54 protein-coding genes (1 of these 54 only partly in view) are annotated in these 57,671 nt (G+C 58.9%); 40 read left to right on the top strand and 14 right to left on the bottom strand.

The annotated features are described in order from the left end of the window. Nucleotides 1–53: 53 nt before the first annotated feature. Nucleotides 54–227 (bottom strand): hypothetical protein, encoded by a 174-nt coding sequence (locus P6U31_RS28430; RefSeq protein ID WP_407185054.1) that lies wholly within the window; start codon nt 225–227, stop codon nt 54–56. Nucleotides 228–791: 564 nt separating this feature from the next. Here P6U31_RS28430 and P6U31_RS28425 point away from each other — a divergent pair. The 4 genes from P6U31_RS28425 to P6U31_RS28410 all read left to right on the top strand — a co-directional run bounded on the left by P6U31_RS28425 (nt 792) and on the right by P6U31_RS28410 (nt 5,072). Further along, nucleotides 792–1,085 carry a hypothetical protein gene (locus P6U31_RS28425; protein ID WP_407185053.1) on the top strand — a complete coding sequence of 98 codons (294 nt, stop codon included), beginning with the start codon at nt 792–794 and terminating at the stop codon, nt 1,083–1,085. Between the two features lie 483 nt (nt 1,086–1,568). Next, nucleotides 1,569–1,940: an H-NS family nucleoid-associated regulatory protein gene (locus P6U31_RS28420; protein WP_407185052.1), complete on the top strand. Its 372-nt coding sequence runs from the start codon at nt 1,569–1,571 to the stop codon at nt 1,938–1,940. A gap of 424 nt (nt 1,941–2,364) precedes the next feature. Continuing rightward, on the top strand, nt 2,365–4,659 hold the full coding sequence (gspD, locus tag P6U31_RS28415) for a type II secretion system secretin GspD (protein ID WP_407185051.1): 2,295 nt from the start codon (nt 2,365–2,367) through the stop codon (nt 4,657–4,659). Then, nucleotides 4,656–5,072, top strand: coding sequence for a hypothetical protein (locus tag P6U31_RS28410; protein WP_407185049.1), 417 nt, complete (start codon nt 4,656–4,658; stop codon nt 5,070–5,072). The genes gspD and P6U31_RS28410 overlap by 4 nt, the downstream gene beginning before the upstream one ends. An 8-nt stretch (nt 5,073–5,080) precedes the next feature. Here P6U31_RS28410 and P6U31_RS28405 read toward each other — a convergent pair whose 3' ends face one another. After that, nucleotides 5,081–5,965 carry a hypothetical protein gene (locus P6U31_RS28405; RefSeq protein ID WP_407185048.1) on the bottom strand — a complete coding sequence of 295 codons (885 nt, stop codon included), beginning with the start codon at nt 5,963–5,965 and terminating at the stop codon, nt 5,081–5,083. Between the two features lie 140 nt (nt 5,966–6,105). On the opposite strand from P6U31_RS28405, the gene P6U31_RS28400 reads away from it, so the two are divergent. From P6U31_RS28400 to P6U31_RS28360, 9 genes are all read left to right on the top strand, one after another. Then, nucleotides 6,106–7,887, top strand: coding sequence for a GspE/PulE family protein (locus P6U31_RS28400; protein ID WP_407185047.1), 1,782 nt, complete (start codon nt 6,106–6,108; stop codon nt 7,885–7,887). A 12-nt stretch (nt 7,888–7,899) separates the two neighbouring features. Then, nucleotides 7,900–9,150: a type II secretion system F family protein gene (locus tag P6U31_RS28395; protein WP_407185045.1), complete on the top strand. Its 1,251-nt coding sequence runs from the start codon at nt 7,900–7,902 to the stop codon at nt 9,148–9,150. Nucleotides 9,151–9,182: 32 nt separating this feature from the next. Beyond that, the gene (locus P6U31_RS28390) at nt 9,183–9,587 is read left to right on the top strand and encodes a GspH/FimT family pseudopilin (protein ID WP_407185044.1); all 405 of its coding nucleotides are present in this window, start codon (nt 9,183–9,185) and stop codon (nt 9,585–9,587) included. A 62-nt stretch (nt 9,588–9,649) separates the two neighbouring features. Continuing rightward, complete coding sequence (locus P6U31_RS28385; RefSeq protein ID WP_407185043.1) at nt 9,650–10,027, top strand: hypothetical protein; 378 nt, start codon at nt 9,650–9,652, stop codon at nt 10,025–10,027. Continuing rightward, nucleotides 10,024–10,641, top strand: coding sequence for a prepilin-type N-terminal cleavage/methylation domain-containing protein (locus P6U31_RS28380; protein ID WP_407185042.1), 618 nt, complete (start codon nt 10,024–10,026; stop codon nt 10,639–10,641). Before P6U31_RS28385 ends, P6U31_RS28380 begins: the two co-directional genes overlap by 4 nt. Nucleotides 10,642–10,731: 90 nt before the next feature. Beyond that, on the top strand, nt 10,732–11,859 hold the full coding sequence (locus P6U31_RS28375) for a PilN domain-containing protein (RefSeq protein ID WP_407185041.1): 1,128 nt from the start codon (nt 10,732–10,734) through the stop codon (nt 11,857–11,859). Next, entirely contained in the window at nt 11,856–12,461 is a 606-nt protein-coding gene (gene gspM, locus P6U31_RS28370) for a type II secretion system protein GspM (protein ID WP_407185040.1), read from the top strand. The genes P6U31_RS28375 and gspM overlap by 4 nt, the downstream gene beginning before the upstream one ends. Next, on the top strand, nt 12,458–13,084 hold the full coding sequence (locus P6U31_RS28365; protein ID WP_407185039.1) for a hypothetical protein: 627 nt from the start codon (nt 12,458–12,460) through the stop codon (nt 13,082–13,084). The genes gspM and P6U31_RS28365 overlap by 4 nt, the downstream gene beginning before the upstream one ends. 8 nt (nt 13,085–13,092) lie before the next feature. Beyond that, nucleotides 13,093–13,713 (top strand): prepilin peptidase, encoded by a 621-nt coding sequence (locus P6U31_RS28360; RefSeq protein WP_407185038.1) that lies wholly within the window; start codon nt 13,093–13,095, stop codon nt 13,711–13,713. A gap of 847 nt (nt 13,714–14,560) precedes the next feature. On the opposite strand, the gene P6U31_RS28355 is transcribed toward P6U31_RS28360, so the two are convergent. Further along, complete coding sequence (locus P6U31_RS28355; RefSeq protein WP_407185037.1) at nt 14,561–14,761, bottom strand: hypothetical protein; 201 nt, start codon at nt 14,759–14,761, stop codon at nt 14,561–14,563. A 604-nt stretch (nt 14,762–15,365) separates the two neighbouring features. Here P6U31_RS28355 and gspG point away from each other — a divergent pair. Continuing rightward, entirely contained in the window at nt 15,366–15,854 is a 489-nt protein-coding gene (gene gspG / locus P6U31_RS28350; protein ID WP_407185036.1) for a type II secretion system major pseudopilin GspG, read from the top strand. A gap of 82 nt (nt 15,855–15,936) precedes the next feature. On the opposite strand, the gene P6U31_RS28345 is transcribed toward gspG, so the two are convergent. The 4 genes from P6U31_RS28345 to gmd all read right to left on the bottom strand — a co-directional run bounded on the left by P6U31_RS28345 (nt 15,937) and on the right by gmd (nt 19,109). Then, nucleotides 15,937–16,113 carry a hypothetical protein gene (locus tag P6U31_RS28345; RefSeq protein WP_407185035.1) on the bottom strand — a complete coding sequence of 59 codons (177 nt, stop codon included), beginning with the start codon at nt 16,111–16,113 and terminating at the stop codon, nt 15,937–15,939. Between the two features lie 180 nt (nt 16,114–16,293). Then, nucleotides 16,294–16,908, bottom strand: a complete 615-nt coding sequence (locus P6U31_RS28340; protein WP_407185034.1) for a serine protease — start codon at nt 16,906–16,908, stop codon at nt 16,294–16,296. A gap of 184 nt (nt 16,909–17,092) precedes the next feature. Next, nucleotides 17,093–18,049 (bottom strand): GDP-L-fucose synthase family protein, encoded by a 957-nt coding sequence (locus tag P6U31_RS28335; RefSeq protein ID WP_407185033.1) that lies wholly within the window; start codon nt 18,047–18,049, stop codon nt 17,093–17,095. After that, nucleotides 18,030–19,109 carry a GDP-mannose 4,6-dehydratase gene (gene gmd, locus P6U31_RS28330; RefSeq protein ID WP_407185032.1) on the bottom strand — a complete coding sequence of 360 codons (1,080 nt, stop codon included), beginning with the start codon at nt 19,107–19,109 and terminating at the stop codon, nt 18,030–18,032. Before gmd ends, P6U31_RS28335 begins: the two co-directional genes overlap by 20 nt. A 357-nt stretch (nt 19,110–19,466) precedes the next feature. Here gmd and P6U31_RS28325 point away from each other — a divergent pair, with 357 nt between their 5' ends. After that, a complete protein-coding gene (locus P6U31_RS28325; RefSeq protein ID WP_407185031.1) occupies nt 19,467–20,156 on the top strand; it encodes a metallophosphoesterase family protein in 690 nt (229 codons plus the stop codon). Between the two features lie 116 nt (nt 20,157–20,272). Here the strand turns inward: P6U31_RS28325 and P6U31_RS28320 are convergent, their stop codons facing one another. Beyond that, on the bottom strand, nt 20,273–23,002 hold the full coding sequence (locus P6U31_RS28320) for a tetratricopeptide repeat protein (protein WP_407185030.1): 2,730 nt from the start codon (nt 23,000–23,002) through the stop codon (nt 20,273–20,275). Nucleotides 23,003–23,187: 185 nt separating this feature from the next. Between P6U31_RS28320 and P6U31_RS28315 the strand changes: the two genes are divergently transcribed. From P6U31_RS28315 to P6U31_RS28210, 22 genes are all read left to right on the top strand, one after another. Then, on the top strand, nt 23,188–24,069 hold the full coding sequence (locus P6U31_RS28315) for a hypothetical protein (protein ID WP_407185029.1): 882 nt from the start codon (nt 23,188–23,190) through the stop codon (nt 24,067–24,069). Then, entirely contained in the window at nt 24,047–24,553 is a 507-nt protein-coding gene (locus P6U31_RS28310) for a hypothetical protein (protein WP_407185028.1), read from the top strand. Before P6U31_RS28315 ends, P6U31_RS28310 begins: the two co-directional genes overlap by 23 nt. 137 nt (nt 24,554–24,690) lie before the next feature. Beyond that, nucleotides 24,691–27,096, top strand: coding sequence for an AAA family ATPase (locus tag P6U31_RS28305; RefSeq protein WP_407185027.1), 2,406 nt, complete (start codon nt 24,691–24,693; stop codon nt 27,094–27,096). Between the two features lie 187 nt (nt 27,097–27,283). After that, the gene (locus P6U31_RS28300; RefSeq protein ID WP_407185026.1) at nt 27,284–28,162 is read left to right on the top strand and encodes an ABC transporter permease; all 879 of its coding nucleotides are present in this window, start codon (nt 27,284–27,286) and stop codon (nt 28,160–28,162) included. A gap of 9 nt (nt 28,163–28,171) precedes the next feature. Further along, on the top strand, nt 28,172–29,479 hold the full coding sequence (locus P6U31_RS28295) for an ABC transporter ATP-binding protein (RefSeq protein ID WP_407185025.1): 1,308 nt from the start codon (nt 28,172–28,174) through the stop codon (nt 29,477–29,479). A gap of 12 nt (nt 29,480–29,491) precedes the next feature. Beyond that, a complete protein-coding gene (locus P6U31_RS28290) occupies nt 29,492–30,436 on the top strand; it encodes a glycosyltransferase family 2 protein (RefSeq protein WP_407185024.1) in 945 nt (314 codons plus the stop codon). Then, on the top strand, nt 30,433–31,401 hold the full coding sequence (locus tag P6U31_RS28285; protein ID WP_407185023.1) for a hypothetical protein: 969 nt from the start codon (nt 30,433–30,435) through the stop codon (nt 31,399–31,401). Before P6U31_RS28290 ends, P6U31_RS28285 begins: the two co-directional genes overlap by 4 nt. Continuing rightward, complete coding sequence (locus tag P6U31_RS28280; RefSeq protein ID WP_407185022.1) at nt 31,401–32,351, top strand: glycosyltransferase; 951 nt, start codon at nt 31,401–31,403, stop codon at nt 32,349–32,351. The genes P6U31_RS28285 and P6U31_RS28280 overlap by 1 nt, the downstream gene beginning before the upstream one ends. Beyond that, a complete protein-coding gene (locus P6U31_RS28275) occupies nt 32,351–33,418 on the top strand; it encodes a glycosyltransferase family 4 protein (RefSeq protein ID WP_407185021.1) in 1,068 nt (355 codons plus the stop codon). Before P6U31_RS28280 ends, P6U31_RS28275 begins: the two co-directional genes overlap by 1 nt. 18 nt (nt 33,419–33,436) lie before the next feature. Next, nucleotides 33,437–34,021: an acyltransferase gene (locus tag P6U31_RS28270; RefSeq protein WP_407185020.1), complete on the top strand. Its 585-nt coding sequence runs from the start codon at nt 33,437–33,439 to the stop codon at nt 34,019–34,021. 3 nt (nt 34,022–34,024) lie between these two features. After that, complete coding sequence (locus P6U31_RS28265) at nt 34,025–34,933, top strand: glycosyltransferase family 2 protein (RefSeq protein WP_407185019.1); 909 nt, start codon at nt 34,025–34,027, stop codon at nt 34,931–34,933. 22 nt (nt 34,934–34,955) lie between these two features. Next, entirely contained in the window at nt 34,956–36,158 is a 1,203-nt protein-coding gene (locus P6U31_RS28260) for a glycosyltransferase family 4 protein (RefSeq protein ID WP_407185018.1), read from the top strand. 436 nt (nt 36,159–36,594) lie between these two features. After that, on the top strand, nt 36,595–37,311 hold the full coding sequence (locus P6U31_RS28255; protein WP_407185017.1) for a glycosyltransferase family 4 protein: 717 nt from the start codon (nt 36,595–36,597) through the stop codon (nt 37,309–37,311). A 21-nt stretch (nt 37,312–37,332) separates the two neighbouring features. Next, nucleotides 37,333–38,487, top strand: coding sequence for a glycosyltransferase family 4 protein (locus tag P6U31_RS28250; protein ID WP_407185016.1), 1,155 nt, complete (start codon nt 37,333–37,335; stop codon nt 38,485–38,487). Continuing rightward, nucleotides 38,484–39,884: an O-antigen polymerase gene (locus P6U31_RS28245; RefSeq protein WP_407185015.1), complete on the top strand. Its 1,401-nt coding sequence runs from the start codon at nt 38,484–38,486 to the stop codon at nt 39,882–39,884. Before P6U31_RS28250 ends, P6U31_RS28245 begins: the two co-directional genes overlap by 4 nt. Nucleotides 39,885–39,905: 21 nt before the next feature. Next, complete coding sequence (locus P6U31_RS28240) at nt 39,906–41,084, top strand: glycosyltransferase (RefSeq protein WP_407185014.1); 1,179 nt, start codon at nt 39,906–39,908, stop codon at nt 41,082–41,084. Nucleotides 41,085–41,097: 13 nt separating this feature from the next. Next, the gene (locus tag P6U31_RS28235) at nt 41,098–41,658 is read left to right on the top strand and encodes a WcaF family extracellular polysaccharide biosynthesis acetyltransferase (protein WP_407185013.1); all 561 of its coding nucleotides are present in this window, start codon (nt 41,098–41,100) and stop codon (nt 41,656–41,658) included. Between the two features lie 50 nt (nt 41,659–41,708). After that, entirely contained in the window at nt 41,709–42,662 is a 954-nt protein-coding gene (locus P6U31_RS28230; protein WP_407185012.1) for a UbiA family prenyltransferase, read from the top strand. A gap of 7 nt (nt 42,663–42,669) precedes the next feature. After that, nucleotides 42,670–43,371 carry an HAD family hydrolase gene (locus P6U31_RS28225; protein ID WP_407185011.1) on the top strand — a complete coding sequence of 234 codons (702 nt, stop codon included), beginning with the start codon at nt 42,670–42,672 and terminating at the stop codon, nt 43,369–43,371. A gap of 4 nt (nt 43,372–43,375) precedes the next feature. After that, nucleotides 43,376–43,783: a GtrA family protein gene (locus P6U31_RS28220; protein ID WP_407185010.1), complete on the top strand. Its 408-nt coding sequence runs from the start codon at nt 43,376–43,378 to the stop codon at nt 43,781–43,783. A gap of 10 nt (nt 43,784–43,793) precedes the next feature. Further along, nucleotides 43,794–45,056, top strand: coding sequence for a hypothetical protein (locus P6U31_RS28215; protein ID WP_407185009.1), 1,263 nt, complete (start codon nt 43,794–43,796; stop codon nt 45,054–45,056). A 253-nt stretch (nt 45,057–45,309) separates the two neighbouring features. Further along, the gene (locus P6U31_RS28210; RefSeq protein WP_407185008.1) at nt 45,310–46,464 is read left to right on the top strand and encodes a glycosyltransferase family 4 protein; all 1,155 of its coding nucleotides are present in this window, start codon (nt 45,310–45,312) and stop codon (nt 46,462–46,464) included. A 98-nt stretch (nt 46,465–46,562) separates the two neighbouring features. Here the strand turns inward: P6U31_RS28210 and P6U31_RS28205 are convergent, their stop codons facing one another. Further along, a complete protein-coding gene (locus P6U31_RS28205; RefSeq protein WP_407185007.1) occupies nt 46,563–47,261 on the bottom strand; it encodes a class I SAM-dependent methyltransferase in 699 nt (232 codons plus the stop codon). A 348-nt stretch (nt 47,262–47,609) separates the two neighbouring features. Continuing rightward, the gene (locus P6U31_RS28200; protein WP_407185006.1) at nt 47,610–49,610 is read right to left on the bottom strand and encodes a hypothetical protein; all 2,001 of its coding nucleotides are present in this window, start codon (nt 49,608–49,610) and stop codon (nt 47,610–47,612) included. Nucleotide 49,611: 1 nt separating this feature from the next. Here P6U31_RS28200 and P6U31_RS28195 point away from each other — a divergent pair, with 1 nt between their 5' ends. Then, complete coding sequence (locus tag P6U31_RS28195; RefSeq protein WP_407185005.1) at nt 49,612–49,800, top strand: hypothetical protein; 189 nt, start codon at nt 49,612–49,614, stop codon at nt 49,798–49,800. Nucleotides 49,801–50,163: 363 nt separating this feature from the next. On the opposite strand, the gene P6U31_RS28190 is transcribed toward P6U31_RS28195, so the two are convergent. Together P6U31_RS28190 and P6U31_RS28185 are read right to left on the bottom strand one after the other, a co-directional pair. Then, on the bottom strand, nt 50,164–51,111 hold the full coding sequence (locus P6U31_RS28190; protein ID WP_407185004.1) for a UDP-glucuronic acid decarboxylase family protein: 948 nt from the start codon (nt 51,109–51,111) through the stop codon (nt 50,164–50,166). A 47-nt stretch (nt 51,112–51,158) separates the two neighbouring features. Further along, nucleotides 51,159–52,619, bottom strand: coding sequence for a sugar transferase (locus P6U31_RS28185; RefSeq protein WP_407185003.1), 1,461 nt, complete (start codon nt 52,617–52,619; stop codon nt 51,159–51,161). Between the two features lie 380 nt (nt 52,620–52,999). On the opposite strand from P6U31_RS28185, the gene P6U31_RS28180 reads away from it, so the two are divergent. Further along, complete coding sequence (locus P6U31_RS28180; RefSeq protein ID WP_407185002.1) at nt 53,000–53,851, top strand: hypothetical protein; 852 nt, start codon at nt 53,000–53,002, stop codon at nt 53,849–53,851. 264 nt (nt 53,852–54,115) lie between these two features. Here the strand turns inward: P6U31_RS28180 and P6U31_RS28175 are convergent, their stop codons facing one another. Further along, nucleotides 54,116–54,739 (bottom strand): hypothetical protein, encoded by a 624-nt coding sequence (locus P6U31_RS28175; protein ID WP_407185001.1) that lies wholly within the window; start codon nt 54,737–54,739, stop codon nt 54,116–54,118. A 517-nt stretch (nt 54,740–55,256) separates the two neighbouring features. Between P6U31_RS28175 and asnB the strand changes: the two genes are divergently transcribed. Continuing rightward, a complete protein-coding gene (gene asnB / locus P6U31_RS28170; protein ID WP_407185000.1) occupies nt 55,257–57,104 on the top strand; it encodes an asparagine synthase (glutamine-hydrolyzing) in 1,848 nt (615 codons plus the stop codon). A gap of 183 nt (nt 57,105–57,287) precedes the next feature. Here asnB and P6U31_RS28165 read toward each other — a convergent pair whose 3' ends face one another. Beyond that, nucleotides 57,288–57,671 carry the 3' end of a polysaccharide biosynthesis/export family protein gene (locus P6U31_RS28165; RefSeq protein ID WP_407184999.1) on the bottom strand. 843 nt of this gene lie beyond the right edge of the window, so only the last 384 of its 1,227 coding nucleotides appear in the window; its start codon lies off the right edge, out of view; the stop codon is at nt 57,288–57,290.

Here is a 57,671-nt window from a genome sequence, read left to right as displayed (position 1 = left end):
CCAGGCATCGGCCACAAGCGTATGTCGAGCGCTCGAGGCACCTGCAGGACTGTCTAGCCCTTCTTCCTGCTCTTTGGCTTGAGCGACAGACCAAGCCTCAAAGCCATGCGCTTGATTGCGTCGGGCGATCGCCCCAGCTGCTTGGCCGCGTCTTCCAGCGAAGCAGAAGACTTTGCCAGCTCCATGAGCTTGCGGTCCTCCTTGAACGACCAGGGCTTGCGCGCCATAACCAAAAAGTTCCTCTTGCCGACGGAACGGCAAAGCCGCCAAGCGGACCCATGTCGCTCGACGGCTTTGCTTGGGTGGGGCCGACCTTGGGGGAGGCCGGTGACGAGAGGAATAGAGGATCCTGGAAACTGCGCAACAAGGACTGCGGATTAAGCTAACTGCTCAACCTTACTTGCAATTCCATGCGATCACCCCGTAGTCGTACGGCTTGGTGAGAGCTGCGCCGCTCACACAGTGCCGCAGCGAGCGATCTGCTTTGCCGATGATAACGATCCCGCCGCGACGTCGCGAGCGGTCTTGTCAACCAGCTCCGCCATGATGCAGGGCCCGACCGCAAAGAGCGGTGGGTAACCATAGATGGTTACGTTGAATTGAGCTGATTGTTGTTCGGGTGCCCTTCCGCAAGCTACGCTGGGCCGATTTTAGTTGAACTGATTGCTCGCGGTGTCGCCGTGATCGGAAGCGCGAGTCCATTATCTGCTGATTGCTTTCGTGCGGTAGCACTTTATCGGGCGCCACACCCCGCACTGGACGAACCACCGAAGGCAAGAGAGGAGCGTCCCTTGAGCAGCACCGCACCGCGTCGATATGTCGTCGATGGAATGGGACGCTACGTCTTGATCGGACTGACTCATGAGGAGACGCTCGAGTTCCAGCGCCTGGACAGCCGGCAGGTGGGTCGGCTCGGGGCCAGGGGCGACGCAGCTCACCAGAACGATCTCGGACCGGCTGACGAGGACCTGCGCTGGCTGGAGCTCTACGCCAAGCACGATAGCAGTTGGAAACGTTGGATGGTGGCCAGCCGTACTGAGCGGCGTGACCACTTCAACATTCTCGAGCGCGAGGCGTCTGTCTGAACCGATGGCGTGTTCCGAGCCTTGGGAAATCTTGGGCGAGTGGAACGATCAAGCCTGGGAGCGAAGGCCTGAGTTCCACCTCTCGCGGCGGCACCACCCCCCAAATGCTCACCCCATTCGGGCGATCCTCGAACATCCCAGCGTTTAACGCAGTCGGGGAGGCAGTGATGCAGCGGTGGCCCGAAGCCGTGCTCGCAAGAGGACCGTAACGTTTGGCGCGTGACGAGGACTCTCCCCCCACTGCGGGTTGCACGAAGGCACCCTGACGGAGGCAATATCTCAAAATATTGCTCAGATTTTCGGAGTAATCCGTTTTTGCGAAATGTCCCGTAAGCTCAATGCGTTACGACGCTATCCAATTTTTGTGCGATTTTCTGACCCTTTTTTGCCGCTTGACTTGGATTTAAGACCGCTGGCAGAGATTAAAAAGGGGTGGGCGAATCGTACCGCGAGACGCGGTCGATTATGAGCGATAAGGTTGCGATGCACAAGAAGATCGACCTTGAGGCGATGCCGCTTGACGAGATGTGGGCGCTCCACGAGGAGATAGGGCAGATACTGTCAGTGCGCCTGACTTCTGAAAAACGTGAGCTCGAAAAGCGCCTGGCCCAACTTCGCGGCGAAAAAGAAACCGCCTTAGGGGAGCCCGCGGAAGGTGCTTCAAGGGAGCGGCGCAAGTATCCTCGGGTCTATCCGAAGTACCGTAATCCCAATGAGCCATCTCAAACCTGGTCCGGTCGGGGAAAGCAGCCACGGTGGCTGACTGCCGCATTGAGAACCGGCCACTCGATCGACGAGTTTGTCATCGCAAATCAAGAGACGGGCGAAGGTACGTCTCGACGGCGCCGGGCCTAAGCCGGATCCAGGTTAGTGCTTGGTGGCTTAAGCATGACCTTGCTGCCTGTTTGGCCGAGGTCAGTTGTGACGCGTCCTGCTCGCGGGCCCTGCGGCGGTAGCACCGGGTCGGAGCACCGACTCCAGCGGCAAATGCGCTCGGCCGTAGGCTGCCTGCTTGTGATGCGGCACGATCGAGCGAAAGCCCAGCGATCCAGGCTGCAGCATCGGCCGTAAAATAGGAGAAGCGAGCTGCGATGCTCGCGCGCCACCGCCGAGGGTTACGAAGTTTCCGTAGTCCTTGCATTCGGTGGGTTTGGTCGGTCGCCTCCGAACGTTCATTCGGTGGCGCTTCGCAAGCGTGATTCAGCGAAAGGCAGATGAGGCAGCCCGCAATTTGCGGCGACTGCAGGTTTACGTTTGCTTAACCTTAATGATTTACCGCTTGTTTACGCAGATTAACACCCATTTGATGTTGGAGCTTTTTCCTTTGCCGGCCAGCCGCAGCCTCAGTGTGAGTATGGCCGCCTGCGTCATGGCGGCCATAGCTGTTTCTGGTTGCAGTTCGCCGGGCGCCGTGGGTCTCACCGTCGACTCGCGACCGAAGTTGTCGTCTCAGCCGGTGTCGCTCGAATCTTACGCCCAAGCGACCGATCCCACCACGACAGGCGCGGTCCCGTTGCCATCACGGTCATCGCGGGCGGTTCCGACGTCAGAGGGTGGCAGCGGCCAAATGATCGGTGCCTCGCCAGAGAAGCCGGCAGCGGGAGCGGCTAATGGTACCGTCGTGCTCAATCTCGCGGGCGTCCCCTTGCAGCAGGCGGCAAAAACCGTCCTCGGAGACCTGATCGGCGTGAACTACGTCCTTGATCCGCGCGTAGACGGTGTGATCTCGGTCGAAACGACGAAGCCAGTCACGAAGGCGGAAGCGCTGGAATTGTTTCAAGCAGCGCTGGCACCGGCCGGAGCAACGCTGGTGCAGAGTCGGGGCGTCTACCGAATCGTCCCGACCGACCAAGCCGCTACTGGCATCGTGGCCACCGTCCGTGGAGGAGGCGATGGAGCAAGTCCGGGCAGTGGAGTCCGAGTCGTTCAACTGAAATATGTGGCCGCAACGGAGGTCGCTCGTGTGCTTGAGCCGATGGTGCCCAAGGGAGCGATAGTTCAGGCCGACGACGCACGTAACATTCTGGCCTTGAAGGGCACACCTTCCGAAATCGACAACATGCTCGACTCCATTGCGATCTTCGATGTCGACGTGATGAAGGGAATGTCGTTTGCGGTTGTTCCGGTAAAGGCCTCTCAGCCTGAAAAAATGGTGGACGAACTCAAGGCGGTCTTTTCGTCGGACAAGGAAGGGCCGTTGAAGGGGCGCGTGAAGTTTGTCGCGAACAATCGGCTCGGCGCAATTCTGGTCATAACGTCCCATCCAAGTTATCTCCCTCGCGCTCAATCTTGGATTCGACGGCTGGACTCCCGCGCAAGCGGAACTGAGCCTCAGCTGCACATCTACCAGGTGCAGAATCGAACGGCCGCAGAGCTGGCAGCGGTCCTCCAATCCATGTTCTCGAGCGAGATGAAGGTGGTGCGCTCGTCGAGCAGGAACGTATCCCCGCGTTCGAAGCAGGTCAGTCTGCTGGGCGACATGAAAAAGCCGAGCGCGGTCGCGACTGCGGCGGACTCGGCCGGGTCCGGCGCATTTGGACGAGGGGGTGACACGCAGTCCAATCCTCGCCAGGCGGATATGGACCCCGACAGCCTTGCGGCGGAGCCGTCCGAAGACAGCGGCGGGGCGGATTCGAAGGGGGAGCCCGTTCTCAAGATCGTGGCCGACGAAGCCAAGAATTCGCTGCTGATCATGGCCAACGACCGGGACTATCAACGCGTATTGCGCGTCGTTCAGGGTCTCGATGTCGTTGCGAGCCAGGTGCTCATCGAAGCGGTGATCGCCGAAGTAACGTTGAACGACAATCTGCAATTCGGATTGCAATGGCAACTCGCGAAGCAGGGGAAGCCAACCGCCACGTTCTCCAGCGCCCTTGCGGGCGGAGTCGCGGCGGCATTTCCGGGATTCAACTACGCTGTGAACACCGCGAGTATCGCGGCCACCCTTAGCGCGCTCGACGCTCTTACCCATGTCAACGTGATCTCAACGCCATCGCTGATGGTGCTCGACAACAAGACTGCCCGATTGCAAATCGGCGACCAGGTGCCGATCACCACCCAGACGGCGACCAGCACGGTCACCGCCAACACGGCAATCGTGAATTCGATCACGATGCAGGATACCGGCGTGATCCTGGCGGTCACCCCCAGGATCAATGAAAGCGGTCGAGTTCAGTTGGACATCGAGCAGGAAGTCAGCAGCGTCGTGAAGACGACCACTTCCAACATCGATTCGCCGACGATCCAGCAACGGCGCGTGAAGACGACCGTCGTCGTGAACGACGGTGAGGTCCTTGCGCTCGGCGGCATGATCCAGGATCAGTCCAACAGGACGAGCACGCAGATTCCCATCGTTGGCGACATTCCTGGGCTGGGAGCTTTCTTTGCGAACAGAGGCAACTCAGTCCAGAAGACCGAGCTTGTCATCCTCATCACACCGAAGGTCGTACGGGATCCGACCGAAAGCCGGCTCGTTACGGAGGAATACCGGCGGAAGATGCATGTCTATATGCCTCATACGTCGACCCGGGAGCGCACTTTCGCCAATACGGCGCAGCGTCTGGTGGTCCCGTGAGCATCGCGTTGCGCCTGGTCCTCTTCCCCGTCTTGGTGTGCACCCTCGGCGGCTGTGCGACCGGTTACTACAGCTTTGCTCCGCCGTCTCCGTATATGGTGCTGCCGGTCGACGAATCGATGTCATGCAACGCAATTGCTGCGTCCTTTCGGTACTCGGTGAGGCGTGCGGCGCGTTTCGAATACTGGCTCGCTGCCGGTCCGCTCGCGGGCTACGATTCGGAACGATTTCCTCTCGATGCTCCAAAGCAACTGCTCGACGAGCGGAAGCGCTTGGATGCATTGACCGACATTCAGCGCACCAAAGGCTGCACGGTCATTGAGCCGGGTCCGGCCGTCGCCGCGGAGCGCGAGCGCCTCGAGGAATCGGCACGTGCGTCTCGCCCGCCGGTCGTCCTGAATTCGAAGGGCTAGGCTGGAGGTCAGATTCTTACGCACGGCGGCAGCCGTCGCTGCTGCGTTGGCGATAGCGTCGAAGTGCCTAGTCGCCACTCGCGTATGGCGTAGGGCAGGCCGGCTCCGCCGTCGAAGTCGATCAGCGCTTCGCGGACTTGTCTGGATCCATCACTCAGCGTCACATCCGCGCGTATGGTGACATTGCCCGACGCCGAGATCCGGCGAGGTTGAGCAGGCGGAGGGCTCAGCCCAAGCACCTCGATCAGGGCGGGAGAGGCCGCCTCGGCCGCAGGAGCATTGCGGCCCGATGCAACGGTAATGAACGGTACTGCCTTCCGGAAAAGCCCGAGCGACATTCCGGCCATCTGATCCAATTCCATGATGCTGGTGAATCCGGGCCGGGGACCCTGCTTGCCGTTCGTGGTGGACGGTGATGGGTTACCCGCCTCTGTGCCAGGTCTTGGCGTGGGGCTCGGCGAGGTGCTCCTGGCTCTCAGGATTTCTCCGGCTATTCTCTCACCGAGGGCCTTGTCGCTTGCGAGCGCAGCGAACAACCGTTCCAGAATGGGTCTGGACGCAGCGTTCAGATCGACCTTGCCGATCTCCTCCTCCACCGTCACGAAGGCGCGTTCGCCGCCCGGCATCCTGCATTGCAACGGAAACCTTGTCCTCCCCTCCGGCATCAATGTTGCCGCAATCGCCAAATTGATTGCACTCTCGGCCGCCGCTGATGCCCTGGCGACCGAAGTGTCCGCGCTGGCGATCTTGCTGCGATATTTCGCGCCGACGACGAGCGTTCCTCCGAGCAGGAGGATCAATCCCAAGCCCCAGATCACGGTCACCAGGGCAAAGCCGCGCTGACGGCTATATAGCAATGACCCAAGGGGGTTTTTGCGGGGAATGTCGTTCATTTCGAGCGGTTTGCCAGGCTCGCAGATCGGGTCCGGCCAAACTAGACACAAATGGCAAACGATCCGTCAAACAGCATGTATTAACCAAACCGCTCTAGGATTCCCGGGTATTTCTCACACGTCAGGTCCACGAGCACGCGATGCCGTCCAGTGTTCAGGAATTGCTGCGGCCTGCGCGTCTGCCCGAGGACAGCGCGCTGGGGTTGACCCCCAAAGACCCGAACTTCGCGGAAGCGTTTACTGGCCACCTCGTCGCCGAAGGAATTCTCGACAGGAGCGCGGTGGCGCGAGCCAAGCGAGCGGCGGAGGCGGCCTCGGAACGCGTCGACGCCGTTCTGGTGAAGCTCGGTTTGGTGTCCGAGGTCGACCTGTGTAGCGCTTATGCGTCCTATTGCGGGTTGCCCGTGATCGGGCCCGGCGACGTTCCAGCACGGCCGGTCCTGGCCGAGCGGCTCGGATTGACGTTTCTCAAGACGAGCCGCTCCCTTCCCGTCGCGCTCGGCAGAGAGTCCCTGTTGCTGGCCGTCGTCGATCCATTCGACGACGAGGCGCGTCGTTCGATCTCCTACATGTTGGGCATTCGCGTCGACCTCGCCGTCATTGCGCCTGCCGACATCGAACGCGCCTTCCGGAACGTCTATCAGGACCAGGAGCCAGCAGCTCAGGCGGACGAGGAGCAGCTAACGGCGATCGGCGGCAACGAGGGAAATGAGCCGGACGTTGAACGGCTGCGCGATATCGCGAATGAAGCGCCGATCATACGACTGGTGAATCAGATCATATCGCGCGCCGTCGAGCGGGGTGCTTCTGATGTTCACGTCGAGCCTGGGCGCGACGAGGTCGCAATTCGCATCCGTCTTGATGGCTTCCTGCGGCCCGAGCGATCCGTGCCGACAACACTTCGAGCTGCCTTGACGACGCGTATCAAGATCATGGCAAGGCTGGATATCGCGGAGCGACGACTGCCGCAGGACGGACGGATAAAAACGGCGGTTCGAGGGACCGAGGTCGACATTCGTGTATCGACGATACCAACCGCATTCGGGGAGAGCCTCGTATTGCGAATCCTCGACCGCAGTCGCGTCGAGCTCGAATTCCCGAAGCTCGGCTTGGACAAAGCGACGGAGGAGAATCTTCATCGCCTGATGGCGCTTCCGAATGGGCTCATCCTCGTGACGGGACCAACCGGCAGCGGCAAGACAACGACCTTGTACACTGCGCTCAAGCACCTCAACCGTCCGGAGCTCAAGGTCTTTACGGTCGAGGATCCGATCGAATATCAGCTTGCCGGCATCAATCAAATTCAGGTTCAGCCGCAGATCGGACTTGATTTTCCGTCTGCCCTGCGCGCAATCCTGCGTCAGGACCCTGACGTCATCATGGTCGGCGAAATCCGCGACGTCGAGACCGCGCGTATCGCGGTTCAGGCGGCTCTGACCGGTCATCTCGTGTTTTCCACCCTGCATACCAACGGAGCCCTCGCAGCAATCACGCGCCTCATAGACATCGGACTTGAGCGCTACCTGCTCGCTTCGACAGTTTCGGGAGTGATGGCACAGCGCCTGGTGCGCCGCTTGTGTCGACATTGCTCGCGTCGGCACGTCGATCACGGCGGTATCCCGGCGAGGCTGACCATCGCGACGCCCGATGGCATGGTGGTGGATTGGTCCGATAGCCGCGAGGCGGTTGGATGCGAAGCCTGTGGTGGCACGGGCTATAGCGGCCGAACGACCGTTTCCGAGTTGCTCGTCGTCAACGACGATGTACGACAGGCGATCGGCCGAAGAAGTGGCGATCAGCTGGCGCTCGAAAACCTGGCAAGGGCTGCCGGATTCGTCAGTCTCTACGAGAACGGACTGATGAAGGTCGCGGCTGGGGAAACGACCTTGGACGAAGTGCTTCGCGTCACCCGCACGACATGAAGGAGCACTGCGATGGCGACCTATCGATATCGAGCCTATACGGCCCAGGGAGTCGTCACGGCGGGGACGATCGCGGCTGAGGGAATGGATGCGGCCATCGACGCCCTCTATGCCGCCGGGCTCACGCCATTCGAGACTTCGCTGTCCGAGGCTGGTGACGAGGTGCGAGCTTCAGCACCCCAGAAAAGCCGAGCGATTTGGCGCCGGGAACTGGTGAAATCGAGCCAGTTCGGTCTGAGCGAGTTGACGGCCTTCACCGTTGAAATGGCGGCGCTGGTCAATTCGGGCTTGCCGCTCGATGTATCGTTTCGGGTGTTGGCGGGGCCGGGTACATCGCCCAAGCGCGCCCGATTGGCCACAGATCTACTGCAAGAGATCCTGGGCGGTGCTCAGCTTTCTGAAGCCATGCGACGCCGGCCGGCGGTCTTCCCGCAGGATTACGTGGCGATCGTGGGCGCGGGGGAAGCGAGCGGACGCACCGGCGAAGTCTTGGGGCAGCTTGGCGACATGCTCACCAAGCGCTTGGAGATCCGCAACAAGATCAGATCCTCGCTGGTCTATCCCGTTATCCTTCTTCTCATGTCACTCGTCTCCGTCGCGGTGATCGTCTTCGTGCTCATCCCCAACCTGTCGCCGATCTTTGCAGATGCCGGTTTGCCGCTGCCGGGAATTCTCGGAGTCCTGGCCAGCGTTCCGGATTACTGGCTGCCGTTGACGGTGTGTCTGCTGGGAGGGGCGGCGCTCTGTGCAATGCTCTGGTACAAGATTAGGAAGAGCGCCAGTTTGGCGCTGAAGCTAGATCACATAAAGTCCAGGGCTCCCGTTTTCGGTCGGCTGCTTCAGATGCGGGAGGCCGGCCTCTTTGCGCGCTCGCTTGGCACGTTGCTCGATGCGCGAGTGCCGCTCATGACTGCGCTGCAGATAGCTAGGTCGCTGATCGCCAATCGTTACATGAATGCAGGTTATGCCGACGCAATCGCTCGCGTGCCGGAAGGCGCGTCATTGAACCAGGCGTTCGCCGGCACGGATCTTCTGCCACCGGCGGCGCTGCAACTCATCGCGGTGGGAGAGCAGTCCGGGCAACTCGCGCGCATGCTGATCCGGATTGCGACCACTCTCGACGGAGAACTGCAGCGTCGGATCGAGCAAATGGTCAGTCTGTTGACCCCGGTTCTTACGCTTGTCATCGGCGGCGCTGTGGGGGCGCTTATCATGCAGGTGATGAGCGCCGTCCTCTCGATCAACAATCTGGCGATCCAATGAGGCTTCGGTCAAGCTCGTCCGCGGGGTTCACATTGATTGAGCTCCTCGTGGTTCTTGGGATCATGGCGCTTATCCTCGCGTCGGCCGTCATGGCGCGACCACGGAATGCCGCGGCCCGCGTCGAAGGGACGGCGCGATCGATGGCTGCCACGTTCCAGCTCGCGCGGTCTCGAGCGATGGCCGCCAACACCGACGTCGTCGTTGCGATCGATCCGGTGAATGCCGAATTCGGCTATCGGAACGCGATGCATAAATTGCCGAAAGGGATGAGCATCGCAGTGACGATTGCGGAAACAGAACGCCGCGGCGACACGGGCGCACTTCGCTTCTTTCCGGACGGTCAGTCCAGCGGCGGAGACATTCTGCTGAGCTATCAGGGCTACACCCGGCGGATTGCGGTGAACTGGTTTACTGGCCAACCGGTCCTGGGTCGATGATGGGCCGATTTGCTTACCCTCGGATCGGTCCAGCGAGGAGCGGCGGGCGCGACGGATTTGCCTTGATCGAGATCGTCATTGCCTTTGCCGTTCTGGCGCTGGGGATCGGGACGATATTGGTCGGGATCGCTGTCGCCATGCGTTCCGACACGCAGGCCCGCAATAGCAGAGCCATGAATCGCATTGCACAGTCGCGTTTGGAAGCGGCCGGGATCGCGTCGAAGCTCGTGATCGGGCAGCAACAAGGCCAAGTTGGTCGGTTCATGTGGCGAGAGACTGTGACTCGCGCGACGATCGAGGGCGAGCAAAGGAAGGGAAAGGTGGCCAAGGAAGCGGATAGTGCCATCATTCCTGTTTGGGTCGAAGTCATGGTTAGCTCGCCCGATGGACGCGAGGAGAGGCTATCTGCCCTGAAACTTGCGCCTCGGATCGCGCCATGATGGGATTCACCGGAACGCCCGGACGGCGGCGCCCCATGCGCTCTCGCGCGGCCGAGCACGGGCTGACATTGATCGAGCTGCTCGTATCGATGGCGATCCTTGCTCTGCTTGCCGGCAGCATCGTGGGAGGGCTGTCGATCGGCCGCCGTGCATTCGATTCCGATCAGGCCAACGGCAACGACGCAAGAGCTGATGCGGCGATCCAAAGCCTTCTGACTCTGCTGGCTTCGGCGCTCCCTTATCCTATCGACGAGAAGAATTCCGCGGTGTTCGAAGGCAGCGAAGAGAAGATCCGCTTTGTCGCGCTGAGCGAAGGGCGTGCGCTTCGTGGCGGCGCCTACGGGGTGGATCTACGGCGCGTCGACGGTGAGCTTGTGCTCAAGATTGCTCGTCGGTCGGAAGGACCGAAACAGGGCAAATCGCCGATTTCGACGGTGGTGGTTCTTCGCGGCGTTCGCGCCGTTCACTTCGGGTATTTCGGTGCGTCGGGGCAGGCGGTCTGGCAGACCGAGTGGAATTCACAAGCCTTGCCAAACCTGGTTTCCATCGTGGTCGACTTCGAAGACGGGCGAACAAGCGGTCCTCGCGCTGTGGTCGCCCTTCGGCAAGGCTGAGCAATCGGCAAGCCGGAACGCTTCGTTACTCTTCGTAAAGATTCAGTAAATATGCTTGCTGATCTGAGCTGGAGCTCCTGCAAGGGAACAATGCGCGCGATGGTCGGCCTTTCGGAAATCCGTCCTCTTGATCGGGAGACTCTTGCGCTCGGTTGGCGCCAATTCACGCATTGGTGGATGGCCGAGTTTCGCACGGCCGTCCCGCCACGGTGGCGCCCTTTGCTCAACCGCAAGGCGCGGCCGACGTGTTTTGTGTCGCGCAGTGACGATGCCGTCACATGCGACCTGGACCGGGACGGGCGGACGGTTCGGCAGCAGTTCCCCGCGGCTACTTTTGACAGCTCCGCGCTGCTCGAATGGCTCGCGCAACTCGGCCTCCGACGCGATCAGGTTCTGCTCGCCGCCGTTCTTCCTGAAGATCTGTTCTTGCGGCGGAATCTGAACGTTCCCGGCGAGGCTCTGGCTTCGCTGCCTCAAATACTCGATCAGGAGATTGTCCGCCGAACGCCCTTTCGGCTCACGGACGTGTGGCATACAGCCTGCCCGATTCCCAATGCGTCTCGCGACGGGGCCGTACCCCACAGCCACTGGATCATCGCGCGAGAGCGGGCGACCGCGGCTATCGCTCCCATGGCAGTTGCGATGGAAGAGATCGACTTTCTGGCTGTTAGGACTGATGCTGGCCAGCTCGTTTCTGTGGTTCAGATCAGACCTGATGCGGGGGAGGGTGCGCCGGAGGCAGCTCGCGCTATCAAGTCTCTGTGGCTAACCCTGTTCGCGGCAGCGGTCTTGGGTCTCATGATTTTCGAGTGGTACCAGGCCGGCTTGGCAGCCGAGCTGGATACCGAGCTCCTGGAAGCCAAAGCCAGTCTGCAGGAAGGAAAGAGCCAGTCCAGCCAAAGGATTCGGCTCTACGCGCTGAAAGCCGACGGTGGCTTCCTGGCCGTTTGGGATGAACTGTCCCGCGTTCTGCCAGACGATACATTCCTGACAGAGCTCAGAATGAATCAGGGGCACGTGACCATATCCGGCTACTCTTCGCAGGCGGCGCATCTTGTGAGAATTCTTGACCAGTCGCCGATGTTTTCAGGAGCGACCCTGATCGCCGCCATCGTTCCTGACGCCAATGAGGGCAAGGACCGGTTCAGCATCAAGTTCCGTTTGCGCAACAGCTTACTGGCACGGCCAGCCGAGCCCGTATGGAAGGCGGAGCAATGATGGGGTGGTTCAGCAGGCAGGTGCGCAGGAGGGCGTTCCTGGCCTTCAATGCGGTCGGTGTGGTGCTCTTGGTTCTTCTGTTCGTTGGGCCGGTGCTCTCGCATTTCTCGACCAGAAACGACGAGATCCAGGATAGCGTCGCGCAGTTGGCATATCTCCAGCGCATCACCCGCGGCGCACAGGTGATGGAGCAGCGTGGCGTCCAAAGCGCGCAACCCTTCATGGTTGGCGACGAGGAACGCGTCGTCAGCGCCGATCTGCAAGCCAGGCTGCAAGCCATGGCGACCGCCAAGGGTGCGCATGTGCTCGGGCTTCGCGGATTGCAGGGCGGTCGTGTCGCGCAATCCCGGACGGTTGCAGTTGGACTGCAGTTTGAGGGATCGCTCGGAATCGTGCGGGACGTGATTGCGGAAATTGAGGATCAGTCTCCATTTCTATTCATCACCGACGCTTCTTTGAGGCCGACCAGTGACGGGGACGGAACGATGCTTCGGGCGGAATTCAAGGTCGAAGGCGTCATGCAGGATCTTCGTGGCAAGCCGCCGGGAATGAAGGAAGACCAACGCGCTGCGGACCTCGCCGGAGCGGGGACACGGCAATGACCGGAGAAGTTCGGCAAAGCAGGCGTTCCCAGATGGCAATGATCTGGTCGCGCAGTTTTCCACGGGCGCGAAGCCTTGCCGCGCCCATCGAGGCGATCCTGCCGTCGCGGGAAGCGTTTGCAGAGCTCCCGCCGGCGTCGCGCTATCTCATGACCGGGTTGCGCGTGTCGATCGTGCTGACCGGTATCGCAACCATTGCCGCAATCCTCGCCTTGAAAGTGTCCGTAATGGCACCCGCGACCTCGTGGGGGGCCGGCTCCTCCACTGTTTCGACGGGCGAAGCGCGTGGGAAGAAGGCCTACGATCATGTCACCGCGCGTCCTGTCTTCGCGCGGATGCGGCAGGCGCCGATTGCGGTTGTCGATGCGTCGGCGGATGCCACGCCTCCGACCGTTAGCCCGGCCGTTGCAGCACTGGATTCTAACATCGTTCTCAGAGGCGTCCTGATCAGCGGATCGCTGCAAAAAGCATTCATCACGTCAGCCCAGAATCCGGTGGGCCGTTGGATCCAGGTCAATGGGGAAATCGACGGCTGGCGACTTATCGAGGTGAAACCTGAACAGGTCACGCTCGAAGGCCAAGGCCAGACGCTGGCGCTGAAGCGGAGCGTGGCATCAAAGTGAACTGCGCCTTGCCCAAGATCGCCAGACGCATTGGCCGCTTCCTCGCCGATGGACTGACATTCCGTCGAACGCGACGGCACGACGCCCTTGTGGCTTGGTCTCTGGTCGGCGGTTCGATCTGGCTCGTCGCGAGTCTGGTTTCCGGCGCGATCGAACCAGAAGCGCTGTTTTCCGGACTTTACTTACTCGTGGTCTTGATGGCGGTCTGCGCGATCGACGCGCGTTTCGGAATCATTCCAGACAGCTTCAACCTGGCGCTCGCCGCCGGTGGAGTGGCAGAGTATGCGTTCGCGCATGACGCCGCGGTGTATATCGGCGTCTTCGAAGCGGCTGCGGTCTTTGGTGCCGTCGCCGCCTTTCGGAGCACCTTCCGCTGGTTGCGCGGTTATGACGGGTTTGGATTTGGTGACGTGAAATTCGTCAGCGCCGCGAGCCTCTGGGTTGGTTTCGCAGCCTTGCCGGGAGCAATTCTGATTGCGGTTGGATCGGCGCTTGCGGCCATCCTGCTCTCCGGTGCCGAACGATACCAGGTTGGCGGACGGCCGGCCATTCCGTTTGGCCCGCATCTCGCAGCCGGCATCTGGTTGACCTGGAATTTCGATAAGCTTTGGGCTTTCGGAAGCGTCTAGTCCCGTTCATCAAGTCAATTTGCAGTTGGATGACCAGTTGCGATTAACCAGCGGCAGCAACTCTGCTGTATGGCGGCAAGCCGGCAAGATAGAACAAGCGATCTCCGTTTATTCAAACGCTGTCTATCGGACCGGATTTACACCATGCGATTGGCTTCCTCGCTAGCGATTGTCGCGGCCGGCCTGTTATGCTCCTTCCCTGCAAAGGCGCAGATGCCGTTCTACTATGGTCCGGGCGTTCTTGTCGGCCCGCCGGTCGGCGCTCCCTGGCCAGTTGTCGGGCAAGATGCATTCACCGCCAATCCATTGGATGATGGATATGATTACCCGTTCGGATATGGCGAGTATGCGACTTACGGCCGGTGGGCCGTCGGTGCGATGTGCTATGGTTTACGAAGGCCCGTGCGGACCAGCCTTGGGGTGCGATGGCGCACAATCCGCCGTTGCGACTGAGTTGCAGGGCGAAAGCTTACTTTGCTGTGCGTCGGCCGGCTTCGGTCGTTCGGACGAGCTTGGCCTGGGTTCGATCAATTGCCTCTCGCAATCTCAGGACTTCGGCGTAGCGGGCTTGTAAAGACTTTCGTGTGGGTTGACGGCCGCAACGAGCAGAATTGTGTCGCCGAAGTGTCACCGTTAGCTCTCCTGAAATTGGTATTGATCAGCAAGGTTCGTTGAAAAATTGAGAGCCAGCCTAAATGCTCTAGATCCAGTTTACAATTTAGTTGCGCTCGGGTGAAGAGAAAGCCGAGCTCCGGACCTATGTTCCATAATTGAAACCCGACGCGTGTGGCATATTGATTTTGCCGACGCTGTTGGCAGCGCAGATACGCAGATCCTGTCGATTTGTTCAGGAATCAATCCTTCGGCCGACCCGCGGTCGCTGCTCTGCGGAGATCGCTTTCTGCATCTTGCGATTGAGCGCTTGGAGTTCGGCCTTTGCGACCATTTCGCGGAGTGAAATGACCTCCGCGATCAAAGCTTGCAGCGAGCCGTTGTGCTGCTTCGGATCGCCTGGCTTTACCCTCGACCGCTTCTTTGCCACCGCCATCAAAATCGTCCTTTTCACGCGGCGGCCTGACGCAGGTCTAATCCAATAAAGAGACGCATGTGACCACGCTGCTTTCCGAGTTGCTGTTCATGGCAATGTCGGACGATTGGGTGGTCGGCGATCGGCCGCGAATTCAATAGCGGGGAACTTATTGAACGGTCCTCCAACTACAACAGAAACGTGCGGTTAAGCTTGACATCGACATTGAGGTTAATTGCGCTCGTTGCGCCTGATTTGAAGGGAAGCGTGGGAGCGCGGGCTTTGACGCCGCAATGATCGAGATATCGAGGAGAGAGTGGTCGCGACGGCAGCGATCCCTGTTGACGGACGGCAGCATGAGCGCGCCGTTTGTATCGTCATGAGGACGGAGCGAATGTATGTCGCCATCCACAGAGGACGGCATTCTCAATTAACGCTCGAATAGCACTACCGAAGCCTGAACAGGCGTGTGGTCTGGAATCCGAGCCTTGTACCAAGTTTTAGCTGATGGAGTTACGCGAAATTCACTCCGATTTGGTCGGCCTGAGGATGTCAAGTCTTTGGAGACAACTTCGCATCAGGATTGGGTCCAAAATGAACAGCAGACAAATTCGGAGGCGGGATCGTGTTGGAGATCGTTCGGAATGGACAGGGGCTGACTGGAAGGACCCGCTTGAGGCGGGGCCGCGCCGATGCGGGGTACACTCTGCTCGAACTGTTGGTGGTCATGGGGGTCATCGCCATCCTCACGGCCGTCGCGACGCCGCAATTGATGGGATATTTCGGAAAGGCCAAAGCTCAGTCTGCTCAATTGCAGATCGAGAATATCAACACTGCCCTTGAAATGTACTACATGGAAAATGGTGCATATCCGAGCGTCAACGTCGGCTTGAGGGCGTTGGTCGAGGCGCCCCCGGAGGCGCCCCGCTGGAATGGTCCGTATCTGAAGAATGCCAAGACCCTGCTGGATCCCTGGGGCCGGCCGTATCAATACGCCGTCACCGATCAGGGCGAGTACAACGTCTATTCATTGGGACCGAGCGGGAAGGACGTAAAGAAGGCAAGTTCGGACACACGCAGCACGCGGGCGTCATGGGCTAACGGGTCAAGCTAATACGCGCTGCTCCCGATCGGGCAGTGTCGGCGTAGACTCGGACGATCAGTGTCTCCAGAAAAAGCCTCCGCGCCCCGCGGCATCAGGTGCGGAGTTCTTTCGGTGCTGACTGGCTGATCGCCTCCGGCTTCAATGCAGCTTGGGCTTCGACGATCTCCTGCCGCAGCCTGACGACCTGAGCGTAAGCGACGTCCAGGCTTTCCCGTGTGGAGTCGGGAGAGGGCCCAAGACTTGTCTTGTTCGGCTTTGAGCGCTGCATGGATCTGTCCTCGCCGTTTAATGAACGTTGGTACCGAGAAGCCTTGCGGTGGTTCGCTCACGGTCAAGTGAACGCAATTGCATGCTTCCTGCAATACATGATCCCGTGCAATGAATGTGCCGGTCTCTCAGATACCTTCCTGCCTGTGAAGGCTTGCCCGTCTCGGGTAATAAAACACCTCTACTGATCGGCCCCGCTGAGCACGCCAGGAGGCAGAAAGGCCCCGATTTCAGGTGCAGGGACGAAGTATTTGGCGATGTCCCGGCTATCGTTCTTGCCGGTCAGCCTTTCCCGACGGACCTCGGATATCTTGCGGCTCATGATCCCGACCAAGCAGTGACGCCGAAGGTCGAACACCCCTGCGCCGGAATTCCCGGTCTGAGCCACATCCGCTATGGCCGTCCTGAAGCGCCGTGCCGATTCGGGGATCATCTGCGGAGGCAATATGCGCGAATGCTCGATCCTCTCCGGGACGAGTGTCACGACGTCCTCCCCCGGCGCCGGAACGGCGGCGCACAGCCGCATTCTGCGCAGGGCCAATCGCATCGGCAGGAGAGCTTCCTCGACCGAAAGAAGAGTGAGATCCGTCCCCTCGAAAGTACCTTCTTTGACCGTCGTAGTTGGGTATTCCCGACCCTCGATGACGACCCGCGGCTTCGTCAACCAGGCTTGGCCCGCAACGTGTGCGGCAGTCAAAAAATACCCCCTGCCAAGATAGATGCCGTAGCCCCGCCAATCCTGCTTCGGTGTCCGCTGAATGTTGATCGCAAACGGCGGAAGGGTGTCTTCCGCCATTTGCGCCGTTGCAGGGCTATAGCCGGCCGTCAGGCTTAAGAGGGCTGCAAAGAGCTGTGTAATCCGAGACCTTGGCATGCGGAGCGGGCCGGCTAGTTTCGCGACTGGGGCGGTATAGTGAACCATCCTGGCAAACTGCAAGGGCTCGGAGGAGAGGCCGGCGCGCGGAGTGTCGCGAGCTGCGTCAGCTTGTCCGAGCCGCAGTCTCCTTCTGGAATGCCTGATAAGCCAGGCGAATGCCATGCGTCAGCGGAGTTCGAGCACGCCAACCGAGCTTCTCCAGGCGTGTCACGTCCAGCAGCTTGCGCGGAGTGCCGTCTGGACGCGTCGTATCGAAGACGATCTGTCCAGGATAGCCCACCACTTCTGCAATCAGCCGGGCGAACTCGCCGATGGTGATATCCTGTCCGGTGCCAATGTTGATCAGATCCGAACCGGAATAGATCTTCATGATGTGGATGCAGGCATCCGCGAGATCGTCGACATAAAGGAACTCCCGCCGCGGCATCCCCGTGCCCCACACCACGACCTGGTCAGCGCCCGAGAGCTTGGCTTCATGAAAGCGGCGGATCAGGGCCGCCACGACATGGCTGTATTCGGGATGGTAGTTGTCTCCAGGTCCGTAGAGGTTGGTTGGCATCACGTTGATGAAGTCGGCGCCGTACTGATGACGATAAGCCTCGACCATCTTGATGCCCGCGATCTTTGCGATCGCATAAGGTTCATTCGTAGGCTCCAGAGGGCCCGTCAGGATCGCGCTTTCCTCGATGGGTTGAGGAGCCAGCCTGGGGTAGATGCAGGAGGACCCTAGAAACATCAGCTTCTCTACGCCATTCACGTGAGCGGCGTGAACGATGTTGCTCATGATTACCAGATTGTCATAGAGAAATTCCGCGCGGAGCGTGTTGTTGGCGACGATCCCGCCGACTTTCGCTGCGGCCAAGAAGACGACCTGCGGACGATTGGCAGAGAACCACGTGAATACGGCAGCTTGGTCGCGGAGGTCGAGTTCGCTTCGTGTTGTCGTCAGGAGTTGAACTCCTTCGGGGGCCAAACGGCGAACGAGTGCGGAGCCGACCATGCCGCGATGGCCGGCGACAAAGACCGACTTTCCCCTCAGCTCAAACCGCGTTTCGGCCATTGGCAACCTCCCGCTTCGCCGCGGCCAGATCGCTTCCGACCATTTCGGAGACCAGCTCGGTAAATTTTCTTTTCGGACTCCATCCAAGGATCTGCCGCGCTTTGGAAGCATCGCCAATAAGGAGCTCGACTTCTGTCGGCCGAAAATAGGTCGGATCGACCTTCACGAGGACCTTGCCCGTTTTCCTGTCGACGCCGACTTCGTCGATTCCCTTCCCCTGCCATTCGATCCGGCGGTCCACTTCTGCAAAGGAGGCGGCGACGAATTCCCGCACGGAGTGCATTTCGCCGGTTGCAAGAACAAAGTCGTCAGGTCGATCCGCCTGCAGAATGAGGTGCATGCCCTCGACATAGTCCTTCGCGTGTCCCCAATCGCGCTGTGCATCGAGGTTTCCGAGATAAAGCGTATCCTCCAAGCCGACCTCGATTCTCGCGACGGCGCGAGTGATCTTGCGCGTTACGAACGTCTCTCCGCGGAGCGGGCTTTCGTGATTGAATAGAATGCCATTGGAGGCGAACATGCCGTACGCTTCGCGGTAGTTCACCGTGATCCAATAACCGTAAAGCTTGGCGACACCGTAGGGAGAACGCGGATAAAACGGAGTGGTCTCTCTTTGAGGGATTTCCTGCACAAGTCCAAATAGCTCGGAAGTGGACGCTTGATAGAAGCGCGTCTCCTTCTCCATTCCGAGAATGCGGATAGCCTCCAAGATACGCAGGACTCCGACCGCATCGGCGTTGGCGGTGTATTCCGGACTCTCGAAACTCACCCCGACATGGCTCTGAGCCGCGAGGTTGTAGATCTCCGTCGGACGGATCTGTTGTATGAGACGGATCAGGTTCGTCGAATCCGTCATGTCCCCATAGTGCATGAGGAAGGGCACGTCTTCATCGTGAGGATCACGATACAGGTGGTCGACCCTCGCCGTATTGAACGATGACGAGCGCCGCTTCACGCCATGAACAGTATAACCAAGCCCCAGGAGATACTCGGCCAGATAGGCACCGTCTTGTCCTGTAACCCCGGTGATCAGCGCAACACGTTTAGAAGCCGTATGCATGTCTAATACACATCCGATAGAGAATTGGTTTTGTATGGTGGTCCATAACGCAAAAGGTCGACCTCTCACTCTTACTTCATCTCAAAGCGAGATTGAAATAGATTGGAATAATCTCCTTGACGGCGGTGGACCTGTCGATCGGTTGGGTTAATCTCGCCGCCGTCGATGATCGAATATGCCACAGCTGCCTATAAATTAACATTCAGCTTGGAATCTGAGCTCCACGGCGGCCTAGGCCTATGACCCCACGAGCGGATGCTATAGGCCTTGATGGAGTGGGCCTGATGGAACTGCCGTCCAGCGCCTCGTTCGTTGTGCTCCGGTTGGAGCGACGTTTGATCACGGTACGGTGCAGCAGTGGCTGGTGTTGAACTTACATATGCGATCCCGGATATCCACGGCCGCGCAGATCTGCTCAAACTGGCCATGGGTCGGATCATCGACCATTCGAGGGGCCGGCAAGCAAAAATCGTCACATTAGGGGATTACGTCGACCGCGGCCCACAGAGCGCAGAAGTACTTGAGTTCATCATGAACTGGCCGGATCGCCACCCCCGCCTGATTGTCCTGAAGGGCAATCATGAGGTGATGATGCTGGCAGCCTGCCTCGGTCAAGCAAAACATCAATGGTGGATGCAGAACGGCGGCGCTCAGACGCTTACTTCGTATGGGCTCGACCCTGCGAACCCGGCCGACCTGAGGCGGTTGCCCGCGGCTCACTTGCAGTTCATCGCGCAACTGCCTCGGATCCATGTGGATCAGTACCGAGTCTTCGTGCACGCCGGAGTGGACCCCGATCAACCGCTTGAAGCGCAATCAGAGCGCACTCTCCTGTGGAAGCGCTACGAGCCCCAGTTCGAGCGGGGCCATGGCCAACGTCACGTTGTGCACGGACATGACGCGAACCCCTCGGGACCCCTTCTGACTCTTGGCCGGACCAATCTCGACTGCATGGCTTGGAAAACCGGACGTCTGGCTATTGGCGTTTTCGATGACGCTCGGCCTGGCGGCCCCCGCGAACTTCTGGAGATCGAGACCTCGCGGTGATGCGCACCCTTGGTGCGCGCAGACCCTTTGCAATTATGCGGTAGGATGATGGATCAGCCGCTCGCCTGGGAAGTGTGAAGGAAGCAAGCGGCTGAACATGCACCGCGGAGACCGTGCTATTGTGACGGCTCCGTGCAATCGGCAAGTCCGGATTTAGCGGATTCTGCGAATTGCGGCTCAACGTTGAGAGCAATGGATCGCTCGAGAGCAGATTTGCATTGCGGCCGGTCTTTGAGCTCGTGATAGCTCTTGCCGAGGAAGTAGTACGCAGTTGCGTCCTCAGGGCGCTTGCTGACAACCTCCTTCAGGAGCTCGACCGCGCGAGGATAGTTCTCCGCCTTGAACTGAAGAATGCCAACTGCCCGTCCGACCTCGGGGTCACTCGGATAGCTCTGCCGCGCCTTCAAGGCCACTTCCAAAGCCTTCGGATTGTTGGCTGTCTTGCCGGCATAGAGCAGCGTCAGCTCTCGCGCAGCAGGTGCGAACTCGGGATACATTGCAAGCAGCTTCTCGTAGCCCTGGATGGCGCCATCGGCGTCCCCCTTTTTCGAGGTGAGCTCGCTCAGTCGCCTGAGCGCGACGGGGTCGTCCGGATAGTCCTTCAGGAAGCTCTTGATCCGAGATTCATCCGGCATGGCGCCGCCGCTTCCCAACGACAGGAAGTCGATACGGCGCTTGCTCTCTGATCGTGACGGCGTATCGACGTCGGATTGCGCCACTTTTCCAAAAGCAGCTGCGGCAGCGCTCTCGTCGCCGGTCGCGTAGGCGGCCATTCCGTAATGAAACTGGATGTCTGGATCGTTCTGGTTCTTGGACGCGCTGTCACGCAGCAGCGATAACGCCTCGCGGTACTGGTGCTTCTTGTACAGGATCCAACCCAACGTGTCGCCGATCCTGGAGTCGCTCGGAGCTGCATCCTGTGCCTTCTTGGCCAGGTCCGATGCCTTCTCCAGCTCGCCCTGATTGGAATAAATGACGGCCAGATTATTCAAAGCCATCGCATTGGTGGGAGCCACCGTCAGCACCGACTCATAGGTCTCTCGCGCAGCCTGGACGTTCTTCTGCTGCTCCTGGAGACTGGCCAGGAGGATGAGCGGAGCCACGGTCTTCTTTCGGGTCGTGATCTCCGTGAGCTTCTTGATCGCCATCTCAGGCTTGTTCGCGGCGATATATGTTCGCCCGAGCAGCAGCTGGGCTAGCTCCAGATCAGGATCGATTTCGAGCGCTTTGGCCAAATCCTGTTCGGCGCCGTCATAGTCGCGCTTTTCAAGCTTCACCTTTCCGGACAAGCCCCACCACTGGGCCTCGGCAGGGTGCTTGTCGAGTTGCTGCTTTACGCGCGCCAACGCCGCATCGAAATTTCCGGCTTGTACATCGAGGGTGACCAGCGCTTCCGTTGCCGGCCCGAAATCGGGCGAGATCGACAAGCTCTTCTCGAAGCTTTGCCGGGCCTCTGCTGCTTGTCCCTTGGCGACATAGATCGCACCCATCGCCTGATGCGGCAGCGGGTTTTTCGGAAACAGTCCGGCCATCCGCTGGTATACCTCGAGTGCACTGTCGGTGTTTTGCTGCGACAGATAAGCAGCAGCGAGCAAGTTATACGCCTCCGGACTTGGTTGCCGGGCGATCAGGGGGGTGAGGAGATCGACGGCAGAGGCTCCGCTGCCCTTGCGAATCTTCAAATCGGAGAGAAGCAGGGCTGCCTGATCAAAGTTGGGTGCAAGCTGAAGAGCGGATGTGAGCAGGCCCTCGGCGCTGTCAACATACTTGCGGGCATTTACCGCGTCGACGGTGCGCGCGACCATCAAATACGCACGCGAGAGGCTATACAAGAGTTGAGGGCTTTGGCCGCTAAGCTTGAGCGCCTGGTCGAACGATCTTATTGCGGCAGTCGGATCGTTCTTTTCGAGGCTGATATTTCCGCTGATCAACAATGCATCGAAATTGATAGGATCCTGCGACAGCACGTTCTGAACCCGGCTGACACACGCATCATCCTGCTTGGCAGAGCATGCCAACTTCATCAGCACCACGCGGGGCGGCAGATACGACGGAGATCTTTCGTTCAGTTTCTGCAAGACCTCGCGCGCACGATCCAGATTGTTCGTGGCAATCAGGAAGTCAGCATATCGGATCGTGGCAGCATATCGCGGCGGCTCGAGCTCCGTTGCTGCGCGATAGGCGGTCTCGGCAGCCGTCAAATCCTTTCGCTTCCAGTTGAGCGTGGCCATCGCCGTCAGCGCGCCAGAGGATTTCGGATCGAGGCGGAGCGCCTCCTGGAATTGCTGTTCGGCCGCGCTGTCGTTGCCTTGACGGGCCTCAAGCACGCCTCGCGCGACATGGTAGCCCGCCTGGTCGCCATTCTTCGTCGTCAGTTCATCCAGGATGCCCCGGATGTCGTTGATGGCATTGCTGGTGTCGCCGCTATCGGCAAGCAGAATCGCTGCGTCTTCCTGCTTGGGCGCCAGCTCGAGCGCCTTTGTCGCGACCTCCCTGGCGGCCTTGAACTCACGGGTCAGAAGATGCGCGAGGCCGAGCTTCGTTTGAATTTCTGCGTCGTCCGGCTTCAGTTCGGCGGCCTGCTTCAGGAACGGAACTGCAACCGGCCACTGGCCTTGCTCGCTGTAGAGCAGAGCCAGTCCACGGATGGCTTCCGGCTGGGACGGGCTCTGCCGCAAGGCAGCCCTCAGGTTCTTTTCCGCTACGTCGAACTGGTTGTTAATGCGGGCATTTTCGCCCGCTGCGAGCAGGTCCTTTAAGGTGTCGGCCTTGGACTCCGGCCGGCCGCAGGCCGCCGCAAGGAGCGGCACCAGGAGGGCCATTAACAGGGAAGGAGCGCGCCGCATTGGGGAACCCTCAAAAATGACCGCCTAAAAAGGTCATAATTTCACGCTTTCGGCGGCCAGATTAATCGTTTTACATAATAGTGTTTGGCAGATGCCGATGGTTTTGTGCTACTCCAAAACCACAGAAGAAATCATTGTTCTACATGTCTTTTGAAGCAGTTTATACAAGGGGCGGGGAGCCTTCAGTGTCAATAGAAGTTGTCCAATCTTCGTTAACTGCAAGCCGAGCCGAGGGGAGGCCGGCCTGGCTCAGCCTGCAGCGCGACGAGCTGTTTTGTGCCCTTTACGTCGTTGCTTGCGCCAACGGACTGTTGGGCCGCTTCATCCAGGCCATTCATGCCGATAGCGCGTTGGCGTCCGCATTGAGCATCGACATCAACGCGATTGTGTTCTTTGCCTGCTTTGCGGGTCTGTCGATGATGTTCTCCAGCGCTCGACAGGGTGTTGGGACGCAGCAGATCAGGAAATGGGACGTTGCGTTAGCTGCGGTTTTCTTGATCCTGGTCGCGCTTCCGATCTATCCATTGAGCTGGATCGCCGTGACCGGTCTCAGTGTCTATATCGTGCTGTTCGCCTCCGATAATCCTGATCGGGTGCGCGGCGCCATCATTTTATTCGCGCTCGCTGTTCCGATGTTCTGGAGCCGCCTGCTGTTTCAGATGTTCGCCAAGACCATCTTGGATATCGATGCGCTGCTGGTCGCCACCGTGCTGGATTCCTCGCGTGCCGGAAACATGGTGCGGTTTGTAGACGGCTCCGGCTACATGATCGTGTTGGCGCCCTGTTCGTCGCTGGCGAACATGTCGCTGGCGTTTCTCTGCTGGATCAGCATCTCGCAATGGGTTCGGCATTCATGGTCAAGAATTGACCTGCTCTGGTCCGGTCTCGCCTGTCTCTCCGTCGTTGCGGTCAATGTCACGCGCATCAGCCTGATGGGTTTGGGGCAGTCCTGGTACACCGCGATCCATAATCAGTGGGGTGATCTCGTGACCAATACCGTCATGCTGATATTGATGGTCACGTTCAGCCTTATTGGAGCCAGACGTGAAATATTCGCGCGGATTTAAATTTCTGCTGGGGGCGGCGTTGATATCGACGCTCGGCTTCAAGTTGTTGCTCAAGCCGGCGACCTCCAGCGAAAACCCAACGACGGCGGCACAAGCGAGATTGGCTGATTTTCTCACCCGTCAGCACTTCAGGGTCTCGGTCGTGGAACATGCCGCAGAGGGCCAGGCATCGATCGTTGCATCCACGGGCGTTTGCCGCATCCTGGCGGTCCGCTCGCCTGCGATGGGTTGGGACCGAGATCTGGTGCGACGTCAGGCCTCTCCCGGCGACGAAGTGCTCGTCCTGTATCGCGGCAAAATCTACAACGAGCAGCCGACCTTGCGTACGGTCTCGGACTTCCTCTGGGGGCGGATCTTGCGAGAACTGGGAATAAACTCGGCCGAGAGAGCCATATACGCGATTATTTCCCCAAAGAGCTGCAATGCATCCTTTTTGCCCTGGGACGAATTGGCGGTGGCCGATCGGACGCCGCCATCGGTTTGAATTAACTTGATTGCCAGATAAATGTCGCTTTCCATGCGGCAGCGCGATATGTTTAAAGAAATATTGCCTGTTGCTAAAATGCAACAGCGCCCTTTTAACTTTAGCTTTGGGAACTTGCTGTGAACGAAATTGTACCAATGCGTTCGACTTCAGGATCGCCCACGCACCCGGCTGCGGCAGCACCAAGCTTTGCCCAGAAGGTCGACACTGTCATCGGATTCCTGCGGCGCCGATGGATGATCATCTCGGTTTGTGTTGCTGCCGCTCTTCCATTCGGCGCAATCAATCATTTCTTCGCCAAGCCGACATACACCTCCTCGTCGACCATCATGGTCGATCCCCGGGTGACCCAGCTGTTTCCCAATTCACTCGTCCCCGACGCATCGCGAGACCCCTCCTGGGTTGAGAACCAGATCGGCGTGCTGAAGTCCCAGGGCGTCGCCGCCTATGTGGTCAAGCAGCTTCGCCTTGCCGATGACCCTGAATTCCTGCGAGAGGATCCCGGCGTCTTCGCATCCATGCTCGAGTCCGTCGGCGTAACGGCGGGTCTGAAGAAAATCGGACTGGGCGGAGCGCTGATTGCGGTCGGCCTTGCAGAATCTGACCGGCCGAGGAGCGAAGCGGAGCGCATCGGTGAGGCGCAGGGCGCCTTCACGCGCCGCATCGACGTGAAGCGGGTCGGCCTTAGCAACATGCTGCGCGTCGAGTTTCGTTCGCGGAATCCGGATCAAGCGGTGAAGGTCGCGAACACGATGGTGGATGCGTATATCTACGATCAGCTGACCGCGAAGTACCAGGCCAACCGCCGCGCTAGCGACTGGCTCCTGGAACGGTTGCAGGTCCTGCGCGAGGATGCAGCCAACGCCGAGCGTGCGGTCCTCGAGTTCAAATCGAAGAACAACATCGTTGCTGCTGCGGGACGGCTGGTCACCGACCAGGAAATGGTGGATGCCACCTCGAAGCTCGCCACGAGCAAGGCGGCTGCTACCGACATTCAGGCTCGCCTGAATCGTATCGATGCGGTGATCAAATCCGGTCAGTCCAGCGCGGACGCGGGTTTCGACGAGACCATTGCGGCAGCCGATGAGACCACCAGCGATGCGATGCAGAACTCCATTATCGGGCAGCTGCGCAAGCAGTACCTCGATCTTGTGAACCGTGAAATGGCGTGGTCTGCCCAATATGGAAAGAACCATGTCGCGGTTATCAATCTGCAGAAGCAGATCAGGGATATCCGGCGCTCGATGATGAGCGAATTGATCCGAATTCGGGAGTCGCTGAAAAGCGAATACGAGATCGCCAGCCAGCGGCAGGCGACGGCGGAGAAGACGCTTGCGGACGTCATCGCGCAATCAAAGGGCGTGAACCAGGCGCAAATTACATTGTTCAACCTGGAAGCCACCGCGCAAAGCTATCGACGCCTCTATGATAACTTCCTGCAACGTCATACGGAGGCGGTTCAGCAACAGACGTTGCCTGTCACGGAAGCGCGGGCGATCTCTCCCGCGGCGGTCTATCAAACCGGTCCCAAGCGGGGCATGATCTGGTTGACCACCCTGTTGGCCGGGGCCGGCATTGGCGTGGGTTTTGGTGCGCTCCGCGAGTTGATGGATCGAGGCTTCCGTACCAAGGAGCAGGTGCAGAGCGCGCTCTCGCTGCAATGTCTGAGCCTCGTTCCGGTTCTGACAGACCGTGCCATGCTCGGAATCTTGAATGACCCGCGGACGCGTGCATTGCAGGCCCGCACCAGCGCAACTGTTGCGGAGGTGATCCGCAACACGATGGTGAGCCGGATACACAAGACCTCTCGGCTGATGCGAACGGTCCAGCAGGCTCCCGATTCGATCCTCGCGGAATCGGTCAGGATGATCAGGCTGAACCTGGAGCTGGAGGGACAATCCGAGTCGCGCCGGGTGCTGGGCGTGACTTCCGCGTTTCCGGGCGAAGGCAAGTCGTCGCTTGCAGCTGCCCTCGCAACGGTGATTGCTCAGGGAGGGCAGCAGGTCATCCTGGTCGATTGCGATCTTCGCAATCCGTCGCTGTCGCGAGCCTTGTCCCCGGACGCGAAACTCGGGGTCGTCGATGCGATCCATGGTCATTCCAATTTTCAGGAGCTGATTTGGACGGATCCGACGACAAATCTGTCGTTCCTGCCGGGTGCTGCGAGAGCCGCAATCTCTCCAAGCGAGTTCCTTGCCTCTCCCGAGGCCGCGACCTTGTTCTCTGCTCTTCGAAAGGTCTTCGACTACGTCATCGTTGATCTTCCGCCGCTGTTGGCTGCGACCGACGTGCGTGCCGCCTCGCAACTTCTGGACTCCTACCTTCTGGTGGTTGAGTGGGGGCAAACCAAGATCGACGCGGTTCAATACGCCCTGCGACATGCCCCCGGTGTGTACGAACGGACCGCCGGTATCGTTCTGAACAAAGTCGACGTGGAGGCCATGGGGCGGTACGATACGTATGGCGGGATGTACTATGGCTACTCCTACGGGACAGTGCCGGGCAACGCGCCTGCGAACGGACGGGCCGAGCTTTCGGCCTGATCACTCCGATAAAGCAAGATATGTGGGCTGCTTGCTCATGACCTCCTGCTGCTTCCGTCGGTCAACGGCACGGATGGGAGGACCGTTCCGCGGCAGCGGCGGACCTTGCCTGATGAATTCCACCACCATTGGTAGTTGTGGCGGCTGAACAACTTCTAAGTCGCCCTGAACAGGGCCCAATGAGCTCATGGCACTCGTAGACAACGCCCCGGATGGTCATCGCCTGATAGATGCCCCGCAGGACAAGAACAGCATAACGATCGAGCCGGGCGGGATCGACCGGCGGTACTGGCAGCACCTGTGGAGCTACCGGGAGCTATTCATCGTCCTTGCACGTCGTGACATATCGGTCCGGTACAAGCAGACGGTCATCGGAGTTGCCTGGGCGGTCATCCGGCCGTTGCTGACGATGCTCATATTCACGATCGTGTTCGGTCGTATTGCCCAGCTTCCGTCCGGTGTCGCTGTCCCATATCCGCTCATGGTCTTCGTGGGAATGCTGCCGTGGACGTTCTTCTCGTCGTCAGTCATCGAGGCGGCGAATAGCGTGGTGCAGAATTCCGCGTTGGTGAGCAAGGTGTATTTTCCCCGCGTCATTATCCCGTTTGCCAGTGTCGTTACGGCGTTCGCCGACTTTATGATCGGGATCGTTCTGCTCGCGTTTCTGATGCTGTTCTATCGCGTCGCTCCAGGCTGGCACATTGTCTACTTGCCCCTGTTCTTCATGCTGGCTTTCGCCCTGAGCCTGGGTTCGGGGCTCTTTTTCGCGGCACTTAACGTTAAGTACAGGGATTTTCGGCACGTGATCCCGTTTCTGGTACAGCTGGGCCTCTATATTTCGCCGGTTGGTTTCAGCACGGCGGTCGTCCCCAGTGACTGGCGCGTCCTGTACGCGCTCAATCCGATGGTTGCCGTTATCGATGGCTTCAGATGGTGCTTGATCGAGGGGGCGCCGGCGCCCGAAGCTTCCACGCTCGCCATCGGTGTTGTGGCTGCGCTGGGCCTGGTCGCCTTGGGGGTTTGGAAATTCCGCTCCACCGAGCGCGAGTTTGCCGACCAGATTTGAGATTGGTAGATGCGTGACGTTGCCATATCGGTAGAAGCGTTATCGAAGCGCTATTGGCTGGGGCATCGACAGAGCTCGTCCAGCTATCTCCTGCGCGACGCGATCGTCGGTCAATTCCGGTCATTGGCGCGGAACACTGCCGACTTGTTCTCAGGGCGCCAGATCATCCAGGGCGACACGCTTGAGGAGTACTGGGCGCTCCGCGACGTTCGGTTCGACGTCGGCGCAGGCGAAGTGCTCGGTCTCATCGGACGAAACGGAGCGGGAAAATCCACGCTGCTGAAGATACTGAGCCGGATCACGGAGCCCGATGCCGGACGGGCCACCATCAGAGGCAGGGTCGCTAGCCTGCTGGAGGTCGGTACCGGGTTTCATCCCGAACTCAGTGGGCGCGAGAATATTTTCCTGAACGGCGCAATCCTCGGCATGAGCCGGGCCGAAATCCGCTCCCGGTTCGACGAAATTGTCGCATTCGCGGGAGTCGAGCGGTTCCTGGATACGCCGGTCAAGCGATACAGCAGCGGCATGTACGTTCGGCTGGCGTTCTCGATCGCGGCGCACCTCGAACCTGAGATCCTGATCGTCGACGAAGTGCTGGCGGTTGGCGATGCCGAGTTCCAAAAGAAGTGCCTCGGCAAGATGCAGTCTGTCGCAACGAAGGACCACAGGACGGTGCTCTTCGTCAGCCACAACATGCAGGCCGTGCAGTCGCTGTGCGATCGGGTCTTGCTGCTGGAAGGGGGGCGTGTCGCTCGGCAAGGTTCGGCACGCGAGGTGGTTGCGAGCTATCTTTCAGACAGCCAGACCGAAACTGGCGTAAGAGAGTGGTCCGTCGACAAGGCGCCGCAACGGGATGGCGTAGCGCTGACCGCTGTTCGTCTGTTGAGGGACGACGGTCTGCCCTCCAGCATCTTCGAGAGCGACGGGGATATCAACATCGAGCTCGAGTTTGCCGTATCGGACGTTCCCGCCGGAACGTTTTGCGTGGGGTTCGATCTTTTCGACTCCGAAGGGAGTACGATTTTCCGCACCTATCAAACCGATGCGCAGCGGCAGGACTGGCTCGAACCTCGCGTGGGACAGAACGTCTGGCGTTGCCGAATTCCGAGTGGCCTGCTGAATGAAGGGACCTTTTATGTCAGCCCTCGGCTCAGCATTCACAACGTGGTTTGGCTGGTCAAAGAAGATGCGGTGATTCAATTTCAGGTCCGGTTGCGCCACGGGAAATCCCCGTTGTGGGACACCATCGAAGGGACCAGGCCCGGTCAGATTGCGCCTATCCTGGAGTGGTCGCGGCCACCCGGTATGATCTCCTGAGAGGGCTAGGGGATGCTTCCAAAAATCTCGATCATTACGCCGTCCTTCAATCAAGGGCCTTTCATTGAGCAGACAATCCGCTCAGTGCTCGAGCAGGGTTACCCCAACCTCGAATACATAGTGATCGATGGCGGCAGCACGGACGAGACGGTTTCCATCATCAAGCGCTATAGCGACCGCCTTGCCCACTGGGTGAGTGAACCCGATCGCGGGCAAACACATGCCATCAACAAAGGTCTGGTGAAGGCCACCGGCGACATCATCGCCTATATCAACAGTGATGATTATTATTTGCCTGGGGCGTTCGAGAAGGTCGCACGTTACTGGCTCGACCATCCCGATTGCGATCTCATCCACGGCCAATGTGAGATCGTCGATCATGCGGGGAAATTGGTCAGGTTGCAGCAAGGCGACATCAGCAGCCTCGAACAGTGCCTGGACTTGTGGGCAGTCTGGTGGGGCGGACGAAATTTCGTTCAGCCAGAAGTCTTCTGGACGCGTCGTGTGACCGAGAGGATCGGTTCTTTCCGCGAAGATCTCCACTGGGTGATGGACTACGACTATTGGGCCCGGATCTTTGCTGCCGGAGGCAAGGCCGGATTCATAGGCGATCGCCTGGCGGCCTTCCGCCTTCATCCGCTGCAAAAGTCAACACAGCCCGAACGTACCGCGGATGAACTCCTCGGTGTCGTGCGGCCCTATCTGTTCTCGAAGAGCACTCCTATCGGAAGAAGAGAGCAGATCCGCCTTCGCGCTGAATGGATGTACCACGCGGAATTCCTTCCACGCGTGCGCGATTCGATCGCTTCCAACGAGCTCCCCGCGCGCCGGAGAGCCAGGCTGGCCGGCTACGCATTGTCCCATCCGAGTGTTCTGCTCGCGCGTCCTTTCAGAACTCGATTGACCGCCTCGGTGAAGCCTTTGTTCTCGAACACCGTCCTTGGAGGCAAGTTGTGAGCATCGGAGCCGTTCTTCTGCGTCTTCGCCAAAAATACGGTCGCGGATTTCGCGTCGCCTATGCTCGCGACTACGTGCGGCCCCGAATCCTGAATACGGCACCGGTTACCGACACGAGCGACTCGCGGTGCGAGATTCATGTCCTGACCTCGGCACAGGATTGGATCAACCTCATCTGGACCTTGAAGTCATTCTATTTCATCAGCCGCCGCCGCTATGCGCTCTGCGTGCACGAAGACGGTTCGGTCCCGCCAGAAGGCCTGGAGGCGATCAGGAAGCATTTCCCGGCCGCCCGCATCCTGCTTCGCGCCGACGCCGATCGCCAGGCGCGAGACTTCCTTCGTGGCTATCCGAGGTGCGAGGCGTTTCGGCAATCAAATGCATTGGCTCTCAAGCTGTTCGATTTCAAGATGAGCCTGCGATCGCCGAGGATGCTGCTTTTCGACAGCGATCTGTTGTTCTTTCGCGAACCAGCGGTCTTCCTGAACCGCGCTGAAGATCCGGCCTATCTCCGCAATACGTTCAACCGGGATGTCGAAACTTCATATTCGCTCGACTGGAGGATCGTGAAGGAGCGCCTCGGTTTCGACGTCACAGAAGAGATCAACTCCGGATTTGGCGTCGTCCATCCGGACTCGATGCGGCTCGACCGGATTGAGGAGTGTCTCGGACTGGATGGCATCCTGGACGGCCATCCGTGGCGGATCGAGCAGACGCTGTTTGCTTTGTTGAGCTCGCACTACGGTGTGGAGCTGTTGCCGCAAGACTATCAGGTCTACCTCACCCCGGGCCTCGGCGATCGGCCATTCCGCCATTACGTGGGTGCCGTGCGACATCTGATGTACAGCGAAGGAATGCTTCGCCTCGTCAAGCAAGGCCTCCTCGACATGAAGCCCTTGCCTTTGACGACGGACCAGACGACGGTCGGCATGACGACGGCATTGTCCCAGAGGAGCAGTGTCTGATGCTCGTCTCGATCCTCATCCCCTGCTACAACGCGCGACAATGGATCGGTCAGGCAATCGACAGTGCGTTGGCTCAAACGTGGCCGAACGTCGAGGTCATCGTCGTTGATGATGGCTCGACGGACGGCAGTTTCGAAATCATCCAGTCCTACGGCGATCGTATCCGATGCGAGCGGGGGCCTAATCGAGGCGGGAATCAAACGCGAAATCGGCTGCTCGAACTCGCGCAAGGTGAGTGGGTCCAGTACCTCGATGCCGACGATTATCTCCTGCCGGACAAGATAGAAAACCAAGCCAAGTTTATTCAGACTCTGGCGGATGTCGATGTCCTTATCGGGCCTGCGATCTGGGAGTACTATTCGTCCGATGGCGCTCGCCGAGAGGTCATGGAGATACCCGAACCATTGGACTATTGGTCACTTCTGGCCAGTTGGAAGTTGCCGCAGACCGGTGCGCCGCTTTGGCGCAAAGCTGCGATTCTGGATGTCGGCGGATGGGATCCGAAGCAGCCGTGCTGTCAGGAGCATGAACTATATTTGCGTTTGCTCATGGGCGGCAAGCGATTTGCTTTTAGCGCGAAGAGCGGCGCCGTGTATCGCCAGTGGAGCGACCAGACCCTCTGCAAGCGCGACATCGGACTGGTCCACACCCGTCGGCTGATGATCGAGCAGCAACTCGAGGACTTTCTCAGAAACCGGGGTGAACTCACTTCCAGCCGCTTGTTCGCCATCAATCTCGCGCGCTTTGAGATAGCGCGGAGCGCCTGGGCTTATGATAGAGCGCGTTCTGTCGGCCTGATCCGTCAGATTTTCGCGACCGACTGGTGGTTCTCGCCGCGCGGCCGGGCCGCGCCGCTCGGATATCGATTTGTCTTTCACGCATTTGGTTTTCGGGCTGCCGAGGCCGTTGGCCATATGCTCAGGAACGGTATCTGGAGCCGAACCACCTGATGTCGGGGCAAGCAGCACCTGATAGGCACAAGGACTATCCATATCTGCTCCTCGCGACTGACAGCGATGTTCAAGGAGCTTATTCCGGCTATACGCAGCTCGCAAAGCATGTGCCGCATGCAGCTTTGCTCAGAAACCGCAGGCGGGAGCCGAGGACTGTCGTCGAACGCGCGGCTCAGCGCTGGATCAATCAATTTACGGGCTCAAGCTGGTATCGCTTCAGCTCGACGAAGCCGGAGCTTCGTGCGTGGCTTCAATGTCAGATCGGATTCGAGGGACTCGTGCACTTCCTGTGGGGAGAGCGTGATTGGGGAGTCATCGATCGTCTGCCCGGCAGACGCCGGCCGAAGGTGTGCGCCACCTTTCATGCATGTACCGATACATTGCCCGAGACGCTTCGGGCGGACCGGCTAAGAAGCCTTGATGGCATTATCCTGATGAGTGAGACGCAACGCGAGTTCTTCCTGAACCACGGCGTCGACAACGAGAAGATTGAGGTCATTCCGCACGGCATCGACCTCAGCTACTTTCATCGTTCAGAAGTCGCGGCCAGCGAGCAGTTCACGGTCCTTTCCGTCGGAAGCTATCGTCGCCGCTTCGATCTGCTGAGGGACGTCATAAAGATCGTCGGCAGCGTTCGTCCGGAAATTTCGTTCGTGGTAGTTGCCTCTCGCGACAAGACGCGAGAACTCGAGGGGCTGGCGAATGTCAGACTTCTTAGCGGTGTGTCCGACTCGGATCTTCTTCGTCTGTACAGCTCTTCATCGTGTCTCTTGATGACCTTGCAGGCGGCAACCGCCAACAACGCCATCCTGGAAGCAATGGCTTGCGAGCTGCCGATTGTCAGTGAAAATGTTGGCGGCATCAGAGAGTATGTCGGCGAGGCCGGGGTTCTGGTTCCTCCGGGTTCGGCGGATGCCTTGGTTGAAGCCATCCTGTCGCTGCACGGGGACCGTGATTTGGCGGCGCGCATCGGACGGGTTGGCGGGATCCGGGCGAAGAGCTTTGATTGGCCGATCATCGCGGAGCGAACGACAGCCTTTTATAGGCGTGTCCTGGCAGCCTGAGATGCTGGGCGTATTTGGATGGGCCAGGCCGTGAGCATTGGGGAGGAGTTCGCCAACAGGATCATGCGCTACCCAGGGGCGATAGCGATGCGCGTGCGCATTGCTTGGCTCCGGTTGCTCGGAGCGCAAATTGGAAATCACTGCTGGATACGGCGGGTCAGCGTACCCAGAAATCCCTGGGATCTCGTTCTTTCCGACGGTGTTGCGTTGGACGAAGGCGTGATCCTGCTCAGCAGTGGCGATAGAGGACAGCAGCCCAAGATTCATATTGGCGCGAGGACCTACGTCAATCGCTATACGATGTTTGATGCGTCCGATCGCATCGAAGTCGGGGATGACTGCATGATAGGTCCGTTCTGCTACATTACCGACCATGATCACGCCGTCGGCAAAGACAGGCGTCTTGCAGATCAGCCGCTGGTCAGTCAGCCCGTGACGATCGGGCAGAACGTATGGATTGGCGCTGGTGCGATCATCCTGAAGGGCGTGCAGATCGGCGCAAACGCGGTCATTGGCGCAGGTGCCGTCGTCACGCGATCGGTGAACGAGAGTGAGGTCGTCGCCGGCGTTCCTGCCAGGTCCATACCGCAGACGGGACGGTGAGCCATGGCTGGTGGCCAGGAGGGCAGGGCACCCGTATCCGTCATCATCCCGACCTATGGTCGGGGGACCGCGGTCATTAAGGTGCTCGAGCGCATTGCGCTCTGCCGACCGTTGCCAGCCAAGATCATCGTCCATCTCGATGCCCCGGCCGACAATGCGCTCGCGGAAATCAGCAGTCTGTTCCCAGACGTTATCGTGTTGAGTTCGAGTACAAGACTCGGGCCCGGAGGTGGGCGCCATCGCGCCCTGATGGCTTGCGATACGCCCTTTGCGGTGAGCTTTGATGACGATTCCTATCCGATCGACGAGCAGTTCTTCTCCGAGGTCGAGCGGCTGTTCGTACAGAACGAGGATGTCGCGTTGCTGGCCGCTCAGATCTGGCACCGAAACGAAGAAATGCCCGAACTATCGGACTGGATGTTCGAGCGCCCAAGCTTTGTGGGTTGCGGGTTCGCAATCCGGGTCGAGGCCTATCGGAAGATCCGGGGGTATCTCCCGCGGCCCGTAGCCTACGGCGTCGAGGAGACTGATGTCAGCTTACAGCTCTTCGCTGCACGACAGCGCATCTGCCAGGTGGGGGCGCTGCGCGTATTTCACGACACCGACCTCAAGCACCACAGTTCTGCGGTGATCACGGCCGCCAGCATCACCAATCTCGGGCTCTACGCGTTCCTGCACTATCCGGCATCGCGTCTTGGCTGGGGCGTCCTGCAAGTTGCGAACAGAGTAAGGTTTCTGGCAAGTCGCCGCCGCTTCCGAGGGATCATCGCCGGTTTCCTGGCTATTCCGCTAGACTGCTATCGGTTTCGGCAATATAGAGACCCGGTTGATCCTGATGTTCTATCTCGCTTTTTCAGATTAATCTCCCGCGATCCAAAGCCCACAATGCAGGGTTCGGTTAACGGATCATAGCTGGGCCTGTAGGATATTGGATGTGAGCAGTGCGAAATGGGTCTGCTGTCAACTCGGCGGACGCGAGCATTACGCAATTCCACGGCTGCATCACCGAAGTGGGCATCTCGCCCGCTTGATAACCGACCTGTGGATCCCGCCGGGATCCATTCTACGCCACCTCGTTGGCGCAGGCGCGGCATCCCGCTTCAATCCCGAACTGGCCGACGCACCGGTCAGCGCCTCCAACTGGGAAAGCCTGGCATTCGAATTGTCCGCCAAAGCGCGGCGCCGGGGCGGCTGGAACCTGATGATCGCGAGGAACGAGAGATTTCAGGCCTACGCCGTGCGGGTGTTGTCCGGTCTTCGCAAGCCCTGCGGGGGCTCTGGAGTGGTCATGGCGTACAGCTATGCCGCAAGAGACATCTTCCGCTGGGCGCGTCGCCACGGCTGGCGGACGGTGCTGGCGCAGATCGACCCCGGTCCGCCGGAGCAGCGCATTCTTCAAAAGCTTCATCAAGCGTCTGGTCTGTCTCATGCTTGGCAGCCGCCGCCCGAGGTATACTGGCAGCTCTGGCGCGAAGAATGCGAGCTTGCCGATCGCATCGTGGTCAACTCGCGATGGTCCGAGCAGGCGCTGCTGGAAGAGGGGATCGAGGGGTCGAAGATCGCCTGCATTCCGCTCGCCTACGAGGCCTCGCGGGCGCCGTCCCAGCGGTCCTATCCGGAGCAGTTCTCGCAGGCGCGTCCCATGCGGGTCCTCTTTCTCGGGCAGGTCAACTTGAGGAAGGGGATCGGGCCGCTCCTGGAGGCGATCGATAAGCTGAAGGGCGAGCCGATCGAGTTTACATTCGTGGGGCCAATCCAGCTTGAGATTCCCGAGGACCTTCTGCGCGATCCACGGATCAAATGGATGGGCCACGTGCCCCACGGCGAGACTGCGGGGCATTATGAATATGCCGACCTGATGATCTTCCCGACCTTGTCGGATGGATTTGGGCTGACCCAGCTCGAGGCTCAAGGCTGGCATCTGCCCATCATTGCATCAAAGTTCTGCGGCGATGTGGTTCAGGATGGGCGGAATGGGTTGCTTCTACCGGAAGTGTCCGCTGACGCCATTGCGTCGGCGTTGACGAAACTACTCAGGCAGCCAGCCGAATTGAGGAGAATGTCGAACGCCTCCTCGGTCGACGCTCAGTTTTCCTTGGACAGTGTCGGGAAGAGATGGAATGAGCTCATCGATTGAATCCGCAGTGAGCGATCGCCGCGAACCGAGCGCGCCTGAGCGTGCGAACGTCGTTCCGCACAAGGTGGCCTTCGTTACAATCGTTCCGTCGCCATATCAGCGGGATCTTTTTGCGGCGTTGGCAAAGCGGCGCGAAATCGATTTGAACGTGTACTACATGGAGGCCGGTTCTCCCGATTCACCTTGGCCGGCCGTCGATCTCGCGCGATACGAGCACATCTTGCCGGGGTCGTGGTATCCGATTGGTCCGGTGCGCGCCCATGTCAACTGGCGGCTCCCCGACCTTGCGGACGCCGACTTCGTCGTTCTCAGCAGTTACACCTCTCTGACCGGTCAGTGGCTGATGCGCGCACGACTGAAGCGCTCTCGTTGGATTTTCTGGGGGGAACGCCCTCGTGCCCACACTGGGGCGAAGGGATTGGTCCAGCGCCATTTGATGAGTCCGATCTCGACGGCCGCGGCGATCGTCGGCATCGGCGAAGTTGCCAGGCGCATCTACCAGGACCAGTTTCCGCATCAACAGACTTTCAACATTCCCTATCATTGCGACATCGAGGAATTTCACCGCATCGAGCGGCCCAAGCGGTCGGAAGGTCCGCTGACATTTCTGTTCTGTGGTCAGATGATCGCGCGCAAGGGGCTCGATGTCCTGCTCGCAGCTTTCGACCGTCTGGTTCTGTCAGGACATGACGCCACGCTGCGTCTCGTCGGCCGGGAAGCCGAGCTTCCCGAGATGCTGCGCCAGGTCGATGCGAAGACCAGAAGCCGCATCGACTATCTCGGCTTTCAGCCTCCCGGGCGGCTGCCGGAGTTCTTCGCCGGCAACGACGTCTTCGTGCTGCCGAGCCGGCATGACGGCTGGGGCGTCGTCGTCAACCAGGCGCTGGCCACGGGGATTCCGGTGATCTGCTCCGACAATGTGGGTGCGGCGATGGATCTGGTGAAGCCGGGCGTCAACGGTCTTCTGGTCAAGGCGGGAGACGTCGAGAGCCTCGCGGCTGCGCTTCGGCAGGTGGCGGAAAGGCCGGCGGTGCTCGACGCGTGGAGCAGGAATGCGCGGGAGACGTCTCGCGACCTGACCCCTGAGGCCGGCGCCGAGAAGTGGGTCCGCGTGTTCGACAGCTTGGCGCGACGCGGGAACGATCGGTCGTAGAGGGCGGGCCTGGACGAATTCATGAAGATACTCTTGGTGAGCAGCGGATCCGGTTCGCGCGGCGGCGGCGAGATCTTTCTCCTCTATCTCGGTCGTGCGCTGGCGGCGCGCGGCCATGCGGTCACGACCTGGATGCCGACGCATCGCCGGATGGACGAGCTTGCGGCGCAATGCGCGGAGTTCTCGCAAGTGATCCGGGCGGACTACGTCAACACCTATGATCATCGGTTACGATCGCTCGCCACGCTGTTTAATGCGAAGCAGACAAACGCGATCGCCAGGCAGTGGCGCGCGCTCGCGCCTGACGTCGTTCACGTCAACAAGCAAAATCTGGAAGATGGGCTCGATCTGCTGCGCGCAGCGCGCATCAGCGGGCTGCCGTCCGTGTGCACCGTCCACCTCACCCAGACTGCGCGGTATTTGCGGGCGCGTGGTGCTCTGCTGCGCGACATGGTGGCCGCGTTCGAGTTGCGGAAGTTCAAAGGCGCGTTTGCCGCCGTGCAGGACGTGCGCCGCAAGGAGCTGTCCGCCTTTCTCGGGCCTGAGGCGAGGACAGAGACCATCTTCAACGGCGTGCCGCTGGTCGACCCCGACCGCCAGCAGGCGATGAGGCGGGCGGCCCGCGCGGAGCTCGGGATCGCCGACGACCAGTTTCTCGTCGTCGGCCTCGGCCGCCTGGTTGCGCAGAAGAACCCGTTCACGTTCCTGGAGGTTGCGCGTAAGCTCTGCCGGAAGCACGACCATCTCCGTTTCGTCTGGGTCGGGGACGGCGAGCTGGCCGGGGAATGGAAGGCGGCGGTCGAGCGCGAGGGCCTGGGGCAGTCGATCCGGTGCGCCGGCTGGAAGTCGGAGGTGCGGCCCTATCTGGCGGCAGCCGACCTCTTCCTGCATACCGCCGAGTATGAAGGGCTGCCATTTGCCCTGATCGAGGCCATGAGCATGGGGCTGCCCTCCGCGGTCTCCTCCACCGTCGCCGCGGAACTGCCGTTCCTGCACGCCGGCAATGCCATATTCTACGACCGTGACGAGCGTCTGGAGCATTTCATCGCCCATCCGCAGGAGCTTGGCGAGATCGGACAAGCCGGGCGTGTTATGGTTACCCAGCAATTCTCGGACACCGCGATGGCGGCGGGTTACGAAAGGCTCTATGCCGGAGAAGCGGCGAGGTGTTCATGACGTCAGCACCGATCACGGCTGGTGCAGTGCAGGCCGGCCAAAAAAATGCAAATGCGCCGACGTTGATCCTGGTCGCCGGGCTCGCGGTGACCTGGCTCGTGCTGCCGTCGGAGGACGCGGAATCCCTGTTCAAGACGGCAGCGATCGGCGTCGGACTTGCGCTCGCGCTGAGCACGGCCATGGAGGCGGTCCAGGGCGTGCGTGCTCTGATCCGCACCGACAATCTGATGCTCTGGGTGCTGTACGGGCTGACGCTGCTGGAGTTTCTGTTCCCGCAGCCTGACGTCAATGCCATTGTCAGCGTCGAGGCTGCGCAACGGGGCGCCACCGCGGTTCTTCTCGGTTTCTCCGGCTTGGCCATCGGTCGTCATCTAGTCTCCAGTCGAGCGCGCGAGGCAGCGTCGATCGATTTGAAGCCGAGCCACCTTTTCGTATTGTTCCTTGTCGCCTTCGGTCTCGGCTATCTGCACATATTTCTGGCGGTCAACTTCAATCCCGTTGAAATGATCGAGCAGATGTCGCGCCCCCGTTTCACGCAACCTTGGGGGAGGGGTAAGTACGGCAATCTTTACAGCCTTTTGTACGAACTCAACCTGCTAATCTATTTGTTACCTCCGATCGCGGGACTGATCCTGGCGCGCGCGGAGCGTTTCTCAGCAGCACAAAAGACGATCGTTCTCGTCATCCTGACGCTCACTTTTTACTATGCGTTTGCTTCGGGGACGAGAAACATACTGGGAACGTATGTCATCTCGATGTTCGGCGCCTATGCCCTCAGCAAGCCAGATCTCAAGCTTAAGCAGGTGCTGATGGTTGGCATGCCCGTGGCGGCACTTCTGCTGTTTGCAAGCACCCTCATGCTCGAGTTTCGGTCCGCGGGAGGCATCACTGCAATTGCATCTGAGGAACGCCATTATGATACGCTCTACATCGACCACAACATCGTTAACCTTTCGAATCTGACCAACGTCTTTCCGGACGCGGTTCCTTATCTCGGCTTTGAGATTCCCTACCAGGCCATCATCAAGCCGATCCCGCGCGCGCTTTGGTCAGGAAAGCCAGAAGGACTTAGCACAAGTATCGAGGCGGCGCTTGGGATGGAAGATGGCGTCACGACGCTGTCCTGCACCTTCGTCGGTGAAGCCTACATGACTTGGGGTCTTCTCGGCGTCGTTATTGCTGGTCTGGGCTTCGGAGCAGCCGCCGGTTGGTGGAATCGTGTTGGCCAACAATCCGGTTCTTCGTTTTCGCAGATATTATACGCCTCCGGGTTCCTCGCTGCCGCGATGGCTATGCGCAGCATGATCACCATGGTTCCTTTCATGTTGCCGACCCTCGCGTTGTGGCTGTTGGGAAAGTATTGGCTTCCGAAATCCAGAAGCCTTCATGTCGGCTAGTTCATTCCTCCATCAATTTCGATGCCCTATAACATCCTCCATATCATTCCCTACATGCATCCCAGCGCCGGCGGGCCGCCGGTTGTGGTCGAGAATTTCGTCAAGGAGGGGAACGAGCTGGGGCATCGCTCGCGCATCCTCTCCACCTCGGGCTACTGCAAGGGTGACGAGCGCGAGCTGCTGAAGCGGCTCGAGCAGCTTGCTCCGACAACCTTCCTGAGCTCGCGCGAGACACTTCCTGGGATCGGACGGGCGGGATCGGGAACGATCGAGGCGCAAGTTCGCGAGGCCGATATCGTCCATGTGCATACGCTGTGGAGTCCGCTGAACGTCTCGGCCCGCCAGGCCTGCGCCAGGCAGGGCCGGCCTTACGTGCTCATGCCGCACGGAATGCTCGATCCCTATTCGCTCTCGGTCAAGGCGCTGAAGAAATCGATCTATCTGCACATGTTCGAGAAGCACAATATCACCCGTGCGGCTCGGATCATCTACACCACCCCCGAGGAGGAGCGTCTGGCAAAGCTGGCGGGCTTGCCGCTGCCGGCAGGCGAGCTCGTTCCGCTCGGCGCCGATGCAAGCACGGCGTCGAAAAGCCAGTTGCAGGCGCGGTTCGTGGCGCGGTTTCCTCAAGTTGCAGGAAAGCGGATCTTACTGTTCCTGGGCAGGCTCCATCCGAAGAAGGGATTGGATCGTATCCTCGGCTGCCTTCATTCGCTTCGGCAGACGGTCCCGAACCTTCTGCTCGTGGTCGCCGGCGATGGCGAGGCCGGCTATGTCGACGAGCTCAGGCAGAGGGTGAGGGAGCTGTCGCTGGACGACAATGTGCTGTTCGCCGGCCGCCTCGATGGCGATCTGAAGTGGGCTTCCTACGCGGCGGCGGAGCTCTTCCTGCTGCCGTCGCGGCAGGAAAATTTCGCAATCACCGTCGCGGAGGCGATGCAGATGGGCGTGCCGGTGATCGTGACCGACAAGGTGAACACCTGGCCCTATGTGAAAGAGGCGGAAGCGGGCCTCATCGTAGACGAGCGCGAGGTCGACGCGTTGCTGCCGCGCGCGGTCGCGGAGATCCTGGGCGATGATGCCGCGCGCGCCAGGATGGGGGCACAAGGCGCCGCCTATGCGCGCGAGCGATTGACCTGGCCGAGGGCCATCCGCGAGCTGCTCGCGTGTTATGATCGGGTTATCTCGGAGAGCCGGTGAGGAGGCGATTGCCGTGAGGGCGAACCGATTTCAGGATCTGTCCCGCTTTACGGGGACGGTACGTGGCCGCGAGGCCTGGCGCGCCCAGCTCTGGTGGCTGTTCCAGTCGCTTCTCGTGCTTCCGACGCCGCAATTCCTGTTTGCCTGGCGGCGCTTCGCGCTCGTGCTGTTCGGCGCGAAGATCGGAAAGCGGGTTCTCATTCGTCCGGGGGTCAGGGTGACCTATCCCTGGAACGTGACGATCGGCGATCATGTCTGGATCGGCGACAACGCCACCCTCTATTCGGTGGCCGAGATATCGATCGGGTCGCATTCCGTGATCTCGCAGGACGCCTATCTGTGCGCCGGCACCCATGACCATCGCGACATCACGTTTCCATTCAAGGCCTCGCCGATCCGCATTGCAGACGAATGTTGGGTCGCCGCACGTGGGTTCGTCGGCCCCGGCGTCGACCTCGGCGAAGGAGCCGTGGTGGCGGCGGGGGGGGTCGTGACCGAGAGCGTCCCGGCCGCTACGATCGTTGCGGGCGTGCCGGCGAAGAAGATAGGAGATCGCAGCGCCACTGTGTCGTGAGTTTCTTTCGGTTAATAATATGTTGGATATTTTGAAAAGTAGAGCGAGCCATGTCAGTAGCAAGATTTTCCGATTACCTAGCGATTTGCCGTCTGGATCATAGCACAAAGCATATCTTCATTGTTCCAGGGATGGCATTTGCTTATCTGCTCCGAGGAGTGCATAGCGACTCGCTAGCTGCCCAAATCATTCTCGGCTTAACCGCTGCTGTTTGTATCGCTTCAGCGAACTACGCGATAAACGAGTGGCTGGATCGTGACTTCGATAAGTTTCATCCAACGAAATCGCAAAGAGCTGCCGTCCTACGTGAACTACGGGGCCCGATCGTTTGGCTTGAATGGCTGGTGCTTGTCGGCGTTGGGCTCGGCTGCGCCTACAGTGCGAACTTCACCATGTTTCTCGCCTGCTGCGTTTTTGCGCTCCAAGGTATCGTGTACAATGTTCCCCCGTTTCGAACTAAGGACAAGCCATATTTGGATGTGATCTCGGAATCCATCAACAATCCCCTTCGCTTGACTGTCGGCTGGACGATGATCGATCCCACTTCGCTTCCGCCTTCGTCGATCATTCTCTCCTATTGGTTAGGGGGAGCTTTCCTGATGGGTGTGAAGCGACTTTCCGAGTATCGTGAGATCACTGCTTCGCACGGAAAAGAGCTGCTGTCGCGGTATCGCGCAAGTTTTGACGGATACACCGAGACATCACTGACGGTGTCTTCATTCATCTACGCGATGCTTTCCAGTTTCTTTCTCGCAGTATTCCTGATCAAGTATCGGATCGAGTACATACTGCTGATCCCCTTAGTCACAATTCTTTTCGGACAATATCTCGCCATGGCAATGAAGCCGAATTCTTCTGCTCAGAAGCCTGAGAAGTTGTTCCGAGAGTTTCCGCTGATGCTCACGGTCTCTCTGCTAGGATTTGCATTCGTGGTGCTGACCATCATGGATGTGCCGTCACTGCAAGCGTTGACCGAACAGCGCTACATCTTGCTGGGCTCGTAGGGCTGGAATGACGAATAGTAAGATCGAGCCGTTCGATTGGGATTGCGTCGATCTGGTTACGTTTGACGTGGACGGTACATTGTACAGTCAGAGCGCGCTGAGGTGTCGTATGCTGCTCGAATTGGCGCCTCACCTGCTCTACACGCGAAATTTTCGAACGTTGTCGATTATTCGATCCTACCGTCGACTTCGTGAACGCTTCGGCGATGAGGAAGTATCAGACTTTGAACCGAAACTGGTTTCCGAAGTGGCGTCGAGTGTGGGGTGCTCGCAGAGTTCTGTCGAGGCGGTCGTTGCAGAGTGGATCGAGCAAAGGCCTTTGCGCCACCTAGCCGGTTGCCGCTATCCCGGTCTCGGAGAGCTTTTTGTCGCTCTAAGGCGAAGCGGTAAAATAATTGGTATTCTTTCTGACTATCCCGCGCATCGAAAGTTGCAAGCGCTTGGCCTTGATGCAGACGCCATCGTATGTGCGGGTGACGAAGGTGTCGGGCGGTTGAAGCCGCATCCGCACGGATTTAAGACCCTGATAGGGCGGATGGGGGTTAGTGCCGCGAGAGCGGTGCTCATCGGTGACCGCATTGACCGTGATGGTCTCGTTGCGCGACGCATAGGTGCAAAGTGCTTGATTCGCTCACGAAGGCCAGAGGTCGGCTGGGCGACTTTCCGTCGCTACGACGAGCAACTGTTTGCTCCAATCCTCAAGGCCTGAGCAGATGCTGAATGTTCTCGGGAAGCTTTCTCGCTATCTGATCACCGGTGGCTGCGCTGCCGTTGTTGATCTCGGTGGGTTTCTCCTCCTTAAGAACTTCGGCTTGGAGATTGGGACAGCAGCGATCGCAAGTTTCGGCGTTGCTGCACTCACGAACTATGCATTGTCCGCAAGGTTCGTATTTAGTCAGAAAGCGACGGTCGGCGGGTTTTTCAAATTTCTTCTTGCTTCACTTTCAGGTCTCGCCATCAATGTGGGGATCACCATCGCAGTGGTCGCCATTACCTCGTGGCCGCCGGTGGTCGCCAAAATCATCGGGATTTCCGTCGCATTTGGCGCGAATTTCGCTTTGAATCTGCTTGTTGTTTTTCGGCGGGACACTGCCCAATCCTCTTACGTCCCCAAAATATAGAGTAGACCCGATGAGTGTATCTTCCAATTTCAAAGATCAATCCACTGCTGCGGTATCTCAGGACTTTCAGAGCAGCCGTACCATAGTCCTTCTTTCGCTCCTTGGGTTAATTGCGCTTTGTGTTGCTGTTATAACCTCTCCAAACCGTTTTATTTATGACGAGGTCTTCTTCATCAAGTATGTTGACTTGCTCAAAACGCACGGCTTCTCCAGAGAGTTCATGTTGTCGTTGCCAGGAGCTCCAGGACCACTCGTCGGTGTAGTTCATTATTTAGCGGAGCCGCTTACATCGCTGAAGCCAGCGAACATGAGGCTTGTGAATTTTTCGATCTTTCTAGCCGTCGTATTAATTGTAAGTAGGATGACGCCTGGAAAGAACATCTGGGTTGCAGCCTTGATCGCGATGTCCGTGCCAATGGTATGGGTCATCGCGGGCTTGGCGTTGTCTGAGATGCCGGCGATGCTTTGTGTTGCGGCTAGCGTTCTTTTTCTGATCAGAGCAATGCAAGCCAACGATCGTACTGGCGACTATCCAATGTCAACTGTGGTGCTCTCTGCCGCTTTTCTTGGCGTCGCAATATGGGGCAGGCAGCCCTATGCATTGCTTGCGTCCTTGCCTATTGCGCTGGCTGCTCGGGATCGAAAATTTGTGAGATCCGCGCTCGTTTACCTGGCCGTGATCGCGGCCTTCGCTTTACCTCTCCTGCTTATCTGGAAAGGGTTGGTCCCGCCGAAAATGCAAACCGATTTCCAGGGCCTCGTGTTCAGACACTTGGTCCTTTCGCTGGGATACGCCGGCATTTGCATGTTGATCGTCGCGCCTCAATCGATGAGGCCCCGTGCTGAGATCTTAATGATCTTGGCGATCGCCTCAGCGCTTTCGGTCTATTTCTTGCCGAGTATTGGACAGGTCCCTCTGCGATCCTTGGTTGAAGCGTACTTGCCAGGACAGGTCGTTCAAGTTTATGCACTCTTTTGTGGAGCGGCGTTTGTCTTGCTGGGCGCATGCTTTGCGTACTCAGTCATAACTTCGATTGTTGCCGCTCGGGACCGAGTTGTCTATTTAGCGAGTGTTGGTCTGCTGGTGTGTGCAGTTGCGCCGTTCTTCATCGCGGGACAATATTCGAGCCGCTATACTGCTATGGCGCTGCCGTTCTTCGTTCTTCGTGCGACTCAATCCGGAGAGCGTAGTGGCGGCTATTTACTCTTATTGGTGCTGGGCAATTTGATCGGGGTGTTGTCGCTGTTCGGCTATTATTATGGCAAGTCTTGAAACGGCCATGCAAAGAAGAGCGGAAGCTCGAAGGGCGCAAGAAAACTACTGGAGGTATGACAAGGATCTGCCCGCCGCATGCCGTGGGCCAAGCTTCTTGCGCCAGAGCTGCTTCCCAATAATTGCGGAATGAGGACGGAAGAACGGAAGGCATACAAGGGAGCGGTGCCGGAGTTTGATGCGATCTGCTAAAACTCGGTGTCTGACGATTTCGATATTCGAAGCACCAGTTCGGCTATCTCGGGTGATTGCAATGAGAATATTATACGTTGCCTCTTACGACGTTTCAGATTTCAAGAGCGGTAATGGAATCGATCATTTCAAGCTTGAGGCATTAAAGAGCGCGGGCTGCCAGGTTGATCGCCTGTCTCCAATCATTCATGCACTTCCGGATGACCTTACGTCACGCGTCGTACGGAAATTGACACGAATGCTGCGGCCGCAGGATCCGGTTCAGGCACGAAGGAAACAGCTGCAAGATATCGGCCGAGCTATAGAGGCACATCCCTATCACGCAGAAGCCGATGCGATCGTTTGTCCGAATCATTTTGACATCAGCTTCTATGAGGGGAGCCTTCCTGTCTTCTTCTGGACGGATGCGACTTATCAGAACCTTGTGTCGCTTTCCTATAGTTCAACAATGGTCCATTCGGACGAACGGAAGCGCTTCGAGCACTATGTCCAAAAGCGCGCGATCGAAAGAGCGGATGGGGCGTTGTGGGCTTCTCATTTTGCTATGAACACAGCGATCATGGAGTACGGAGCAGACCCCAAGAAGCAAAAAGTCACGGGGTTCGGATTGAACATCCCCGGTGAGGAACGAAGTGCCGACATCCCGTCCATCCTTGCGACGAGAGAGAAAGAGGTCACACAGCTGATATTCATAGGCTTTGACTACAAGCGCAAAGGCCTGGACCTTGCCATAGAGGCAACCGTCGAATTGAACAGAATGGGAATTCCCGCCAAACTAGATACAATCGGAAGCCATCATCCGCTGCCTGAAGATGCGCAGGGTTATGTCAATATCCTCGGCCCGATTGACAAGCTTGATGCAAAGCAGCTGGCCACGTTTGAAAGCGCTTTGCGCAAAGCCCATTTCTTTATCTTTCCGACGCGAGGCGATGTCTACTGTATGCCTGCGATCGAGGCCATGTCCGTCGGATGCGTGCCAGTCGTGAGCGACGTGGGCGGAATTTCAGAGATCGTTACAGCTAATGGAACTGGCATCGTTCTGCCATTGTCGGCTCCAGCAGTCGAGTATACAAAGAGCATCGCGGCTGTGCTCCGGTCGAACAAGTATGAAGAAATGGCCGCTGCTGGCTATCGCGCCTACTGGGAGCGTCACCGGTGGGCCGAGATTGGCAAGATTGCTCGGGAGTTCATTGAGGAGCGACTTGCAGCGGTCTAGCCAGGTGCATTTTTCTCTAGCTGTGTCTGCAGCACCTTAGACATTGGGTCTAGCCCGTCAGATGACGAGGCTCGACTAACGCACGTCTCAGATAGTGATCAGATGTGCTGGTTGAAGAAAGTGCGGCCTATTTTTCGAATGGGAGCAGGCGTCGAACGTCTGATGGCGTGCGCGGCTCGCCGAACATAGGCGGACATTGAGTGGTCTACAACGCGCTTTTTCTTGTTGTAATCTTGAAGAGCCCACCATCCAGAAATGGGATCCAGTAAAGGAAGCTCCGTTCTCTCCAAGAACGCTGCCTTTCCGACTACCGCAATTTCTCGATACATTCGATCAACTCGAAGAATTCGGTACATGTTGTTGATTGTTGGAATGTCAATATCGTCAATAATTAGCACTGCGCCGGGATCTAAGTGTGGGTAGATGTAGTAGTATTCCAATTCTGGAAAGGGATAGGCGTGCGGGCCGTCGATCAAGGCCAATTGTAGTCGCTTGAATTGATGCTTTGGCAAGGTGTGCTGACTCGGGCCCTCGACCACCGTCACTCCTTCTTTGCGAAGCAGCGGAGAGTTGAGAGGCATTGTCAAGCTGTCGCCTTCATTGAGAGCAAACACGGTATGATGTCGTGACAGATGTGAGAACAGAAGCGTAGATTTACCTGCGCCTGTCTCAACCGATTCAGAAATGTCGCGATCGGCGCAAATTCGCACGATCGCTTCGGCGGTACGTTGATCGAATCCTCCAAGCGGATGCCAATTGATCGGTAACCTGACGATTTCACTGATGACGTTATTCATGAAAGTGTCCTCAAGGCCTCTAGTGCGTATGCTGAATTACTCTTTGACGGCAAGGAAAACCCAATTGTGATGCTTCGCGGGTAGCAAAGAAGGCTGCGTCCAATTTGCGAGATTACACGCGGCAATGCGTCACGGAAAATATCGCCGAATCCGTCAGTCGAATATAGAGCAAGAATTTCAATGGGGAGAATCGAAGAAGCGCGCCCGGAGTTCTCCTCGGACCGGAGGAATTCCTCTCTAAGTGTGGGGCCTCGTCTTGTAAGGACATCAAAAGCAAAACAGCTCCCCAAGAAGCTCTCCTGAGAGAGCTTGATGGGGAGCAGAAACGGAGGATTGTTGCGCACTAACCTATTGGCTGATGCGCTGATCAGTTATTAGCTCTACCGTGATCTGGGCGGAGCTTTGTGTCGCAGCGCTAAAGATCGGTCCGCTGTGTGAGGCGCCCAGCAGCGTGCCCGGACTTGGAGGAACTCCAAGCTTATCCTGGGACTGCATGCCGTTGACTCCTGTCAACGTCACCGTGCGTTCTCCCGCGATAGCCATGTTAATGCCCGGGCCGAAGTTCGAGACCGTGGTTGGACTACTCATCATAGGCCAGTTATTGAACTGTGAGAGCTGAAACTGAAGAGCTCCAGTCCCGGAGTATGGCGATGTTACGTTGAATTTGGCGGACTTCAATGCACCCCACAAAGGCACCCGCGGCGCCGCGGTCGTGCCAGTGAGAGCCGAATATGTACGCTTGGAGTAGGAGTAGAGCGGAGCGCCGGCGGGCGCATTGTTCAGATCGACTACATCAGCGCTTCCAGAGCAGTTGTTGCAAGTAAACTTCGGCGCGGGATGCACGCGGATCGCAAGCTTCGCGCCTGCATAGGCGGGAAAGCTCCCAGGAAAGTCCGTTTTGATGTAGGTGAAGTTCTGATCCTGCGTAACGTCCAGCACCCTGAAGTTCGGGCCCGTTCCATGTGCGCCGACCCAGAGGAGGTTCGTGCCCGGGACCGCCCAGCGAGGCGCGTAGAGGCCGATAACGCCACCTGACCTATATGCGTTCACGAAGGAGACTTCGGGCAGGTCCACATGCGTGCCATCGATCACGGTGATCAGCTTGTTGCCGCCGTTCGCCTCATAAGTACCATTGATGTTGGACACATTTACCCGATCGTTCGAGGCAAGTCCTGCCGTGGAAGCGACGGTCAGCCGGACCTTGCCAGCGCCGTTGTTCGTTGCTCCCAAGATCGCCGTTCCATTGGGAAACGAGATTACTCCATTGGACATCGAATAGCTGACCTGCACAGGGTTGCTTCCAAACCCTGTTTCGAACACCCCCGCAGGGTTGAAGCTCGAAATTACGCAGTTTGTGCAGGCCACCTCATCGGACCGCCCGTATGCGAACGCACCGGGCCCGAAGTTTGCGATACGTGTATCCGAGATCACGGCCTTCTTGGGAGTTCCGATCATATCGGACGTGATCGAGGAGTTTCTTATCGTGATCAGATCTACGGATGAACTTTGAACTTTTATATGGTTGATCGTAACTCCATCCAGCACCATCGTTGTGATCAGTTTGTCGACCTCCATATTGCAGGTGGACATGTCGGTGTTGATGGCCTGCCACAAATAATTCTGGCTTGGTACGCCGCAATTGCCGCCAGTGAACTTGACATCGCGATAAGTCACGCTGCGTCCCCCCGCGTAGGTCTGCACCTTCTCTTGGGAGATCGTAAGTCCGCGGTACTCCACCTGGGTGTCCCAGGATGGGTCGAGCGCATAAAGCGTGGCTGGACCGCCCGCATCAACTTCGAACTGATTACCCGAGTTGTAGTTCGGCCAGGTCGACTTGTAGGTGTTCTTCAGTGGCGTTGCGAATGTCACGATCCCGGCATTGCTGTCGACGGCAGTCACCTTTACGTATTCGAACCAGTGCGGATTCGTGGGATATCCGTAAGGTGCTTGCCAGATACCCTGCAAATCGAAGCCCGTGATCAAGGCATAGCTTCCTACCGTGAACATCGAAGCCTGGGTGGGCGTTAACAACTGCACCTTGGAAGAACCGGCCGCGACCGTCGCTAGTCGCGCGCTGTGGCGGTTGTCACTGATCTGACCTCGTCCGCCCAGGAAGAAGCCAGGACCGCTACCGCCATTATTTGTGAGGGTTGCGCCGTAGCCGATAACCAGGAGATTCTTGATGCCTTTGGTCCACCATTGTCCCAGATAGCTCGTGAACGCACAAACGCTTCCGCTCGGGATCGTGAGCTGGACCATCGCCGTCTGCGTCACGGCCCATTTGTTGAAGGCGGCGAAGGCCGGCGCTGCGTCGGTCTTGCCGTCGCAAATCGCGTGGAAATCCTTCACGATGTCCTTGCTGACGACGAGCTGGGTCGTCGTGCTCGGCGAGCTGGTCGTGGTGCTCGTGCTGGTGCTGGGGCTCGTCGTTGAGGTGGTGGTCGTGGTCGTCGTCGTCGTGGCCAACGGCGCGGTTGTCTGGGCCTGGGCCGCGGATGCCATGAGCGCGCTCAGCACCATCACTCCGTTGCGGACTTGAACCAAAGTTCTTCGCATGGCTGCCTCTATCGTCCTATCTCTTGCAGGAAGGATTGTGGTTGCGTTGCTTTCCGGAACAAAGCGTAGGAACCGTGCCCTCGATTCGAGTTAATTCGGCCCACGCAGTTTGAGACATAGTTCCGATGGCAAGAACTAGGTTGATGATCCGGAAATCAGGGCCGCCGGTCTGAAGACTCCGTCAACCAGTCACGACGCTCGTCAGGGCTGCCGGCGGCGCTGCGGGCGCTGGCTACCTCCCCTTTACCTTAACAATCCCCGGCGAGGCCACGCGATGCGCTCGCCGTCTCTGTCACTGCGAACTTGGGCGAAGGCCGGCAAGCGGCCTGCCGCCGACCCGACCGGCTCAAGCGGACTTCTTGAGCAGGTCGTCGAAATATTCGATCGTCTTGCGAATGCCGTCGCGGAGCTGAACGCGCGGCTCCCAGTCCAGGATCTCCTTCGCCTTGGTAATGTTCGGCTTGCGCTGCTTGGGGTCGTCCTGCGGAAGCGGGCGCTTGTCGATCTTCGATTTGGAATTGGTCAGCTCGATCACGACCTTCGCGAGCTCGAGGATGCTGAACTCCACGGGATTGCCGAGATTGATCGGCCCGGTGATGTCGTCGGGGCTGTTCATCAGCTTCATCAGGCCATCGACGAGGTCGTCGACATAGCAGAACGATCTGGTCTGGTCGCCTTCGCCGTAGATGGTGATGTCCTGGCCCTGCAGCGCCTGAACGATGAAGTTGGAGACCACCCGGCCGTCGTTCGGATGCATTCCGGGCCCGTAGGTATTGAAGATGCGGGCGACCTTGATCCGCAGATTGTGCTGACGGCGGTAGTCGAAGAACAGGGTCTCGGCGCAGCGCTTGCCTTCGTCGTAGCAGGACCGGATCCCGATCGGGTTGACGTTGCCCCAATATTCCTCGGGCTGGGGATGCACGGTCGGATCGCCATAGACTTCCGACGTGGAGGCCTGCAGGATCTTCGCCTTCACGCGCTTGGCCAGGCCGAGCATGTTGATGGCGCCGTTGACGCTCACCTTGGTCGTCTGCACCGGATCGAACTGATAGTGGATGGGCGAGGCCGGGCAGGCCAGATTGTAGATGTCGTCCACCTCGACATAGAGAGGGAAGCAGATGTCGTGCCGCATCAGCTCGAAACGCGGATTGTCGAGCAAGGGAATGATGTTCTGCTTCGACCCGGTATAGAAATTGTCGACGCATAACACTTCGTGGCCGCGCTCGAGCAGGCGGCGGCACAGATGCGAGCCGATGAACCCGGCTCCGCCGGTCACGAGAATACGGGGCTTCATTACTGATTACCTTCCAGAAGTGACGGGCTCGTCATGAGGGCAAGGACCTAGGATGCGATCTTTCGCTGAGCTGAGGTCAGAATGTCCACGCCTTTCTGGCGGACCTGCTCCGTATCGGCCGTTGCTTCCTGCCCGGCATATTGGTTGGTCATCACGATCTTCAAGGTGAGCAACGCGATATAGATGTCAACACGGAGGCTCGCGTTGCGCACGTACCAGGTGTCGAAAGCTTCCTTTTCCTCCTTGCTGACCAGCTTGCCGCCGTTGACCTGCGCCCAGCCGGTCAGTCCGGGCCGGACCGACAGGCGGTCGGCGAGGTTCCCGGGCTGGTCTTCCGGCAGCAGCGGGCGCGGGCCGATCAACGACATGTCTCCGAGCAGCACGTTCAGCAATTGCGGCAGCTCGTCGAGCCGGGTGGCGCGCAAGAAGCGCCCGATAGCCGAGGGCTCCCGGCTCGCGTCCAGCCGCTCGCCATCCGCATCAAAGGGGGCGCGCAACGTCCTGAACTTGTAGATCAGGAACGGGCGCCCCTTCCAGCCGAGCCGCTCCTGCCAGAACAGAACTGGAGCGCCGACGTCGAGCAGGACCAGAAGACCCGCGATCACGGCGACCGGCGAAAGAATGACCATGAGCGCGAGCGCGCCCAGCACGTCGATCCAGCGCTTCAGCCAGAAATAGGAGGAGAGCGGCTGCTGCGCGTGGTCGCCGGCGGTTGCGAGTTCCGGCTCCCTGGACTCGGTGATGCCGACCAGACGAGGCAGATACTGCAGCAAAATCTGCCGCTCCTGACAGACGCGCTCGATCTCCAGGCTGGTGGCTTCGCCGAGCTGACTTGCCTCGCCGGCCACCACGACCCGGTCGACATGGATGCCGTGAATTGCGAACTCCGTGACGATCGCGTCGAGCTCGTGCGGCATCCCCATGACCTGGACGTCTGCTACCGCGCGTCCCACCATCTTGGGATTCTGATCGAGCACGGCGATGACGGGATGGCTGGGCGGCGCATAGGCGCGCAGCATCTGGATGAAGTGGAAGGCAAAGCGCGACGCGCCGATAACGACGATGCGCTCTCGCTTGGTTAGATGCTCATGTGCGCTGTCCGGCAAGATGACGCGAAAGAACAGCCGACCGCCGATCAGCCCTGCACCGAGCAACGCGGCATGGATCAGAGGCATCGAGCGCGGAATGCCATCCATGCGCGTGAGCGAGAACAGAACGCCGCAGGTCATCAATTCCGTGAACAGCACCGCCTCGAGGATGGAGAGGAATTCCTGGACGGAGAAATTGCGTAGCAGCCCGTCCTGGATGCGGAGGGCGAAGAAGCTCATCAGCGCAAAGGCTGAGGCGAACAAGCAATAATAGACCGCGACCGCCCAGTCGCCGTGGAATGGCGCCGCACCGTCCCGGACGAACAGCGCAAGGGGTGGTGAGGCCGTCGCCCAGACCAGGTCCCACGACGAAACGATGATCCTGTTGCGCGACCTTGAGCTGGGGGAAGGAACAATCATGTTAAATTCTCGGTATTACATTGCGATTTAAATCGCAAAAAACTGGATAAAACTTTAAATTGTTGCCGCTCTGTGGCGCATCTGCAACAGGTTTCCCCGGGCATTCGGTAATGAAGTATTAAAGTCTGGGCCCCGCGCGAGCAACTTAAATCTCTAGGATCATTTGTTAACTCTAACGTGACGCTAGGTTTACAGCGCCCAGCAAATTTGCCGAATCGTTTCAAGCAAATTTTGCGCCAAATGGCATGCCGAGGGCCCTGCACGGCGCGCGATCCGAATACATACTGAATTTAATAAAGCCTGAATCCAATAAATAGCAGTTGACCCCCACAGGGATTTAGAGTTCCGTAACCATGTATTGCAGTGCGTGGAAGACTTGAATGTGGACTGGTCGCATTTTTTCAGTTTTGGCTTTGGTTTTTTTGAGTAATCCCGCAGCCGCGGGGTCCTATGGCGACGACTATTGGGGTGGAATCGACACCCAGAACGTCTCCAACAAGGACGTGATCGGCTCGAGCAGCACTTTCAACATTTCCTATGTTGACGTGTCGCGGACCAATGGCGGAAACACGCTGAAGATCGTCCTGCACACCGGCTATGCGGGCGCGCCCGGAACCTCTGCGGCGTTGGGAACGACGTACGGCTCGCTGTTCTTCACGAGTGTCGCGAACTATTCGCCGATCGGCACCGCCGCAGGTCATTACGCAAATGACTACTACCAGCCCAACGACTGGACATGGGCCTTCGTGACGTCGGCGACGCCTGGCACGGGCGGGCTGTACCAGATCGGTGCCGTGCAGCAGGAGGTCGACTACAAGACCACGCATGTCGCGCAGTACTACAAGACGCTCGACGGCAAGATCATCATGTCGAACATGAATGGTGATCCGGTGACTGCGCCGTACTCCGGCAACAATGGTTATTATTTCCGACAGGGCCAGGCGGTGCAATTTACGCCCGACGCCGGACAAAAGGCGCTGTACGGTGGAAGCTGGTCGGTCGTGAGCGGCTCCACGATCACCTATTACATCAACGATCAGCACACCCTCGGCGACACGTTTGCCATGTCTTGGGCAATGACTTGTGCCAATGACGTGTTTCAGCGCGTGGTCAGCGTCCCCGGTCCGGTTGTTGGCGCCGGTCTACCGGGGCTTCTCGTCGTGATGGCGGGATTCTGTGGCCTGTTTCTGCGCCACCGTCGCCTACAGGCGTCGGAGTCAGCCGCCCATTGATTGCTGCTGCGGCTCTGCTGATCCACGTATCCACGTCTCGTGAAACGAAACTTCGGATAGGGTCGCGCGGTCCGGGGCGAATTGTCTGGGGATGAGCGCCAGCAGGAAAGCCAGCGGGCGGGCAGGAATCTGAGTTCACGCCGCGCGATCGTCCATCGCACATCGGCCGTGGCACCTGAGGGATCCAACCCGGTCCAGCACGAGGCCATCACCTCGTGCAGGAGAAAGCCTCCGGCGGGCCAAAATTGCTCCTGGCGGGGCGTCTCAAGCAAACCGGCGGCTGCGCCGGTTCATCAGCCATCCCAGCAGGCACGCACCAAAAGCAAAACTGGCCGCGCCTCCGCCGACCGTCGGGCCCGGAACCGCGCTGACGGCAACCTTCTCGATCCCCCAAGCCTCGTCGCGGAGCCCTTGAAATCCGGCATGGCCAGCGCCGAGGCTCGTGTAGCCAAAGGTGAGTGTGTTCAGGCCGGCAATCAAGGGAAGGCCTGCGAAACTCAGTGCCTCCTGACCCCCATGCCAGCCGATGCCGGTGCCGTTTCCGGTCAGATTGGTGAAAGTGGCGCCGAACGGATTGTAGTAGATATTGGACTGCGAGCCGCTATTGCTGCCGCCACCGAGATTGAAGGTCCCGGAAAAAATCAAAACGTTGTTCAGCTTCAGCGAGAAGTCGTCCTCATAGAAGTTCTGACCATCCAGGCTGGTGTAACCGTCGATGATAAACGACAGGCCGGCCGCCACGGGCGACGAGTTGAACGTCAACGAATAAGTCTGGTTGGTTGCGATGGGCCCGGTTGCCGCCGGGGCCGAGTAGATCAGGCCCGCTTCCGCGTTGTGGGCCAACAGAACGGACAGCGCCGCGCCGCCGATCAGAGCTTTAACCTTCATTGACATTTCACCAGTTAATTTCGATTTAAGTTTTTCTTTAAATCGAGAGGTATGTCAATAGTTGATTTCGAGACAGCGATGCTCGGCCGGCGAGAGTCGCGCCGAGGTTGCCGGCGTGCCGAGATGTCGCCTGGTCTAAGGCGTGGTTCCGCCTTGTGAAAACGTTGGATGGCTCATCGAGGAGCACCGCTGGTGACAGGCTCGTGTAAGGAATAAATGGCAAGATTGGGCGCCCGTACCGGCTGCTCCCTGCAATTCGGCCAGACGCTGCCCCTTTGTTTTCCGCTCATCAGAAATGAGGCACACGCAGTACGAGGATGATGCCGTCGATGGGAATGCCTCAACTATCATCAACGGCAGGTACTGCGTTCGATCGAATACGAGAAAACCAAACAATTGTAGTGCTGCGCCGGCGAAACCGGCGAAGCCGAATTCAGACTCGGGAAGAAGTTAAATGTGCGGAATCGCCGGACTAGTCGACAGGTCGGGCTCGGTCGCGCCTGGATTGCTGAGCGCGATGCTGGACCAGATCTATCATCGCGGCCCTGACGGGGAGGGGGCTTTCCTCTGCCCAGAGCGGTCCTTCGCAATCGGCATGCGCCGGTTGTCGATCATCGATCTTCAGAGCGGGGACCAACCGATCTGGAACGAGGCCCATGACGTTGGTGTCGTGTTCAATGGCGAGATCTACAATTACAAGGAACTGACCCGCAACTTGGAAGGGCGGGGCCACATCTTTCGAACCCGGTCGGATACCGAGGTGCTCGTCCACCTCTATGAGGAGTATGGGCAGGACATGGTGCAGCACCTGCGCGGCATGTTCGCGTTCTGCATCTTCGACCTGCGAAACAGGACCCTCCTTCTTGCGCGAGATCATTTTGGACAAAAGCCGCTCTACTACACGAAGCAGCACGGGAAGTTCGCGTTCGCGAGCGAAATAAGCGCGTTGCGTGCGGTGCCCTGGGTCGATCTTGCAATCGATCGCGAGGCCTTCCTGGACTATACGTGCTGGTTGTCGCTGCCTCCGCCAAGGACTCATTACCGCAACATCCTGAAACTGCCCGCCGGTTGCTGCGCGCAGTTCTCGCTGGACAGTTGCGAGCTGAAGATCTCGCGCTACTGGCAGTTCGGGCAAGGATCAGTGGCTGATCTGGTGGACGAGCGCGCCGCCATCGCGCAGCTGGATACGGTGCTTGGCGAAAGCATTTCGATGCATTTGCGCGCAGACGTCCCCGTTGGCGTGCTGCTGAGCAGCGGCTTGGACAGCTTCGCCATCCTCAACTACGCGCAGGAGATCGTCGGCGGAAGCATCAGCACCTTTTCGGTGGGATTTGACAGCAGCGATAGCGAGCTGAACGGCGCAGAGCTGGTTGCCCGACAGTCGAAGTCGCGGCACCACGCGTTGAAGCTGAACGAGCGTCATTTTGTCGAGAACCTGGATAGGGTGCTGCGCCATCTCGGCGAGCCGATCGGGGACCCGGCGTGCTTTGCTGTCCTGCTTCTTTGCGAGCATGCCCGCAACCACGTCAAGGTCCTGTTGTCTGGCGAGGGAAGTGACGAACTCTTCGCAGGGTATGAAGGGCGATATCTTGGGGCGATGTCGACCCTGGATCGTTCCGAGTCGCTGCGGATGCTCGCGCGCGTCCTGCCCAGCGCCAGTTCGCCCTGGGAGACCTCGCGCTGGCAGCGACTGCTGGCGCGAGTGCATTCGTCCAGCGGCCAGGAATTCGTCAATCTGCGCTCAGAGGGTTTCCCGGGTGACGCCCGACAGCCGCGCGGGCACAGCAGAGTTCAGCGCAGCCTGCTGTTCAATCGCTCGGTGGCAATATCCGAGCAGATGTTCCGCCATTACCCGGACCGTCTCAGCAGCCTTCTCGCATTCGACATGGAATGGCAGCTGCCGGAATCGTTGCTGCAAAAGGCTGACAAGATGAGCATGGGCGCGAGCATTGAGCTGCGTGCTCCTTTCCTCGATGTCGAGGTTGCGCGACTCGCCGCGCGGGTTCCTTCCGAATTGAAGTTGCCGCGTTCCGGACCCGGCAAAAGAATACTGAGACGGTTGCTGAAGCAGAGATTTCCGGACAGGCATGTTCCGCTCGTGAAGAAGGGCTTTCCCATCCCGCTGCAGGAATGGATGACTGGGCCTCTTCGCGAACAGGTGGAGGACGAGCTCTTTTCCTCTCGTTCGACAGTATTGAACCACCTTGATCCAAAGCTGCTCCGGAAAGCCTGGAACGACTTCCTGCATGGGTGGGAAGGTGCAAGGGTATTCTATTCGTTATGGCTCTACGAAAGATGGATCAAAGAGCAGCAACGGAAAGTCTCGGTCGGTGCTCCAAAGAGCCTAGTCGCGACGGTGAGGTGATTCGCGCGTAGAGCGGCGCATTGACTCTCCGGGCATCGCAGTAAATCCCCGGACAAAAAACGTCCGCAGCAGTGATCGCGCGATCGGGGCGCTGATCGACATTGCTCGACCAAGAACCGCGCTGCTACACCCCAGGTTCAAAGCTGTGGCATTGAGCGGCCACAGCTTTGATTGTTGCTCTCGTCACGGTGTCGACGTCGAAGGCGTGGATATGATCGTGCTCGAAGCTGAGCCGTTGATCAGGTTTCTCAGAGCATAGCCCTGCGTGACCGTCGACATCGGATCCTGGACAGCCGAGTTGAGCGTGTGGAGGAAGGCCACGAACTTTCCGACCTCGACCGAGGCCGAGTTCGTGACGTAAAGCACGTCCTTGTTACGCATCTCGAACTTCGTCGCCAGGAAGAAGCTGGAGGGATCGCGGAAGTTGATGTTGTAGATGACCGGCACCAGTGGCCCAGGATATTGCGCGCAATCGATGCCCATTGCGCTGGCAACTTCGCACGGCTCGCCGCGATAGAGGAACACCGAGGCCGGATTGGCCTGGCCGTCCAACAGACCGCCAGATTT

It is taken from the genome of Bradyrhizobium centrosematis, assembly GCF_045571495.1.
GTDB lineage: Bacteria > Pseudomonadota > Alphaproteobacteria > Rhizobiales > Xanthobacteraceae > Bradyrhizobium > Bradyrhizobium centrosematis.
Note: the sequence above shows the minus strand (reverse complement) of the source record. Positions and strands in the feature narration are given on the sequence as shown.

What these genes read in the sequence shown, in the direction of transcription:
- P6U31_RS28430 (WP_407185054.1), bottom strand. Translation starts at nt 227, where the DNA reads ATGGCGCGCAAGCCCTGGTCGTTCAAGGAGGACCGCAAGCTCATGGAG.
- P6U31_RS28420 (WP_407185052.1), top strand. Translation starts at nt 1,569, where the DNA reads ATGCACAAGAAGATCGACCTTGAGGCGATGCCGCTTGACGAGATGTGG.
- P6U31_RS28405 (WP_407185048.1), bottom strand. Translation starts at nt 5,965, where the DNA reads ATGAACGACATTCCCCGCAAAAACCCCCTTGGGTCATTGCTATATAGC.
- P6U31_RS28400 (WP_407185047.1), top strand. Translation starts at nt 6,106, where the DNA reads ATGCCGTCCAGTGTTCAGGAATTGCTGCGGCCTGCGCGTCTGCCCGAG.
- P6U31_RS28395 (WP_407185045.1), top strand. Translation starts at nt 7,900, where the DNA reads ATGGCGACCTATCGATATCGAGCCTATACGGCCCAGGGAGTCGTCACG.
- P6U31_RS28380 (WP_407185042.1), top strand. Translation starts at nt 10,024, where the DNA reads ATGATGGGATTCACCGGAACGCCCGGACGGCGGCGCCCCATGCGCTCT.
- P6U31_RS28375 (WP_407185041.1), top strand. Translation starts at nt 10,732, where the DNA reads ATGCGCGCGATGGTCGGCCTTTCGGAAATCCGTCCTCTTGATCGGGAG.
- gspM (WP_407185040.1), top strand. Translation starts at nt 11,856, where the DNA reads ATGATGGGGTGGTTCAGCAGGCAGGTGCGCAGGAGGGCGTTCCTGGCC.
- P6U31_RS28365 (WP_407185039.1), top strand. Translation starts at nt 12,458, where the DNA reads ATGACCGGAGAAGTTCGGCAAAGCAGGCGTTCCCAGATGGCAATGATC.
- P6U31_RS28355 (WP_407185037.1), bottom strand. Translation starts at nt 14,761, where the DNA reads ATGGCGGTGGCAAAGAAGCGGTCGAGGGTAAAGCCAGGCGATCCGAAG.
- P6U31_RS28345 (WP_407185035.1), bottom strand. Translation starts at nt 16,113, where the DNA reads ATGCAGCGCTCAAAGCCGAACAAGACAAGTCTTGGGCCCTCTCCCGAC.
- P6U31_RS28340 (WP_407185034.1), bottom strand. Translation starts at nt 16,908, where the DNA reads ATGGCGGAAGACACCCTTCCGCCGTTTGCGATCAACATTCAGCGGACA.
- P6U31_RS28335 (WP_407185033.1), bottom strand. Translation starts at nt 18,049, where the DNA reads ATGGCCGAAACGCGGTTTGAGCTGAGGGGAAAGTCGGTCTTTGTCGCC.
- gmd (WP_407185032.1), bottom strand. Translation starts at nt 19,109, where the DNA reads ATGCATACGGCTTCTAAACGTGTTGCGCTGATCACCGGGGTTACAGGA.
- P6U31_RS28320 (WP_407185030.1), bottom strand. Translation starts at nt 23,002, where the DNA reads ATGCGGCGCGCTCCTTCCCTGTTAATGGCCCTCCTGGTGCCGCTCCTT.
- P6U31_RS28305 (WP_407185027.1), top strand. Translation starts at nt 24,691, where the DNA reads ATGCGTTCGACTTCAGGATCGCCCACGCACCCGGCTGCGGCAGCACCA.
- P6U31_RS28300 (WP_407185026.1), top strand. Translation starts at nt 27,284, where the DNA reads ATGGCACTCGTAGACAACGCCCCGGATGGTCATCGCCTGATAGATGCC.
- P6U31_RS28295 (WP_407185025.1), top strand. Translation starts at nt 28,172, where the DNA reads ATGCGTGACGTTGCCATATCGGTAGAAGCGTTATCGAAGCGCTATTGG.
- P6U31_RS28290 (WP_407185024.1), top strand. Translation starts at nt 29,492, where the DNA reads ATGCTTCCAAAAATCTCGATCATTACGCCGTCCTTCAATCAAGGGCCT.
- P6U31_RS28280 (WP_407185022.1), top strand. Translation starts at nt 31,401, where the DNA reads ATGCTCGTCTCGATCCTCATCCCCTGCTACAACGCGCGACAATGGATC.
- P6U31_RS28275 (WP_407185021.1), top strand. Translation starts at nt 32,351, where the DNA reads ATGTCGGGGCAAGCAGCACCTGATAGGCACAAGGACTATCCATATCTG.
- P6U31_RS28270 (WP_407185020.1), top strand. Translation starts at nt 33,437, where the DNA reads ATGGGCCAGGCCGTGAGCATTGGGGAGGAGTTCGCCAACAGGATCATG.
- P6U31_RS28265 (WP_407185019.1), top strand. Translation starts at nt 34,025, where the DNA reads ATGGCTGGTGGCCAGGAGGGCAGGGCACCCGTATCCGTCATCATCCCG.
- P6U31_RS28255 (WP_407185017.1), top strand. Translation starts at nt 36,595, where the DNA reads ATGAGTCCGATCTCGACGGCCGCGGCGATCGTCGGCATCGGCGAAGTT.
- P6U31_RS28250 (WP_407185016.1), top strand. Translation starts at nt 37,333, where the DNA reads ATGAAGATACTCTTGGTGAGCAGCGGATCCGGTTCGCGCGGCGGCGGC.
- P6U31_RS28245 (WP_407185015.1), top strand. Translation starts at nt 38,484, where the DNA reads ATGACGTCAGCACCGATCACGGCTGGTGCAGTGCAGGCCGGCCAAAAA.
- P6U31_RS28240 (WP_407185014.1), top strand. Translation starts at nt 39,906, where the DNA reads ATGCCCTATAACATCCTCCATATCATTCCCTACATGCATCCCAGCGCC.
- P6U31_RS28230 (WP_407185012.1), top strand. Translation starts at nt 41,709, where the DNA reads ATGTCAGTAGCAAGATTTTCCGATTACCTAGCGATTTGCCGTCTGGAT.
- P6U31_RS28225 (WP_407185011.1), top strand. Translation starts at nt 42,670, where the DNA reads ATGACGAATAGTAAGATCGAGCCGTTCGATTGGGATTGCGTCGATCTG.
- P6U31_RS28220 (WP_407185010.1), top strand. Translation starts at nt 43,376, where the DNA reads ATGCTGAATGTTCTCGGGAAGCTTTCTCGCTATCTGATCACCGGTGGC.
- P6U31_RS28215 (WP_407185009.1), top strand. Translation starts at nt 43,794, where the DNA reads ATGAGTGTATCTTCCAATTTCAAAGATCAATCCACTGCTGCGGTATCT.
- P6U31_RS28210 (WP_407185008.1), top strand. Translation starts at nt 45,310, where the DNA reads ATGAGAATATTATACGTTGCCTCTTACGACGTTTCAGATTTCAAGAGC.
- P6U31_RS28205 (WP_407185007.1), bottom strand. Translation starts at nt 47,261, where the DNA reads ATGAATAACGTCATCAGTGAAATCGTCAGGTTACCGATCAATTGGCAT.
- P6U31_RS28195 (WP_407185005.1), top strand. Translation starts at nt 49,612, where the DNA reads ATGTCCTTGCTGACGACGAGCTGGGTCGTCGTGCTCGGCGAGCTGGTC.
- P6U31_RS28190 (WP_407185004.1), bottom strand. Translation starts at nt 51,111, where the DNA reads ATGAAGCCCCGTATTCTCGTGACCGGCGGAGCCGGGTTCATCGGCTCG.
- P6U31_RS28185 (WP_407185003.1), bottom strand. Translation starts at nt 52,619, where the DNA reads ATGATTGTTCCTTCCCCCAGCTCAAGGTCGCGCAACAGGATCATCGTT.
- P6U31_RS28180 (WP_407185002.1), top strand. Translation starts at nt 53,000, where the DNA reads ATGTGGACTGGTCGCATTTTTTCAGTTTTGGCTTTGGTTTTTTTGAGT.
- P6U31_RS28175 (WP_407185001.1), bottom strand. Translation starts at nt 54,739, where the DNA reads ATGAAGGTTAAAGCTCTGATCGGCGGCGCGGCGCTGTCCGTTCTGTTG.
- asnB (WP_407185000.1), top strand. Translation starts at nt 55,257, where the DNA reads ATGCTGGACCAGATCTATCATCGCGGCCCTGACGGGGAGGGGGCTTTC.